Origin of the sequence: uncultured Thiodictyon sp., from assembly GCF_903946935.1 — a bacterium.
In the GTDB taxonomy this organism is placed as follows: Bacteria; Pseudomonadota; Gammaproteobacteria; order Chromatiales; family Chromatiaceae; genus Thiodictyon.
Map to the genome: position 1 here is coordinate 1 of NZ_CAJAXH010000054.1, position 54825 is coordinate 54825.

The window sequence follows — 54825 nt, forward strand, 5'->3', positions numbered from 1 at the left end:
CTCGTTCATGGTAGCGACCGGTGTCCAAAGATCCGACGCCCATGATCGCAGGAAGACCTCGGTTTTTCAACTGAGTGGCCGCCGCTATACATAGATCGCCGGAGCTAACATGAGTAACTTCTTAGTGAACCGTTCCTAACCGAGCAACGCTATCTCTTGGGCAGCGTCATCGATCGCAACGGGCGCGAGGTGGTGGCCAAGCCGTTTCTACCGGAGGTGTCTCCGATGCTGTTCGGCACCCCATCCCTGGAACAGGCCCGGCAACGGCGGGAACTGGTCTTCGGCGAGGGGTTGGTTCCGACCCTGGACGGCGCCTTCCGCGGTTGGAGCGGGGCCAACGGACGGCGGGTCGCACCCCAGGTCGAGGTCGCGCATTTCGGGCTATTCGCAGACGGACGCGCCCCGATCGCGACCCTGTGTCGCGCGGGCTGTCAGGGCCCCTGGGGATACGTCGACCCGGACGGTCAGGTGGCCGTCCAGCCGCGTTTTAGCCAGGCGCAGCGGTTCTCTGAGGGGCTCGCCGGGGTTCGCGATGACGTCGGGCGGTACGGGTACATTACCCCATCGGGCGACTACGCGATCAAGCCCATGTGGCTGGAGCAGGCCCATCCGTTCGTCGGCGGACGCGCGTTGGTCAAGCTCAATGGCCGCTGGGGCTATCTCGACCGACAGGGGGAGTTTGCCATCCCGCCGCGATATCTCCTCGCCAGCCCATTTTCGGCAGGGCTGGCGGCGGTCGCCGAGGCCGCCGCCTCGCGCACGGCACGGTGAAGGATCACTTGGGAACAGGGGATAGGCCCTCACTGGTACTGTAATCGAATACCAGATAGAACGGGCAGAAACGCAGTAAGGCGGTGAGGAGCAGATAGGCGCCAATCAGCCCAGCCCCCCACCAGCCACCGCTCAAGACGCCGACGATCAGGAGGACGCCGGCCAGCGCACGCAGCGTTTGATCGGTCGTACCGACGTTCTTCTTGTTGATGTCAAATCGGTCTTCGCCGGGCCGACCCATATTCGTGTTGTACTTCAATAGCAGGTAGGCCGGACAGAAACGCAGATAGGCCGTGACGAGCAGTACAGCACCGATCAGCCCAGCTATCCACGAACCGCCGCGAGCGGCGCCAATACCCAGGGCGCCACCGACCAACAAGCGAATCAGTTGATCGGTCGGCCCGACGTTCTTCTTGGTGATACTTAGATTCATGAGGAGTACTCCAGTTGATGATGATAGCCCGGCCCATCGCGGGACCAGTCCCGATCGGCACTGGCACCGCAAGGCCATGGTGCTACTTACCGCCCTTAACCACCAGCGTGCTGGTGACGGATTTCACCGACTTCACGCTATTGGCAATCTCCTTGCACCGATCGATGCTTTGCTGCGAGTCGACCTCGCCGCTCAACGTGACTGCACCGTCGGTGGTGATCACATGGACCTCGAAGACCTTGAGCAGCGGGTCCGCCAGGATCTCCGTCTTGATCTTGGTAGTGATCGCCGCGTCGCTCAGGTAGTCTCCAACCTGCTCCGCCTTCTCGCCGGCCGCGTCCTTGGTGGCATCCATCGCCACTCCGGCCCTATCGACCGCTTGATCGATCGCTTGGCCCGCGTTCTGCGCGGCTCCGGCTTCGGCGCGGGCCAGATTGACCGTGGTGAGCAGGCAGACCGGCAGGATCACGACTGCAAGCCCCTTAAGTGAAAGTCTCATATTCAATCTCCTGGTTGGTGCGACCTGAGCGCTGCGCCAGCGCCGCTCAGACGGGGTGTTGGACTTCAACAAGGTCGACAGTCCGACTTTTCGCATCGCGGCGCTGACCGCCGAACATGGCGGCATTACCTGCGACCACCGCGCCGAATAGCAGCGACAAGAACAACCAGATCGCGGCCGTGGCCGATGCAGAGCGGGCCTGCTCTGCCACTGCTCGATCGGTCACCGCGGTATCTTTTCGGGTAGACTGCAAACGCGCGAAGGTATCGGCCACTCGCGTCTGGGCCTCGGACTGGCTCAGACCCGTCTGGGTGGCCACCAACTGTCCACCATAGCGGACATCATCCACCGGCAATTCACCCAAGCGTAGACCATTGTTAAAGATGCGAGTGGTCTTTGACAACACGGCCGCGCTGGGACCGTCGCTGTTCGCGGTGGTGGGGCCGGTGCGGAACAGTGAGTCGACAAAATAGCTCGTGTCGTCGTTCAAACCATCGGTATGACGACCGGCAGCGGCCCTTGCGGCGTCCACGACAGCGCCGCTTGTTGCGGGTGCTGTCACACTGGCTTGAATCCCGTCACTGACAATCGATCCGATCACTGACGTCAAGAATATCGCAGTGACCAGCGCGGACACGGCCCATGCCAGGAAGCCATGTGCGATATCGCGAAAACGGACCTCGTCCGGGAGCGTTCCCAAGCGGCGTGTTCTGATCCGACCCGCGAGATAGCCACCCATCGCAGACGCGGCAATCTGGCTGAACACCAACCATCCGACCGTAGATATTCCGAAGGCGGTTGCGCTGATACCTTTATTGACGAATGGCGATACCGAGGAGAGGCCAAGACCAGCCCCCAGTATCATCAGGATCATCCACAATGAGGCGGCAGCGGCGGCGCCGGCAATGATCGCGCCCCAGCTTAACGCGCTGCGGCCGATCCAATCTCGGCCCTGAGTGCGGTCGAGGATCAGCGTTTCGTTCCCGAGTGGGTCGATAGGTACAACTTGGGCAGTGAGCATGTTGCTTAGTCGGTTAATGAAGTAGGCATCAATACTGGGTTGAACGGCGCCGGGCATCTGTACGTCAGCCCACTTATGTCCAACACCAGCCGAGCGAATGGTCGGCGGTCAGTGACAGAACGGCATGTATGGTGCATCTGAGGGCATCGCCGCTCCGTTCGCTAACGCACCCAACATCCTCAGGTTGGTTTCGGCGATGACGCTTGAGGCAAGGAGGCAGGAAATCCCACCGACGAGATGCGGAAGTGAAGACCACGCGGGGGACGCTGAACCTAGAAAGCGCGGTTGTCACGCCAAGGCGCCAAGCTCGCCAAGACTTTTCAGTGCGTTATCAGCGTTGCCGCAGCCACCCGGAGGGTAATCTGGACAATGGTTCTACCCGATTGTATTTCTTGGCGAGCTTGGCGCCTTGGCCTGAGCAATGCCCGGATTTAGGCTAAAGGGAGCACCGCGATCCCCTGCGCGGGTCATGTTCGGTAGCGCACTGAGGGTATTCGGTCTTCTCTGTAAGGTGTCGCCGCAGCGATGGAAAAACCCATTCCACGCCCGGGTCATGACCAGTGCGGTCACGGCGCAATACGCTAATAGGAGATTCCCATGAACAAAGAACAAGTCCGAGGCCGCGTCGAGGAAGTGAAGGGCAAGATCAAGGAAGTCGCCGGCTATGTCGTCGGCAATAAAGATCTGGAAGGCAAAGGGAATGCCCAGAAGAACGCCGGCAAGATTCTGGCTGACCTTGGCGATTATGCCGCGGATGTCAAGAGCCACCACTAAGACAGCACCGGCAAAGCGCAGTCGCCGCGCCCAGCCGGGCACACCCGGCGACTACGCTTGAGCCCCCGTCAGCAGTCATGCGCGGCGCCACGACCGCCACGGGCCAAAAATGTTGCCGATCGCCTCTAGCGCAGGCGCGCACGTGCGTACCATACTGCATACCCACTGCTTGTTAACCCCGGGGGCCGCGATGGCGGATTTCAGGAACATCGACGATCGCTCACTCGCCGACTTGCTGGCCGCCCAGCGGCGCGAGTCGTTGGACGCGTCCGATCCTGGCTGGGTGGTCCAGGACCTCCAGATCCATCAGATCGAACTGGAACAGCAGAACCGGGAGTTGCGCGCGGCGCAACAGGCGCTGGAGGAGTCACGGGACCGCTACGCGGACCTCTATGACTTTGCCCCGGTGGCCTATGCCACCCTCACCCGCCAAGGCCGGATCACCCAGATGAACCTCACCGCGGCCCAATTGCTGGGCGTGGAGCGGGGGCGAGTCCCAGACCCCATGCTCGGCACGCGGCTCGTCGCCGAGGACGGACGCACCTTGCTCGAAACCCTCGTGCGCGTGCTGGATTATGGCGATGAGGAGACCATCGAGGTCACCCTGGGGCGCCCGCCCGCCGCTCAACGTGCGTTGCGCCTGATGATCCGCCGCGACGACGCGCACCCGACCGGGGAACCCGCGACGGCCTGTCGCGTCATCCTGTTGGATGTCACCGAACACCTGAACCTGACCGGACGACTGAAGGAACGGGAGGTGCAACTGGAACACTTGGCCCAACACGACGCGCTGACCGGACTCCCCAACCGGTTGCTGTTCGCCGACCGCCTGCAGCAGGCGATGCTTCAGGCGCATCGGGAGCACCGGCAGGTGGCCGTGCTCTTCCTGGATCTCGACCGGTTCAAGACGATCAACAATACCCTGGGACACCCCGCCGGGGACCAGGTGCTGAGGCAGGCGGCGCAGCGGATGCGCGACCTGATGCGGGAGGGCGATACGGTCGCCCGCCTGGGCGGGGATGAGTTTGCCATCCTGCTGGGCGCATTGGAGCACGGCGACGACGCCGGGCTGGTGGCCCAAAAGCTGCTCGCGTCCTTCCAACGCCCCTTTTCCGTGGAGGGTCAGCAGCGTTGCGTTACCGCCAGTATCGGCATCAGCCTCTACCCCGCGCATGGCGACGCGGTGGAGACCCTGGAGCGCAATGCCGACGCGGCCATGTACCGGGCCAAGGGGGAGGGCCGCGGCACCTTCCGTTATTACACCGAGGAAATGACGGCGCTGGCCTTCGCCCAGGTCACCCTGGAGGACGCCCTGCGTCAGGCCATCGCCAAACAGGAATTCGTCCTCAACTACCAGCCCCAGCACCATCTGGAGACCGGCGCGATCGTCGGCTGTGAGGCCATGCTCCATTGGCACCACCCGCTGCTGGGCCGGATCGGGCCGGAGCGGTTTATCCCCTTGGCCGAGTCCAGCGGGCTCATCCTCCCCATCGGGGTCTGGGTGGTACGCACCGCCGCCGCACAGATGAGGGCCTGGCAGGAGCGGGGGCTATTGGCGGATACGGCGATGTGGGTCAAGCTCTTCAACCGCGACAGCCAGCACCAGAACCTGAGCGAGACCATCGAGGGCATCCTCACGGCGGTGGACCTGGAGCCCGGCACCCTGACGGTGGAGATCACCGAGACCTTGGCCATGACCAACCCGGCGTCGCCGGCCGGGGCGATCCGGCACCTCCATGGACTGGACATCAAGATTGGCCGCGATGCCAAGAACACCGGACATCCCGCCCCAGCCGCCAGCGACCGCTTGGCGGTGCATGAGTTCAAGCTCGATCGCTCATTCGTCGCCGGGATTCCGGGGGACCCGGTCGGCTGCTCCATTGCCCGGGCGGCCATCGCCTTGGGTCGAGCACTGGGCTTGCGCGTCGTGGCCGACGGAGTCGAGACGCAGGCCCAGGCGGACTTTCTTAAGGCCGAGGGCTGCCGGATCGGCCAGGGCTCCCTGTTCAGCCGCGCACTCCCGGCAACCGCGTTCGAGGCCTATGTGGTTGGCCGAGCCCAGTAACGGCGACCCCCGAGCCACCCGCCCCACCCCAGGGTGCAGGCGGTTAGGGTCGCGGCCCTGTCAACGCGCTACCACATCGGGAAGCAAGCGGGAAAACTCTTTTCTGACCACCTCGTAGCACTCGCATACCCGGGCCTCCAGACCCGCACGATCGAGCACGGTGATGCGACCCCGGGCATAGCGAATCAGCCCGGCATCCTGCAATTTCCCGGCGGCATCGGTCACGCCCTCGCGCCTCACCCCGAGCATGTTGGCGATCAACTCCTGGGTCATGCGTAGTTCGTTGGAGGGCAATCGGTCGAGACTGAGCAGCAGCCAGCGACACAGTTGCTGGTCCACGGTATGGAACCGATTGCAGACGACCGTCTGCGCCATCTGGGTCAGCAGAGCGGCGGTGTAGCGCAGCAACAGGTGCTGCAAGGCCACGGAGCGGGTGCATTCCTGCTTGAACAATGTAGCCTTCAGCCGCAGCGCCTGACCGGCACTTTGCACCACGGCACGATTCGGCATGGTCTCGCCGCCCAGGAACAAGGCGATGCCCAGCATCCCCTCGTTGCCGACCACGGCAATCTCGGCGGTGGCACCGTTCTCCGTGACGTTCAACAGGGACACGATAGCGTCGAGTGGAAAATAGACATGATCCAACCGGCCCCCAGACTCGTACAGGGCCTGACCAAGCGGCAGCGCGACCGGCTCCAGGCAGGGCAGCAATTGGTCGCGAATCGACTCGGGCAGGACGCCGAGCAAGTGGTTGGCGCGCGGTTGCGAGGGCTTTGGTAGGGTGGACGCGAGCAATTGTTTCAATTCTCCTCAAGGGGGATAGCATAGAACCAAAGAGGGTGTCCGTCTGCTAAACCTGCGAATCCAATTGGTCCTTGCCCCAGAAAAATATTGCAGCCAGTTTTGCCGAAACTCGGTCACATTGCAAGCGGCGAGTACCAAGGCCGCCACGCCAATCAACGACACGTCCTGGCGCACTCCCCGCACCCGGACGGTCGCGCCCACCCTCGCGCTCAAATCCGGCCGAGCAACAGCAGGACGAGCAGGACGAGCACCACCAGACCTAGCCCACCGCTGGGATAATAGCCCCAGCTTTGGCTGTGCGGCCAGGTGGGAAATGCACCGATCAGCAGCAAAACGAGGACGACTAACAGGATGGTTCCCAGACTCATGGTCTTCTCCTAAGAAGCTGTTAATGGACTACGCTGGCCGGCATTCAAGCCGGGAGCGTCATAACGATAGTCACGCCGCGGCATTGACCGTCCGCGCACTGCCGCCGGGGACTATGCGAACACACGGGCAGGGCTGGCTTCGGTACGTTAGCGAACGCAACGGCAGCGCTGGCGCAGACATTGCCGCACGCGCTGTAGAACAATCTCTCAAGGTGCGACACGGCGGCCCGCTACCCTGTGTTGGGCAGCGAACAGACCATTGCACGGCGCAAACCTATCGTGCTGACACCCTGGACTTTAGAGCGTTAACCAATGATATTCAGCACCCCCAAGACCCTGCTTGCCATCGCCATCGGCATCGCCACCACGGCCGCCTTCTGCGGCCCGCCCGGACCGCGTGGCGATAACGCCGGATGCACCGCTAGCCACCTCGCCCGCTTCACCGAGCGCTTCAGCCTCACCCCAGACCAGCAGGCGCAGGTGAAGACCATCATTGAGGAGGAGCACACCGCGGCCATGCGACTGCATGAGGACGCCCGCAAGCGGATCGCCGAGGTCCTCACGGACGCCCAGCGTGCGGAGCAGACTGCGGACGATGACGGTGACGACGAATCCGATGACGACGGACCAGATCGGCACTAAAGGGAACCGCCTATCTGGGTCCCGTTCCAGCCCCCTGGCGACTCCTACCACCAATACAGCGAAGGTATCGGCTCATGCTCACAAGGTACGTTACCGCACTGATTGCATTAACCTGAGCGGATAGCCTTGCACCGTGGCGATGGGACCCCCATTCCACTCCCGGGTCACGGCCACACTGGCCATGATCTAATAACTCACCAGGAAACTCACATGAACAAACATCAAGTCAAAGGCCGTTACGAAGAAGCCAAGGGCAAAGTGAAGGAAGTCGCCGGCCACGCCGTCGGCAATAAGGAAGTAGAGCTCAAGGGCAATGCCCAAAAGAACGCCGGCAAGATGGATGCCGCCGTCGGCGATCTAAAGGAAGACGTTAAGAATAGCGTGTGAAGCGGTAGCCGTTTAGCCTTGCAGCCGTCAGCCCCCCACAGGCGGAGCAAGGCGACAGGCCACCCACGCTTACGCTGGGCGCGCCCAGCGCGCCCGCAGGCTCTTGCAGCGTAACGCCCCCCCGGTCGCAGCGTCACGCCGCGCCCACACCCACCGATACACATTGACCCCACCGCCCTGGACTGTTAGAACGGCGCCCGTCCTCACCCAGTCACCCAGCGCCAAGGCGGTCCCTCCATGCATCCGAGTTCCTCCAGTCTGGGCCCGCGCCTGCGCCCTGCCCTGCCCGCGCTGATTGCGCTCGCCGCCGGTGCCCTGACGGTCCTGGGCTTTGCGCCCTTCTCGTACTTTCCAGTCGCGGTCATCGCCCTGGCCCTGCTGGCCGAATCCCTGGCCAGCGGCTCGCCCGGCGCCGGCTTGCGGCGCGGCTGGGCCTTCGGACTCGGTCTCATGGGGTTTGGGATCGCCTGGATCCGCATCAGCCTGAACCAGTATGGCAACATGGATGCCTGGGCCGCGGATCTGCTGATGGCCGTCTTCGTCATCTGGATGGCGAGCTATTACGGGCTCGCCGGCTGGCTCGTCCGGCGCCTGCAAGCCACACCGTCCTGGACCGGCCCGGTGCTCCTGCTGCCCGGGCTCTATGTGCTCTTTGAGTGGCTGCGCGGCTGGCTCTTCACCGGCTTTGCCTGGCTCAACCTCGGCGACACCCAGATCGACGGCCCCTTGGCGGGCTATGCACCCATCGCGGGCGTCTACGGACTAAGCCTCCTGACTGCCATCTCCGGTGGCCTCCTATGGGGCCTGATGCGCTGGTCCGGGCGCGGCCGCCTGGCGGCGGGCACCGTCCTGGCGGCCATCTGGATCGGCGGCGCGGCCCTGCAACCGGTCGCCTGGACCCAGGCCAGCGGCGCCCCCTTCAAGGCCGCCGTGCTCCAGGCCAATATACCCCAGGCGATCAAGTGGGAGCCGGAGGCAAAGGCCGGCATCGTCCAGGCCTACTGGGACCTCACCAAGGAACACCTGGACGCCAAGCTGATCCTCTGGCCGGAGACCGCCATCCCCGACTTCCTAAACCAGGTCCGCGAGGTGCTGATCGACCCCATGGCTGAGGAGGCGCGGGCCAATGGGCTGGAGATCGTACTCGGCATCCCGGTCCTGGAACCGGCGACCGGCAACTACTACAACGCGCTACTGAGTATCGGCAGCCGCGAGGACCAGTACCGCAAGCGTCACCTGGTGCCCTTCGGTGAATTCCTCCCGTTCAAGACGTGGCTGGGACCGCTGATCAAGCTGTTCGAGGTCCCGATGTCCGATTTCAGCGCGGGCACCGCGGCGCGCCCGCTGCTCAAGGTGGGCGGTTACACCGCCGGGGCCGCCATCTGTTATGAGGACATCTTCGCGGCCGAGGTCGCCCAGGCCCTGCCGGAGGCCCAGTTCCTGATCGGTGTGAGCAACGACGCCTGGTTCGGTGACTCGCTCGCCCCCCACCAGCACCTGGAAATGGCCCGGATGCGCGCGCTGGAGACCGGCCGCGACCTGGTGCGGGCGACCAACACCGGCATCTCGGCCATCGTCGACTGGCGCGGACGGGTCATCGGGCAAGTCCCGCCCTTCGTCCGCGGGTCCTATAGCGGCCCGGTCCAGCCGCGCGCCGGGGCCACCCCCTTCGTATGGGTCGGCAACTGGCTGGCGATCGGGCTGGCACTGGCGATGGTCGGCGCGGCCTGGTTCATCCAGCGCACCAATCGTCGTCGGAGCGGCCCCCAGGCCGCGACGGGCCGGGCGTGAAACCTTGGCATGGGTCACAGCCACACGGCATCCCAATGCGGGTAATCGCCGACCCGCTCCACCAACCGGGCGCGAACCGGATTGCCAATGATGTAGCGGGCCATGCCGCGCAGATCCTCGTCCCCGCGTACACCGTGATCGTAATAGCCGGGTTGCCATAGGCGCCGCCCGAGACGATGGGCAGCGACGGACGTGACGGCCCCGACGACCTCGGCCAGGTGCCCCGCCTTCAAGATGAAGAGCCAATGCAGGTGGGTGGGCATCACGACGAAGGCCAAGGTTTCAGAACGGGCCAAGGCGTCGGATGACTTCAGAGAGTGGATCAGTGTCCGGGCCGCATGGAAGTCGGTGAAGACCGGGACCTGATGCAGGGTCGTGGTGGTGACGTGATAGGCGCGGCCAAGTTCCGATTAGCGGCCCAGGCGCAGGTTCTTGGCATGGGGGTCAGTCTTGGGCATCACGCGTACCTCGTCGCGGCCTGGGGGCCGCTCCGACAACGGCGGCCCTCGGGCCGCCGTAGGAGCGGCCCCCAGGCCGCGACCGGGTTACAGCGCCAACTCGAACACCTTGCGCGCACCCGCCAGGCCGAACGACTGGTGTTCGCCGAGCGCGGTCATGCCGTGACGCTCCAGCTGCGCCAGCAGCGGCGGGATGGCCTCAGCGCCGATGCCATAGGCCGCGAGCCGGGTCGGGACCCCGAGCGACTCGAAGAATGCCCGGGTCTCGGCAATGGCCAGATCGATACGCGCGTCCTCGGTCCCGTCGTGCAGGCCCCAGACGCGCCTGGCGTATTGCAGCAGCTTGGCGCGCTTCTGGAGCCGGCGCACCTCCAGCATCGCCGGCAACACGATAGCCAGGGTCTGGGCGTGGTCGAGCCCGTGCAGCGCGGTGAGCTCGTGACCGAGCATGTGGGTCGCCCAGTCCTGGGGCACACCGGCGCCGATCAGACCGTTGAGCGCCAGGGTCGCCGTCCACATCAGGTTGGCGCGCACCGCGTAGTCGACGGGCTCGTTGATGGCGTCCGGCCCATCCTCGATCAGGGTCAGCAGCAGCCCCTCGGCGAAGCGGTCCTGCACCTTGGCGTCCGCCGGGTAGGTCAGATATTGCTCGGCGATGTGTACAAAGGCATCGACCACCCCGTTGGCCACCTGGCGCGGCGGCAGCGTGTAGGTCTTGGTGGGGTCGAGCACCGAGAAGCGCGGGAAGACCAGCGGGTGCATAAAGACCAGCTTGTCGTGGGAGGCGCGGCGGGTGATGACCGCGCCGCTGTTCATCTCCGAGCCGGTGGCCGGCAGGGTGAGCACGCTGCCAAAGGGGACCGCGCTGGCGATCGGTGCATGCTGGGCGAGGATGTCCCAGGGCTCGCCGGCAAAGGGGATGGCGGCGGCGATGAACTTGGTGCCGTCGATGACCGAGCCGCCGCCCACCGCGAGCAGGAAGTCGATCCGCTCGGCGCGGGCGAGCTCCACCGCCTGCATCAGGGTCTCATAGGTCGGATTCGGCTCAATGCCGCCGAACTCATGGACGGTGAAGCCGGCGAGCGCGGCGCGGACCTCGTCCAGGGTGCCGGTCGCGATGACACTGCCGCCGCCGTAGGTGATCAGTACCCGGGCACCGGCCGGGACCTCGTCCTTGAGATCGGCAATGCGGCCCTGGCCAAAGAGGATGCGCGTCGGGTTGTGGAAGGTGAAGTTCTGCATGGATGACCCCCTGCTCAGGCGGCGCCCGTGAGGAATGGATAATCGGTATAACCGTGTTCATCGCCGCCGTAGAAGGTGGCCTGGTCCGGCTCATTGAGCGGGGCGTCGACCCGCAGGCGCTCCACCAGGTCCGGATTGCTGATGAATAGCTTGCCAAAGGCGATCAGGTCGGCGGCATCCGCGGCTCGCGTCGCCAGGGCCAGTTCCCGCGTATAGCCGTTGTTGCCGATATAGGTGCCCTCAAAGAGCGGGCGCAGGGTGGCGAGTTTGAAGCTGCTGCCCGTCTCGCGCGGGCCGCCGGTCACGCCCTCAACGACGTGCAGGAAGCCGAGACCGCGCGCGGAGAGCTCCTTGACCACATAGGTAAACAGCGGCTCCGGGTCGCTGTCGGCGATGTCGTTGGCCGGCGAGAGCGGCGACAGGCGCACCCCGACCCGATCCTTCGCCCACACTGAGAGCACCGCGTCGGTCACCTCCAGCAGCAGCCGGGCACGGTTCTCGATGCTGCCGCCATAGGCGTCGGTGCGTCGATTGGTCTGGTCGCGCAGGAACTGATCGAGCAGATAACCGTTGGCCGAGTGGATCTCCACCCCGTCGAAGCCGGCCGCCTGGGCATTCTGCGCCGCGCGCTGGTAGTCGGCGACGATGCCCGGGAGCTCCGCCAGCTCCAAGGCACGCGGAGTCACCATGTCCACCATCCCCCGGCCAGTGAACACCTGACCGTTCGCCCGCACCGCCGAGGGGGCGACCGGCAGTACACCCCCCTCCTGGAGTTCGGGGTGCGAGATGCGCCCGACGTGCCAGAGCTGGATGGCGATCTTGCCGCCCGCGGCGTGGACCGCGTCGGTGATGCTGCGCCAACCGGCGATCTGGGCGGCCGAGTAGATGCCCGGGGTCTGGATGTAGCCCTTACCCTGAGGGGAGATCTGCGACGCCTCGGTGATGATCAGTCCCGCGGTGGCGCGCTGGGTATAGTAGGTGGCCATCAGGGGGGTGGGCACGTCGCCGGCCGCCGCGCGGCTGCGCGTCAGCGGCGCCATGACGATGCGGTTGGCCAGCCGCAGGCTGCCCCGCTGATAGGGCTGGAAGAGGTCGCTGGTGCTGGGATCGCTCATAGGTCAGTCCTCAATCGTTGGGTGACGGAGTGGGCGGGAAGCGTGCGACGGCCAACCGCCAATTGACTTGCTGATATGGGTGCCTTTCGGCCCCTTATCATCGCCCATCAGGGAAACAGCGGCACCACCGCGACGATCCGACCCAGCGCCGCCTGCGAGTCGGCGCCGATCTCACCGACCGGCAATACACCGGGCCCGACCGGCTCGGCGAGGACCCAGGTGCGACGGTCGTACTGGACGGAGCTGTCCCCCGCTTGCGGCGTCAACCCGAGTCCGAGGAAGGCGTGATTGCGCACCAGGATCAGTGCGCTCGGCACCTGGGGATACAGCAGGTGGGCGAGTACCGCGAAGGCGACCGACTTGGTGTCGCAGTCGCCCCGGTTCTCCGCCAGCATCGCGAGCGGCGGCAGGAAACCCGCGTCGTTGCCGCGGTCGGTCAGCCGGTCATAGGGGATGGTCTGGATGAAGGCCATGGCCCGGGTCAGTGCCGTGTGGAGCGGCAGCCCCTGCAACTGGGGACCCAGCGCCAGGGCCAGGGGTTTGAGGTTGGGCAGGGCGCGGCTGGCGATGCGCGCGTAATCGGGCCAGAGCACGCCGGACGCATCGAGCCGATACAGGCGCTCGCGGAAATAGGCGAGCTTAAAATCCCCCATGCGTTGTTTGATGGCGGCAAATTCGCGGTCGAGCTCCTGGCCGATCCGCGCCGAGCGGTGCTCGACCTCGCCCTGGGCCTGCGCCACCAGACGCGCCGCGTCCTCATTGGCGGCAGTCTGGGCCGCCTCCAGGCGCCGCTCGATCGCCGCCAGGTCATCCTTGGAGCGCGCCGAGAGCGCGAAATGACCGTCGGCGCCGCGGCGGACGCTGGCCCCCGGGTAGTCGGATTGGATGTCGGCACAGGCGCGGTCCATCGCCTCGTCGAATCGGGCGTGTTGTTGGGCCGCGAGGTCGGCGGGCGGGCTGACCCGCCAGGCGATGCCGCGATCCGGGCGCAACTCGACCTCCACCCCCGGGTAGGCCCGCCCCAGGTCGTCCACCGCGCGTTTGGTCTGACGCTCCAGCTCCGCGTCGGCGGCCTGTTGCAGGTCGGCGTTGCGCCAGGCGTGAAAGTCGCGCCGGGCCGCGGCGATGGCCGCGACACTCACCTGGAAGCTCAGGGTGTGGTTGCCGTCCCGATCGACCCAGCCGTAATCGAACTGCCGCAACGCGCCGGCCGCGGTACTGCTGAAGTGGGTCTGCCCCAAGGGCTCGGCCACCACCGCACCGGCCGGAAGGCAGAGCGCGGCAAGCAGGAGACGACTGGGCAGGGTCGGTATAGACATGGCGGTAGGTCCTGGTTCGCAGCAGGCAAAGCCGAAGGCGTCTTGCCGGGTGAATCCAAACGCTCCGGCCTGGGCAGTCCTCCTTAGCCGTGCGGGATTTTAGCCTAAATCCACCCGTAGGAGCGGCCCCCGGCCGCGACGGGGCACACGGGATACCAGCGGTTTCCGGCGGCCCTTTCTGACTCACAGGCTCCGGCGTGGGAACGAGAAAGCATGGTTTCACGCCCGGCCCGTCGCGGCCGGGGGCCGCTCCTACAGGGGCATCACAGGGTCTCGAAGTCTCCGCCCAGCAGTACGTCATAGAGCCGGCTCGAGAGTTCACTGGCACGGCCAGGCGCCCCGATCAGGGCCTTGATCAGGCTGTCATTGAGCGCACTCTCCACCTCCAGATTGGGATAGCCCAGGGTGTATTCCAGTCGGGCGCCGAGCCGCCGCGAGTCGGTAAAGGTCAGATAGCCGGTCTGCCACAGTAGGGCCTCGGTGGCCAGATGATCGCAATCGAAGGCCGACAGCAGGGCCTCATCGGCGCGCAGACGGGCCAGTGTCGGGGTGAAGAAGCCGCGCTCGGTGAGCAGATCCACCAGAAAGGCCGGGGTGCCGGTCTCGAACCACCAGGTAGGGAATTCGCGCGCATCGAACAGCAGGAGCAGGTCGAAGGGGTTGTAGACCGCCTCACCGGTCCAGTTGTAGCCGTTGTACCAGGAGCGGATCTGGGCGCGGTCCAGCCCGGCGAGTTCGGGGGCAAATACGGTATCGACATCGCTCTCGGTATAGCCGCACAGGGCCGAATACCGGGCATCGATGGTGATGTCCTTCAGATTATTGAGGCCGGAGAAGATGCCCACCTTGCTGAATTTGCTGACTCCGGCGAGGAACACGAAGTGGATATGGGCGTCGTTGTCCTTGATGACCGAATAGAGGTTGCGTAACCCATCGCGCATGACCCGGGCGGTGTCGGGGTCCGTCAGGTTGTCCAGGATCGGCTTGTCGTATTCATCGACCAGCACCACCACTCGCTGGCCGGTGGCGGCATGGGCCAATGCGATCAATTCGGCAAAGCAGCCGACGCTATCGGTGCTGTAGCGGCAGGTCAGACCGAGCGCGCGCTGGTTGCGATAGAGCAGGTCCTGGACCCGCCGCTCCAACTCGGCCTGGTCACGTATTATTCCGCCGCCGAAGCTCAGGCGGATCACCGGATAATGGGTGGTCCAGTCCCAGTGCGGGTGGATCAGCAGCCCCCGGAACAGCGCCTCGTTGCCGGCGAAGAGTTCTGCCAGGGTGTCGAGCAGCAAGGACTTGCCGAAGCGTCGCGGGCGCGACAGGAAATAATGACTGCCCTCGTCGATCAGTTGCCGGATGAAACCCGTCTTGTCGACATAATAATAGTCGTCCGCGCGGATCTTGGCGAAGGCCTGGATACCGATCGGCAGTCTGCGGCGGTGCATGGCGGGTCTCGGAATGGCGGCAAGCTGGGGGTGCGGTGGATGCGCTGCGCTGATCCACCCTACGATTGTTTCTGGCGCCCACGCTCCGGCGTGGGAGCAAGCGCGGGCGCTGCGCGTCCACTGGCCAGACCGGACGCGGAGCGCCCGCACGGCATTCCCACGCGGGAACGTGGGAACGAGAAGACGCAGACTATGGGGGGAACCAGAACGACGCGCTACTCATGAGCTCGCGACCGATCCAGAACCCCACAGCCAGCGCGGCCGGCAGCCCCAGCAGAAGGGCGAGTCGACCGCGCCAGCGCGGCGGCAGGTTGAGCGGTGCGGCCTCGGCAGCGCCGAACACTATCTGTGCAGGCCCGGGCTCCGGCTCACAGGCGATCAAAGCCACGGTGGCATTGTCTTGCCCAGCGAGCGCCTTCGCCTTGACCGCATCGAGCAGTGCCGCCGCCCCCGCTTGGGCCTCCTGCCGCAGGGCCGACGCCAGCTCGGTCGCCGACAGCACCCCGTGAACACCATCGCTACACAGCAACACGCGGTCCCCGGGGAACAGGGTGAGCGGGCGCAGATTAAAATCGACATACGAGATCGCGGCGATCCCGATGAAGCTGGTCAAGGCCTCGCCGCTCGGCGCGGTCTCCGCCGCCTCCCGGGTGGACCTGCCAGCGGCGACCTGTGCCAAGAGTTCGTTGCGATAATTGTGATCCTGGGTACACTGAACGACCGAGCCGTCGGCCCCGCGATACAGATACAGCCGGCTATCGCCGACCGACACCCAATACAATTGGTCGCCCTGCACCAGCGCCGCGACCAGGGTCGTGCCCATCTTACCCGCGCCCGCGCTGCCGCAGGCCAGTTCATAAACGGCCCGGTTGGCCGCCCCCAGGGCACGCCGCAGGATTTGCACGGGCGGCTCGTCCGGGCGCCGCTCATCATAAACCGCCAGCATCCGCTGCACCGCCAACCGGCTCGCCGGGCCGCCGTCCCGCAGACCGCCGAGGCCATCGGCCAGCACCGCCAGCACCCCGCCCCGACCGCCGTCCTGCGCGAAACCGGCGAAGCCGAAGGCATCCTGCTGATCCCCACGCCGGCCGATCCACTGCGCATCACCGGGTCTCAATTCCATCATTACGCCTTTTCATCGTTGATTCGACCTGCTAGACCGATACGGACCTCGGTGCCGCCCAGACGCACCAGGTCGCCGTCCGCGATGGGATGGGATGGGATGGGATGGGATGGGCGGCCATCATAGCCGTTTGCGGGTCGGTGTCGCGGCCTGGGGGCCGCTCCTACAGGTGTAGGAGCGGCCCCCAGGCCGCGACGGGTTGCCACGCGGATCGGGAAGTCGCCCCGCGGGAGATCCAGAATGTCCCACTCGCTGCGTCTCGGCGCCTCTGCGTGAGACAGTATTGACTCACGCAGAGGCGCAGAGGCGCAGAGGAGGACGGGGGGCTAGGACGCCGCGCGGCGCTCGCGCTCCTGGTGGACCAGGGCCCAGACGGCGGCGAGGGCCGCGTCGGGGTCCGGGTAGGTGGGCGGGAGGGCGGCGAAGCGTGCGCGCAGGCGCACGCCCGGGACCTGCTCGGCCTGGTCGGCGATGGCGGCGAAGGGGGGTGGGTGGGCCGGGGGGTCGAGATTGGCCAGGGTGCGGATCGTCCCCGGGAGTTGGCCGGAGCCCATCTGGATGCGCAGCGCGGCGGCGGCCAGCCGGTGGGCCAGGACCTGGGCCGGGTCGGCGCCCTGGCCTTCGAGAGAGTTGGAGAGGTTGTGGTGGCTGACGGCGCAGCCCTCCGGGGCCCCGGCCTGATACCTGAAACGCAATGCCGCCTGCTCGAAGCCGATGGCGGCTGCCCGGTCGCCGGTCTGATCGTTCAGGCTGGCGAGTGCGCTGTAGACCGCGCCCAGCTCCTCGACCGAGTGCTCGCGCTCGAAGACCGCCCGGCACCCCTGGAGTAGGCCGCGGCAGTCGTCGGCGCGACCCAGCCGCAGCAGCGGGGCATAGCCGTTGAAGCGCGTCCGGGCCAGTTCCAGATCACCCGCACCCCTTTCCGCTCGCCATTTCATGACCTCGGCATTGAGGTCCAGGGCCTCTTCCAAGCGCCCGGTATTGAGGGCCGCACCGAGGCCAGTGTCCAACAGGGTCTCGCGGACGTTCCAGGGATTGGTGGCCCCATCGGCGCCCCCCTCCCCGGGCAGGGCCCCCATGCGCAGGCGCAGGGACGCGACCTCGCGCAGCACCTCCTCATACTGTCCTATGGCCGCGAGGACCTGGAGCCGACGGACCTCATCGAGCAACTGACTCCAGGGACCCAGACCGGCCGCGCGGCTGTATCCGGCCATCTCCCCCGCCAGTGCGAGTGCCTCCGGGAGGCGACCGCCGGCCCGCAGCAGATTCAACAGGTCCCCCGCCGCAAAGGAGGCGAACCGGAACTGCCCCGCCGCGACCGCACCGGCGATGATGCGCCGCTGCTCGGCCTCCGCCTCGGCCGGGCGGCCCGCCAGCCAAAGGGTGTTCGCCAAGACGTCGGCAGCCACGAGCCCGTCCTCGCCCCCCGCCGTCGCCTCCCCGATCCGCCGCAGGAGCGGGATGGCGAAGGCCAGTGTCTCGGGGCTCTTATCCCGCAGGGTCATGTGTTCCAGCAGGTTACTCGCCTCCCACCACCGCCCCGACCGGACCAGATAGGGCGCCCCGCGCCGCCCGGCGTCGACCACCAGGCCACCCCCGCCCTCGGTCTCGGTCTTGAGGCCATGCCGGGACCGGGCGAGGTGATAGTCGCCCAGTTCCCAATCCGCCGCCGCCAGGACCTCCGGGCGGGTCTGCCCCAACACCGCCTCGGCCACCCCGGGGTGGATGCGGTAGCGGGTCTGCCCGGTCTCGGCCGGGTCCAGCGCGGCGGGCCGGGGGTTCCGATCATTGATCCGGCCGGTTTCCGCCTCGCTCGCGTCGCGGCCGGGGGCCGCTCCTACTGCGTAGGAGCGGCCCCCGGCCGCGACGGACTGCCCCGGGACCGGGCGTTCGATGTCCACCAGCCCGACCCGCCCCAGGTCCGCGAGCCCTTCGGTCAGCCCCAGCCCAGGCCGGGCCAGGGCTGCCGCAGCGGCCGGGTCCTGGTCGCCGAGCCGCTGGAGCAGGGACTCCCAGTTGGAGTCGATCACGTCCAGCGTGCGGTCCTCCGGTTCCACCCGGCACAGGCATTGGAGCAGGAGCCGCGCGACCGGGTCGAGCCCGGCGCTGACCCCCAGGGTCCAGCGGTGCAGGGTGGCGACGAAGACCGCCTCGGGCGCGGCGCTCTCTCCTTCCCGGGCCTGCTCGGAGCCGGGGCCGGTGACGGCGAAGAAGGCGTCGAGCGGGGCGCCCTGGTCGGCGGTTTCAGTGGCCGCAACCTGGGCGGCGAGTGCCGCCCGGTCCCCCGCCAGCCCCGCGGCCAGTTCCAGTAGCTTGGGGTGCCCCTGGATGACCCGCAGCGTCCGGGTGAGCAGGGCGCGGCCCGGCGGGTCGGCGAGGAGTGCGCGCAGGGGCGGGAGTTCGCGGGCGAGCAGGACGCTCTCGGCGAAGCTCAGTGCGTGGATGGGCTCGCACAGGCAGGTCTGGCCCAGGCCGGCCGGCAGGCGACGGGAGGTGAGGATGGTCCGGGACAGGCCGCGGTGGCCGAGCAGGGTCGCCATGACCGCACCCCACAGGGGGTCGCGCCAGTCGCCGGCCTCGGTCAGCAGGTGCTCCAGGTTGTCGAGCACCAGGAGCAGTGCGTTTTGCTCCAGGAAGGCCCGGAGCCGGGGCAGGACGAAGCGCTTGAACTGCTCCGGCTGATCGACCTGGACGGCGAGTTGGAGGTTGGGGGCATTGAGCTGGCGCTCGATCTCCAGCATCAGGTCATGGAGTGCGGTCCCGATCTCCCGTCCTCCGGACCCTGGTACCAGACCTGGCCGGCGAAGCGGTCCTGTTCGTGCCGGTAGGCGAGTTCCAGTGCGCAGGCGGTCTTGCCGGCCCCGGCCATGCCGTGGAAGAGCACCGCGCGGTAGGGGCTCTCGGGGGCCAGGGCGAGGCTCGCGCGCAGCATGGGCCCGACCCGGCCGACGAAGCGCGGCGGTTCCGCCGGGAAGGCGTGGAGCCCGGTCTGGGGCAGAACGAAGCCGCCCGGGGGCCGCGCGGGCGGGACCAGGGTGAGCCCGGCGGCGCGCGGGCCGAGCAGGACCGGGGTGTAGGGCGAGAGGTCGGCCGGACCCCGGGCCGCCGGGTCCGCGGCCAGGGCCGCGTCGAGTGCAAGACGCAGGGCGGCGGGGAGCGGCTGGCGGTGGGCGAGCAGTTGATCGTAGAGGGCCAGACTGAGATCCGTGGCGAAGCTGTCGTCCACCGGGTAGCGCATGGCGAGCGCGGCGCAGTCGAGCGCCCGCGCCAGGTCCTCGGCCAGGCTGGGCAGACCGGTCTGCCCGGGCTCCGCCCCGTCCCGGGCCGGCGTCAGATCGAGCCCCAACCGCGCCCGGGCAGCCATATGGCTGGCCGCACCACTGTAACAGGCAGCGAGGATCAGTAACTTCACCCGCCCCCGCGCGGGTGCGAGGAGCCCGGCGAGTTCCCCCGCCCCGATCCGGTCCATACCCCCGGCCGGGGTCTCCAACAGCAGTTCTCCGGCACCGCCGTGCCCGGACAGATGGATCAGGTCCCAGCCGGGGGCCTCCTGGAGCGCGTCCTTGAGGGTGTCGCGGGTGGCGCCGTATTGGATGACCCGGAGTGTCACGGACCGGCCACGGGTTTGGGCCAGTGCCTGGACCAGGCGCTTGAGCCCGTAGCGCTCGCGGCGCAGGTTCAGCGGATTCGCGTTGTCCGGGAGGCTGAAGCAGGCGAGGACGCGCAGGGCCTCGCCGGTCTGGTCCTTGGCGCGGCTGCCGTCGGGCAGACCCGCGGGGCAGTAGACGAGCGACAGTCCCAGTTCGCCCAGGCTGGGTCCGTCACGACCCGCCAGCCGGGCCAGGTCGAAGGGGCGGTGCAGGAGCGCGCGGGCCTCCGGGGGGACCTCGACGCGGATGGGGGTGGCGGGTTTGAGTGCCTGCTGGTGCAGGGCGTCCTTGAGGCCGCCGAAGATCGCCTCGCCGATCCAGACGCCCAGGTCCTTGAGTTGCTCGTCAGGCGGATAGGCGGGGGTGTAATAGTCCAGATCGTCGCGCAGGTCCCGCAGGCCGCGGGACTCCCGCGCGCCGGGGTCCAGTTGGACCTGGTGATCGGCCAGAAAGCGGCCGGCACCGTCCGACAGGCACCAGCGCCAGTGGGTGTCGTCCTGGTAATCGGTGATCGCAAGGCGCAGCGGGTCCATGGTCAGCTCCAGATCGCCGGGCGGAGGGGCCGGGGCAGCGCTGATTCTGCCAGGGCCGGCACGGTAAGGCCAGGCCGGCGGGCACTGCCTGACCCTGGAAAGAACAGTTGTCACGCCAAGGCGCCAAGCTCGCCAAGGCGTTTCAGTGCGTTATCAGCGTTGCGCCAGTCACCCGGAGGGTGATCTGGATCGTGGCTCTACCCGATTGTATTGCTTGGCGAGCTTGGCGAGCTTGGCGTGAGCAATTCCCGGGTTCAGGCTGACGGGCCTTCGTCATTTGCGGTAACCCGTCGCGGCCTGGGGGCCGCTCCGACGAGATGCCGCGTTATCCTACCCGCTGCATCAACAGCAAGGCCACGGTGATGAACAGCAGCGGCGGGGCCAGGGCCGCCGCCAGCGGGCTCAGGCCATACAGGAGTGCCATATAGGAGAAGAGACGGCTCACCACGTAATAGAGGATGCCGACCAGGATCGCGAAAAAGGCGCGCACCCCGGTGCCGCGGGTACGCGCCGAACCGATCAGGATGGGGATGGCGACCAGCACCATCGAGAGGGTCAATAAGGGATAGACGATCCGACCCCAGAAGATGACCTCATAGTTGCTCGCATCCTGGGCGTTGACGGTCATGAAACGAATATATCTCCACAACCCCCAGACCGGCAGGATGCGCGGATCGACCACCACCACCTCCAGGATCCCCGGGCTCAACAGTGAGCTCCAATCGGCATTGGGTAGGCGCTCCACCTGCACCCCGGCCTGGCTCACGCGGCTGCGGGAGATGTCCTCCAGGACCCAGTGACCGTGCTGATAACGCGCCCCAGCGGCGTGGGTGGCGATCAGGGTGCCGGCGGCGTTGTCCACTTGGTAGATGAAGATGTCGCGCAGGGTGGTCCCGGAGAGGATCTCGCGGATGTTGATGTAGGCCCCCTGGTCGACCGCCCAGAAGCCGGCCGGGGTCTGTTGGGCCACCTCCCCGGAGAGCGCGACGCGCTTGATCTCGACCCCGTGCTGGTCGGCGATCGGGGCCACCACCTCGCCGATCAGCATGGCGCCGAGCGCGAGCAGCACCCCGCCCATCAGCCCGGACCCGGTGATCCGCGCCACCGAGACCCCGGCGGCGCGCATCGCCACCAGCTCGGAGCGGTTGGCCAGGGCGCCCAGGCCGAGCAGTGCGCCGATCAGGGTGGCGATGGGGAAGACCTGGTAGGCATAGCGGGGCAGGCTGAACAGCGAGAACAGCAGGGCATCCTGGAAGCGATAGCCGCCCACCCCCACTTGTTCCAATTCACTGGCCATGAGAAAAAATCCCAGCAGGGGCAGCAGCACACCCAGGGTCAGCAGGGTGCCCCCGATCACCGCCCCCGCCAGGTAGCGGTCAAGAATTCTCAGTCTCACGGCCCGCCCTCTCGCACAGTCGACCCCAGGGATGATACCGGCCCGGCCGGACGCCGGGGCGACCGGGGCCGGTCCCGACGGCTTCGGCTACGGCGCACAATCCGGTAGACTCGAAGACTTCAGTATCCTACCCCGAATGACCCACCAAAGAATCGTCCCTGAGGTACCCCCAGATGGAGTTCAAGATCAAGTCCGGCGACCTCGCCAAGCACAAGACCCCGTGTCTGGTGCTGGGTGTCTTCGAGAAACGCAAGCTCGCACCCGCCGCCGAGCTCATCGACCAGGCGAGCGGCGGGCGGCTCACCGAACTGTTGAAGAAGGGCGACCTGGACGGTGAGACCGGCCGCACCCTGATGCTCTACGACCTGCCCGGGGTGGCGGCAGAGCGGGTGCTGCTGGTGGGCTGCGGCAAACGCAAGGAGGCCACCCGCACCACCTACCGCCAGGCTCTGGCCGCGTCCGTCGACCTGCTCCAGCGCACCCATGCCGGCACGGCCCTGTCCACTCTGCCGGAGGCCGCCCCGGAGGGCCTGAGCCACTATCTGGCGGTGCGCGATGCCGTCACCACCGCCGCCGAGCGGGTCTACCGCTACAGCCAGACCAAGGACGACAAACAGGCCCCCAAGACCCCGCTGCGCACCCTGACCCTGTGGGTGGACAACCAGCGGACGGCCGATGAGGCCGAGCAGGCGCTACGCCACGGCGCTGCCATCGCCGCGGGCGTGACCCTCGCCCGGGAGCTCGGGAACCTGCCCGGGAATGTCTGCACCCCGTCCTATCTGGCGGACCAGGCCCACGACCTGGCGACCCGCTTCGATAAGCTCTCGGTGGAGGTGCTGGAGGAGGCGCAGATGGAGGAACTGGGCATGGGCGCCCTGCTCTGCGTCTCGCGCGGCAGCCGCCAGCCGGCCAAGCTCATCGTCTTTCGCTACGCTGGCGCCGCCGCGACCCAGCGGCCGGTGGTACTGGTGGGCAAGGGGCTCACCTTCGACGCCGGGGGCATCTCGCTCAAACCCGGCGCCGATATGGACGAGATGAAATACGATATGTGCGGCGGGGCCAGCGTGTTCGGCGCCGTCCAGGCGGCCTGTGAACTCGACCTGCCGATCCACCTGATCGGCGTGGTCCCGGCCTCCGAGAACCTGCCGGATGGGGACGCCAACAAGCCCGGCGATATCGTGAAAAGCCTGTCCGGGCAGACCATCGAGGTCCTCAACACCGACGCCGAGGGCCGGCTGATCCTCTGCGATGCACTCACCTACAGCGAGCGCTTCAACCCGGACCTGGTCATCGACGTGGCCACCCTCACCGGGGCCTGCGTGGTCGCCCTGGGCAAGCACGCCTCCGGCCTCTTCACCGCCAACGACGCCCTGGCCGGTGAGTTGCAGGCGGCCGGCGAGACCGCCTGGGACCGGGTCTGGCGCCTGCCGCTGTGGGAGGACTATCAGAGCCAGCTCGACAGCAACTTTGCCGACATGGCCAATATCGGCGGGCGCGACGGCGGGGCCATCACGGCTGCCTGTTTCCTCTCCCGCTACACGAAAAAGTTCCCTTGGGCGCATGTCGACATCGCCGGCACCGCCTGGTTGAGCGGCAAGGAGAAGGGCGGCACCGGCCGGCCAGTACCTTTCCTGGTACAACTCCTGCTGGAGCGCAGCGGCGTGCTCGCCGCGAGCGCTTAAACCCAGAAAGAGCAGTTCGTCCGCAAATGAACGCAAATGAACGCAAATGAACGCAAATAACCAGGAAGTTAGACCAGGCCGCCAGTTCACCTCGCGGGTGATGATGGACCTGAGGTCAAGAATCTAATTTTATTTGCGTTTTTTGCGTTCATTTGCGGACAATTCATCTTTCCAGGCTAAACGACTCCATCATAGCCTGTTATTTCAAACCCTATAGGTGACCCATGCTACGCGACTGGTCAGACGTTTATTCAGTCGGCATCCCCGAGATCGATGAACAACATCAGGGATTCTTTGCCGCCTCCCACCGCCTCTATGAGCAGATCCTAGACCGCGACGCCAAGCAGGGGGTGCAGGAGGCGCTCGCCTTCATGCGCCACTATGCCGACAGCCATTTCCAGGCCGAAGAGGCCTTCATGCGCCAGCACGACTATCCGGCGCTCAAGGCCCACCAGGCGCTCCATGCCGCCTTCTTCGCGCGGCTGGATGCACTGGCCGAGGATCTGGCAACCTTCGGCCCCAGCCCGGACCTGGCCGATCGGGCGCTCGATCTCACCCAGGACTGGCTGGTCGAGCACATCGCCGACGAGGACGTGCTCTATGCCCTGCACGCCCGCTCACAGACCGCGGATGCATAGCACCGCAAGCGTGTGGGAGCGGCTTTACCGCGAACCTAAATCCGGCAATCGCTCACGCCAAGGCGCCAAGCTAGCCAAGAAATACAATAGGGTAAGCGAAGTCGCCAGATCGCCCGCCGGGTGAATGGCCCAAGGAAGATAACGGGCGTGACCGCTCTTGCACTCAGCCGGGGCCTGCGGCCCGCGCGACATCGGCCGGGGGCAGCAGGCTCAACAGGGTCCAGCCGGGCAAGGGCTGCGGCTGCTCCCGGGTGGCAAAGATATGCAGGGTCCCTTTGGGATCGAGCGCCAACAAGGGCAGCGCCCGCTCACCCCATTTCTCACTGAAGGCGGCAAAGTCGAAGGTGGCGGTGAGTGGCGTGGCGCGGATGGTGAACCCCCGATCGAGCCCCTCCTGCATACGCTCGAGCGTCGTCTGCTCGCCGAATAACCGCGGGATGCGGTGGCTTGCGATCATGCGCGCACGCTCCGTGCTGTCACGCTCCTCGTCCAGGCGCAGCGTATACACCCGCTTGGCACCGAACAGTGGTCGGTAATAGAGCCCAGCCAGGAGGTTGCGTTCGGCCGAGCACGAGAGCGCCAGCAGCGTGCCGATCCCGGTGAGGTCGAGATAGTTGTCGGCATGCTCGGACAGGACCTTGCCTTGATAGACCGGAATGCCGGCCATGCGGGCGGCGCGGATGTTGTCCCACACCGTATCGGCCAGGATCACCGGCAGGTCCTGTTCGTGCAAGGCCTTGGCGAGCATGCGCGCGACCGGGTTACCACCCACCACCAGGACGCCCCGCGGCGGCGGCGCGGCGACCCCCAGGCGGCGCACCACGGCCTTGGCGGTGAGGCTCTGCAGCACGACCGTGACCACGATCGCCAGGAAGGTCAGGTTGGCCAGGGCCCGCGCACCGGCATAGCCCAGCGACTCCAATTGCATTGCAAACAGGGCAGACACCGCCGCCGCCACGATGCCGCGCGGGGCGATCCAGGCCAGCACCGCCTTGCGTCGCCAATCCAGCGAGGAACCAAGCGTGGCCAGCCACACCGCTACCGGGCGGGCAACGAGCAGGATGACCAGCACCAGGGCGAGCGCCCCCCACCCCATGGCGGCGAAGTCCGACCACTCGATGCGCGCCGCCAGCACGATGAACAGGACCGAGATCAGGAGCAGGGTCAGGGCCTCCTTGAAGTCGAGTATGTCGTCCATGACCAGGTCGCGCGTATTGGCCAGGCGCGCCCCCATCACGGTCACCGCCAGCAGCCCGGATTCGGCGGCCAGTGCGTTGGACAGGGCAAAGGTCCCCAAGACCAGGGCCAGGCTGGCGACGCGGTGCAGGAATTCGGGCAACCACTGCCGCCGCAGCAGGGTGGCGAGCACCCAGCCGCCGGCCAGCCCGAGCAGGACCCCAACGAGCAGGGTCGCACCGAAGATCAGGGCGGTGTGCTGCTGCTGCCCGGAGACGATGAGCTCGAACACCAGCACCGCCAGGAGTGCGCCGATGGGGTCGATCAGGATGCCTTCCCAGCGCAGGATGCTGGCCAGTTCAGCGACCGGCCTTACGCTGCGCAGCAGGGGCGTGACCACCGTGGGGCCGGTGACCGTCACCAGCGCACCGAACAGCAGGGCCACCATCCAGGGCAGGCCGATACAGAACCGGGCGGCCAGGGCGATGATCAGCCAGTTGACCAGTACCCCGATGGACACCAGGTTGAGTACGACCCGCGCCTGACCCCGGATCTCGCGCAGGCGCAGGGTCAGCGCGCCCTCGAACAGGATGACGGCAACCCCGAGCGAGACCATCGGAAACAACAACTGGCCAAACAGGCGGTCGGGATCGAGCCAGCCGGTGACCGGACCGGCGATCAGACCGACGGCGAGCAGCAGCAGGATGGCGGGCAGCCGCAGCCACCACGCGAGCCATTGCGCGCCAACCCCGGCGAGCAGGATCGCGGCCAGTACCAGTGTGGTCTGAGTATGCATACGACTAGGTTAATGTATTCAGCAGCGCGAGCAGCCCCCCGAGCGGGATCGCGACCGCCTCCGGTCGGTCGGTGAGCGCCGTGTAGACCTCCTGACAGGCGCGGCGCAGGGCAAACAGTGCGATCAGACGCTCGGCCTCGCCCGGGGCCGGCGGCCAGGTCGGGCAACCGACGATATGCTCGCGATAACCGGCCATGAAGGCGGCACTGGCGACCGACTCCCAGTCGCGGGCCAGGGGCTCCAGGACCGGCAGGTCGCCCGTGCGCTCGGCAGTGACCTTCTCGAGCGCGGTGGCGGCCGCGCAATGCAGCGAGAACAAGAGCCTGGCCAGGTCACGCAGGGGCGACTCTTTGGCACGCCGGGCCAGGTCCCCGGGCTCGGCCCCGAAACCGATCAGCATGACATCGGCACCGACGATCAGGACCTGGCCCAGGTGGAAGTCGCCGTGCCGGCGCGACTTCGCCGCCGCGACCGGGGCCCCGAGCGGGGCCAGGCGCTCCGGCAGATGGTCGGCCCGGTCCAGCAAGGCACCCGCCACGGCGAGCGCCCCCGCCGGCAGGGCGCCCAGGTCTTGGCGCAGGCGCCGAATCATCGCCTCGAAGGCCTCGCCCAAGGCCGCCACCCACTGCGCCGGCTCGTCCGGGGCGATGGGTTCGGGCGCGAAGGCGGGTTCGAGGGGCACGGCGCCGGGGTCCGCGGGGGCCAGGGCCGCGTGCAGCTCGGCAGTGCGTCGACCCAGCGTGCTCATCAACAGTGCAAAGCCCGCGTGCGACCCGGCACCGGCCGGGTCCTCGTGCGGGGACACGGCCAGTGCGTTGGTGAGAAAGCGCTCCAGATAGCCCTGGGTATACGACCAGGCGTCGCCCTGGTTCTCGACATAGCCCTGGAGGATCGCCAGGACCGCGAGTTCCCCATCGGCCCCCTGGACCTCGATCGCCCCGCCGATCGGCACCGTACGCACCTCCGGGGCCCGCTCGGTCAGGAATCGGCCCATCTCCAGGGCCAGATCGACCTCGGCACGCAAGCGCCGTGAACCCTTCAGGAAGAGTCGCTCGCCAAACACCACGCCGCTACTGGCGGCCTCGGTCAGACGGCGCAACTCCGGGTCGGGCGGCAGTTCAGCGACTAACCCTGGGTAGGCCGAGGTGGCTGAGAAGGTCAAGGTGTCGGACCCGATCGTTACACGACTCCCCTGCCCCATGGCCGTCAGTGCCGCGCGACAGAAGGCGTCGTCGGCGAAGGCCGAATAGAGGATGCCGGTGCGGGCGCGCTGCCGCACCCGCGCCAGGGTCACCGCGGCGAGCCCGCTCGGCAGCTCGCCGTCCTTGCCCTCCCAGGCCAGCGCGATGGAGAGAACATAACGCTCGGGTGGCTGATCGTGCAGGTCCACCGACACGATGGTCAGGAGCCAGGTGCCGGTGCGGGTGGACCACTCGCTCATCCCCAGTATCCGCACGGCCTCCACCGCTGACTCACGCCCGGCAAACCAGCGCTGACTGGCGAAGAAGCGCAGTAGCACATCGCGTTCGAGCTGCCGACGCAGCCCCTCCGCCAGGTGTGCGCGCGCGGCCCCAATCCGCTCCGGGAAGAAGGTCGCGAGGCCAGCGGTGAGCACCATCACCGGCAGCTCGGTCGGGGGCATGCGCAATTGATGCCAGTCGGGGGCATCGGCCTCCGGTGCCAGCCTGAACCAATAGAAGGCGTGACCGGGCAGGGTCAGTAGATAGGGCAGATCGCCGATCGGCGGGAACGGGGTCCCGCCGATCAACTCCAGCGGCACCAACCCGCGCCAGCGGCACAGGTCCAACTCGACCGGCTGGGCCGAACGCGCGAGATTGGCCGCACACAGGATCACCTCGCCCTCGTGCTGACGGACATAGGCGACAATCTTGCGGTTGCCCGGATGGAGCATGGTGAAGGTGCCCCGCCCAAAGCCCTTATGGGCCTTGCGCACGGCGATCAACCGCTTCATCCAATTGAGCAGCGAGGACGGCTCGCGCCCCTGGGCCTCCACATTGACGGCTTGGAAGCCATAGATCGGGTCCATGATCGGCGGCAGGTAGAGCCGCTGCGGGTCGGCCCGCGAGAAACCGGCGTTGCGGTCCGGCGTCCACTGCATGGGGGTACGCATCCCGTTGCGGTCGCCCAAATAGAAATTGTCGCCCATCCCGATCTCATCGCCATAATAGACGATCGGCGACCCCGGCATCGACAACAGTAGGCTATTCAACAGCTTGATACGATCGAGATCATTGTCCATGAGCGGGGCGAGGCGGCGGCGGATACCGACATTGACCCGCATCCGCGGGTCGGCCGCATACATCTCATACATATAGTCACGCTCGCGGTGCGTAACCATCTCCAGGGTCAGTTCATCGTGATTGCGCAGGAAGATCGCCCACTGACAACTGGGCGGGATCTCGGGGGTCTGGGCCAGGATCTCGGTCATCGGATAGCGGTCTTCCTGGGCGACCGCCATATACATCCGCGGCATCAGCGGGAAGTGATAGGCCATGTGGCATTCATCGCCATCGCCGAAATAGTCGCGCACGTCCTCCGGCCATTGATTGGCCTCGGCCAGGAACAGCCGGTCCTTATAATGGGCATCCACCACCGCACGCATCTGCCGGATCACCGCGTGGGTCTCGGGCAGGTTTTCGTTGGTAGTGCCCTCGCGCACGCACAGATAGGGGATCGCATCCAGCCGCAGCCCGTCGACGCCGAGATCGAGCCAAAAGCGCATCAGGCGGATGACCGCCTTCACCACCGACGGGTTGTTGTGATTCAGATCCGGCTGATGAGAGAAAAAGCGGTGCCAATAATAGGCCTTGGCCACCGGGTCCCAGGCCCAATTGGAGGTCTCGGTATCGGTGAAGATGATCCGGGTCTCGGGGAACTTCTGGTCGGTGTCGCTCCAGACGTAGTAGTCGCGTTTGGCCGAGCCCGCCGGGGCGCGCCGCGCGGCCTGGAACCAGGGGTGCTGGTCGGAGGTGTGGTTGATGACCAACTCGGTGATGACGCGGATGCCGCGCCGGTGGGCGGCCCGCACGAAGGCGCTGAAGTCCTTACGTGTACCGTAGTCGGGGTAGACGTTGTGATAGTCCGCGATGTCGTAGCCGTCGTCACGCATCGGCGAGGGGTAGAACGGCTGGAGCCAGATGGTGTTGACCCCCAAGTCCTGGATATAGTCCAGGCGCGAGGTCAGGCCGGGAAAGTCGCCGATGCCGTCCCCATTGCTGTCGTAGTAGGCCTTGACATGCAACTGGTAGATGACCGCGTCCTTGTACCACTGGGGGTCGCTGGGCAGGGCCACCATGGGCTTCTTTTTCCGCCGCACCAGGGTCGGGGCGGTCACTGGCCGCACCCCGCGCGGCACCCTGGACACGTCTGGACAACCAATGGCGGAGTCCGGCACGCCACGGGGGCCCTGGCGCCCGCCATCATCACCACCCCATCGGAAGGTTTCGGCTTATTTTTCATCATGGTTTCGACAACGAGTCCGCAAGACACACGAATGAAAGCGCCGCCCACCCGGGGCCAGACGCCAATCGAACCTATTTCAATGGGGTCGCCGCTCCGGAATGACAACCGGCAGCCGCATCCCTGTCGATCCTGGAAAGAGCAGTTCTCACGCCAAGGCGCCAAGCTCGCCAAGGTTTTTCAACGCGCTATCGGCCGTTGGTGACTCACCCCGGGGGGATGGGTAAGGAGATGCTGCGCACATCCCTTTGTTTTTTCTTGGCGTCTTGGCGTCTTGGCGTGAGCGATTGCCGGATTTCGGTTGATCCACCCGGTGGAGCAGCCATATCGTGTACACCAAACCCGCTATCTAGCTCACGCCGCACCGGCATGGTCTTGGTCCCAGTGGGAACTACCCTCATTTACCCGAAGGGCGTCAGCGATGGGCAACCAGCCCACGGCGCGCCCAACCGCCTGTCTTGTTTCGATCCTACCCGAGGTCACTCGATGAACATCCAAAAGACCCTGATCCCGGCCGCCCTGGCCCTGGCCGTTGCCGCCTCACTGATCGCCCCGACGGCCGGTGCCGCGGAGACCGCCCCGGCCGCGAGTCCGCCCGCGACTCAGCCACCCATGCCCATGGGGCCGGGCGCCGGCATGGGGCCAGGCGAGGGGATGCCCATGGCTCCAGGCGCGGGCGCCGGCATGGGGCCCGAAGAGGGGATGCCCAGGGCCCCCGGCGCGGGCCCCGCCATGAACCCAGGCATGGGCATGATGAATCCCGCGATGATGATGCAAAACCGCGAGATGATGATCCGGCACATGGTGACCATGGAGCAACACGCGGCCAACATCGAGGCCCTGTTGCGTGAATTGGTGGCGCTTCAGAAGGAGGAATAGCCCGGGGATTGCTTACGCCAAGGCGCCAAGCTCGCCAAGCAATAGGCTAGGGTCGGCGAAGTCGCCGGATCGCCCGCCGGCCGATGCCGATGCCGATGCCGATGCCGATGCCGATGCCGATGCCGCGCACAGCGCTTTGTTTCTTCTTGGCGTCTTGGCGGCTTGGCGTGAGCGACTGCCGGATTTTAGGTTCAAACCCCATCCCGCGGTAGGCTCGCGACCAGCCCCGCCAGCCAATCCCGCACGGCATCCGGCGATGCCAGCCGCCACCGCGCCTGGGTCTCGCCCCCCTCCCCCACCCGCACCGAACGCCCGCCAAGGCGATTGACCACAGCGAAACCGTCCTCGTCGGTGCGGTCGTCCCCGACGAAGACCGGGGTCCGCCCGGCGTAGGGCGGCCGCCCCATGAAACGCTCGATGGCCGCACCCTTACCGGCCGCAACCGGCAGGATCTCGACCACCAGCTTACCGGCCTGGAGGCGAAAGTCCGGGCCCAGGGTCTGTGCGGCGCGCGCTGCCAGCGACTGAATCTGCGCCTCCCGCTGCGGGGCCAACCGGTAATGCAGCGCCACGGCATGGGGCTTGCGCTCCAGCAGGACGCCGGACATGCCCTGCGTCCCTGCGCGCAGCCACTCGGCAATCCCGGTCAGCGCGTCCGCGACCGCCGGCCCCGGGTCGGTCGCGATGCCGCCCAGGCGCCACTGCACACCGTGGGTCCCGGCCGCATCGAAACCGCCGGGAAAGAAGCGGTCGATGTCGCTCAAGGGTCGGCCGCTCACCAGGGCCAGCGCCCCGCCCAGGCCCTGGGCGAGGACTTCAAGCTGGGACCGCAGGTCGGGCGGTATCCGCACCGCCTGGGGCTCGGGGGCCAGGTCCAGCAGGGTCCCGTCGATATCCAGAAAGAGCGCCCAATCCTGCGCCCAGCCGGGACACTCGCGCGGACCGGGGTGCGTGGGGCCGTTCATCGGCTACCCCCGCCCCGCCGCCAGGTGAAGGGGGCCGTAACCTGGACGATCTGATCCTGGATCCGCTGGCGTTTGCGCAGCCGCGCCGCCTCCAGGAGCATCCGCCCGGCCCAGAAATAGATGTTGTGCTCGGCGACCAGTGCGCGCATCAGGTGCATCCGGTCGCGCCGCTGCTCGCGCGGCATCAAGAGCGCCCGATGCATCGCCTCGCCCATGGCGCTGCTGTCGTATGGATTGACGATCAGGGCCTCCAACAGCTCGCGTGAGACCCCGGCAAAGCTGCTCAAGACCAACACCCCGTCGTCGTCGTCGCGGGCGGCGACGAACTCCTTGGCCACCAGGTTCATGCCGTCGTGCAGGCTGGAGACCAGACACAGATCGGCGGCGCGGAACAGGGTGAACACCTGCTCGGGTTCGTGGTGGCGGGCGACCAGCGCAATGGGCCACCAGCCGGGCCGACCGAAGCGCTGATTGACCCCGGTGGCGACGGCCTCGGCCTCCGCCTGGGTCTGGCGATAGGCCGGCAGGCTGCTGCGGGTCGGGGCGGCGATCTGTAGGAGGGTGAAGCGGCCGATCCATTCCGGATGGTGTTCGAGCAGGTTCTCCACCGCGCGGAAGCGGTCGGCGATGCCCTTGGTATAGTCGAAGCGCTCCACCCCCACCGCCAGCAGCACATTGGGGTCGAGCTCATAGTCCCGACGCACCTTGGCGCGGCACTCGGGCACCGACGGCTGGCCGACGAGGGCGCTGGGCGGCCACTCGATCGAGATCGGATAGGGCCGCACCAGGGTGGTACGCCCGCCGGTGCGCGCGGTGCTCTGTTCGCGGTCGATGCGGCACTCCAGGAAGCGATCGACCGAGTCCAGGAAGTTCAGACAGTGGAACTGGGTATGGAAGCCCAGGATGGTACTGCCCAGCAGCCCTTGCAGGATCTCCTCGCGCCAGGGGCAGATGCCGAAGACCTCGGGGTTGGGCCAGGGGATGTGCCAGAAGGTGATGATGGTGGCGCCGGGCAGGCGCTCGCGCACCATCTGGGGCAACAGTGCAAAGTGATAGTCCTGCACCAGCACCAGCGGGTTGGGCGACTTGGCCTCGGCCACCACCGCCTCGGCAAACTTGCGGTTCACCGCCACATACTGTTCCCAGTCGGAGGCGCGGAAGGTCGGCCGCACGAAGACGATATGGCACAGTGGCCACAGCCCCTCGTTGGCCAGGCCGTAGTAATAGCCCTCCTGCTCCTCATCCGAGAGCCAGACCCGTCGCAGGGTATAGGCCGGGGCCTCCGGTGGGACCTGGATGTGGTCCTGCCGATCCACCGTTTCGGCGTCCGCCGAGCCGCTGCCATGGGCAATCCAGGTCCCGCCGCAGGCGCGGGTGATGGGCTCCAGGGCGGTCACCAAGCCGCTGGCGGGGCGTTGGACGTGGATCGTGTCACCCTCGCGGTTGTGGATATAGGGCTCGCGGTTGGAGACCACGATCACCTCCGCCCCCGGCAGTTCGGACTTGAGCAAATTTTGCAGGGTATCCGGGTTCCAGTCGACCCGGATCGCCTCCGAGATCCCGCGCGGCACGTCGAGATCGCGGAGCATCTCGCGCATCTCGGCGACCAGCCCGGCGATGGCCGGCTCGGGCGTGCGCTCGGGCGCATCCCCGGCGACGACCGGGGCCAACCCTTTGCGCACGGCCTGCACCCAATTGCGGCGCATCACCAGGGCGACCGCGACCGTCACCCCCGCGATCAACACCCCAAGCAGTGCCAGGAAGACGGTCAGGTAGCGCTCCAGGGTGGCACCGCGCCGCTCGCTGAAGCTCAGATCGTGGACGATCACCAGATCGCCCAGGTCGTTACCGTCCTCGCCCAGCGGGAAGGCCGCCGTAAGTACCGTCCCATCGCCGCGCGCGGCCACCGTGAAGGCGGGCACGCGCAACGCCCGCGGCGGGCATCCCAGGGTCTTGGGCCAGGAGGGGGAGCGGTGGGTCAGGCGGCCATTGGGGGCACACAGACCCAGTGCCAGCAGCCGCTCGTCCCGCGTAATGCGTTGAAAGAGAAGATCGATCCGCGGGCCGTCGGACTCTTTGACCTCGCGCGCGACGGTGTCGTTGATGGAGTCGAAGACCAACTGGGCGCGCAGTTCCACATCGGCGCGGAACCAACGCTGGATCAGGTCGCTCAAGATCGGGGTGGTGGCCCAGGCAATGCCCGCCAGGACGAGTAGTAGGGGGACGATGAATCGCAATGCCATACGCATGACGGTACCTTTTGCGCAGCGGGGGAGCCGAAACGGCATGTGCAACCCAGAGGCCAAGGCGGCTGGCCACCGACCGCGAGGCTCGAACCGCGGTCAGCCCCAAGAGGGTCGGGCAATGGGGAGGCAGCGTCAAGCCTTAATGGACCTGGAAGGGGTCGCGATCCACCGCGCCGGCGGCGATTCTGCCACGCTGCCGCCCCCGCCCACCCAGAGTTCACCACCCTCGTTATGCCCGCCGCCGAGACTGCACCGCCGCACCAGGACTGGCCGACCCATCTGGCAGGTTTGCGCAGCCGCTTGCTCGACCAAGTCATCCTGCTCATCGGCCTGGCGATGTGTGTCTCCCTGGGGCTCGCCGTCGATAAGGCCATCCAGATCGGCATCCATTGGTCCCTGCCCTTCACCGCGGGCGGTCCTGGTCCGGATGACGCGGTGGGCCTCGCTCGTTATTCTTGCCACCGACGCCTCAGGGCAAGCAGACTGAGGCGAGGCGCTCGCGCTAGACTGGCGGGCATCCTGCCGTCACCCCAGAGAAGTCGACACCATGAAACTGAGGTCCCTGTCCGCGGCCTTGGCCGCCGCACTGCTCGGCCTGCCCCCGCTGCCGCTCTTGGCGGAGGATGCCGCCCCCGCCGCCGCCGCCGCGGTGACCCTCAGCGGCGAGGCGGTGATGCCATCCCTGCGCGATGCCAGACTACACGACAAGTTCACCGTCGCGCTGGCGGACAGTCAGGTCGTCAGCACCTTCACGCTCGGCTGCAACGCGGCCAGCAGCGCACTGGGGGGACTGATCGCGACCGATGAGGGATGCCGGCTGACCGGCACTGGGTCCATCGTTAATCCGCAGGATGCCAGCCAGCGCTTAACACGGACCCAATACAGCGGGGGCTTCGAGGTCGCGCCCGATGGGGCGGCCGACCTGTCCAAGGTCCTGCTGACCTATCAGTCGAAGAGCTGGTTCATGGCCCTCACCGCGACCTGCGGCGACCAGGTTTACCCGCTGCAAGGACAGATGCCCTGGAGCGAGGTCCCGGGGGGCAAGGACCGCACCCAATGCGGACCTTGTTCGGGGCTTGAAACGTGGCTGGCGGCCGACGTTCAAGATTGCATTCGGCCGACCGATCGTTGCCGCGCCGCCCTCTCGCGGGGGACACGCGGCGGCTATAGTGCCGACACGAGACAAACCCACGCCCGCGCCGCCTGTAGGCTCCGGGCAGCCTAACCCGCGCTGTGAACCCGGCATGATCGCTAACCCCAACCCGGCCCGCCCCTTGGCCGGACACCGCCAATATCGCATCCTGGTCATCGACGACGAGCCGGACAGCCTACGCATCCTGTTGGAAATGATGCGCGCCTTCGGGCTGGAATTGGCCAGCGCCCCCAATGCGGCCATCGGACTGCGCAACGCGCGGGCCGTTAACCCGGACCTGATCCCCTGTTGGATGTGATGCTGCCGGATGGCGACGGGTTCGCCCTGTGCCGGGCGCTCAAGGCCGACCGGGAGACCCAGGATGTGCCGGTGATCTTTCTCTCCGCCAAGGCATTGGTCGACGACAAGGCGGCGGGGTTCGCCGCGGGCGGGGTCGATTACATCACCAAGCCCTTCGAGGCCAGGGAGGTTCTGCTGCGGGCCGTCAACCACCTAGGGCTGGCACAGCGCAACCGTGCACTCAGGGAGCGCCTGGCCCAGTATGAACCGCCGGGCGCCGTGCCAGTCCGCGACGACGCGTTACCTCCGCTGGAGCTGCCGCCCGAGACGCCGCCGGGCGTCCTGCGCATTCTGATCCGCGCCCGCGACCGGTTGCTGGCGGACCTGTGCGCCCCCCCGAACCTCGAGACCCTGGCCGCCCACGCCTGCACCAACCGCACCACTCTGGGACAGTTGTTCAAGCGCTATCTGGGCATGACGGTCTTCGACCATTTGCGCGAACAGCGCCTGAATGAGGGCCGGCGGCTGCTCCAGACGACCGGCCTCGCGGTGGCGACGATCGCCGAGCGGGTGGGCTACAGCTATGGTCGCGATTTCGCCGGGGCCTTCAAGGATCGGTTCGGGCTGAGCCCAGCGGCCTACCGGGCGCGCTCGGACGCGACGGCCCCGGACTGACCCAGCATCCGGGCGCCACCCGACTCGGGCGGGACGCCGCGCATGCCCGATCCGGCATCTTGGGGGGCGAAGCTGGTATCATCCGACCTTTGCCGTATCCAAAACCTTAAGTGTCTGTGCCGTGAACCCTGCCAAAACCACCCCCATCCCGCTGACCCCCGACGAACGCCGCGCCGCGGTGGGCCTGGCCGGCATCTATGGCCTGCGTATGCTGGGGTTGTTCCTGATCCTGCCGGTGTTCGCGCTCTATGCCGGCGGACTCAAGGGGGCGACGCCGCTCCTGATCGGGCTGGCCATCGGCGCCTATGGGCTCACCCAGGCGATCCTCCAGATCCCGTTCGGCATGCTGTCCGACCGCATCGGGCGTAAGCCGGTGATCTACGGCGGGCTCGCGGTCTTCGTGCTGGGGAGCGCGATCGCCGCGCTGGCGACCACCATCGACGGCGTGATCCTGGGGCGGGTGATCCAGGGGGCCGGGGCGGTGTCGGCCGCGGTCACGGCGCTGGCCGCCGATCTCACGCGCGACGAGGTGCGCACCCGCGCCATGGCCGGGGTCGGCGCCAGTATCGGTATCGCCTTCGGCCTGGCCTTTATCATCGGCCCGGCCATCGCCCAGGTGTGGGGGCTCTCCGGGGTCTTCTGGCTCACCGCCCTGCTGGCCTTCGGCGGCATCCTGGTACTGTGGCTGGTGGTGCCGAACCCCAAGCGGCGCTCGGTCCACCGGGACGCGGAGCCGGTGGCGAGCCAGCTCGGCGCGGTGCTGCGCGATGGGCAATTGCTGCGGCTGAACTTCGGCATCTTCTCACTGCACCTGATGATGACCGGCATGTTCCTGGTCATCCCCCCGGCGATCGTCAAGGCGGGCGTGGCCGCCGCCCACCATTGGGAGGTCTATCTGCCGGTGCTGCTGCTCGGCCTGATCGCGATGGTGCCCTTCGTCATCTTCGCCGAGGGGCGCGGGCGCATCAAACCGGTCTTCCTGGGGGCCATCGCCACCGTCGGGCTCACCGCGCTGGGGTTCGCACTGTGGTCGACCCAGCTCATCCCGCTGATGGTCCTGCTCGCGGTCTTTTTCACCGCGGTCAACCTGCTGGAGGCCCTGCTGCCCTCCATCATCTCCAAGATCGCCCGCGCCGGGGCCAAGGGCACGGCCATGGGGGTCTATTCCACCTCCCAGTTCATCGGCGCCTTTCTAGGCGGCATGACCGGGGGGTTGGTCAACCAGTACCTCGGCGCCCCCGCGGTCTTCGTGTTCGCCGCACTCTGCGCCCTGGCCTGGCTGCTGGTGGCCGGCACCATGGCGGCCCCGGAGCGCCTGACCAACCAGTTGCTCCCGCTCGATCCACTCGGCCCGCTCGACGCGGGCCAGGTGTTGGCGCTGGAGCAGCGCCTGCTGGCCGTAACCGGGGTGCGCGACGCGGTGGTGGCGCCGGACGAGGGGGTCGCCTATCTCAAGGTGGACAGCCGCGAACTGGATTCGGCCAGCTTACAGGCGATTGCTGGCTAGTGCATAGAAGTGCAGATCCCGATACCATTCGGGAACCGCCATGAGCTTGAGAAACGGACAGGATTAACAGGATTTCTCAGGATTTACCGGATGTGTCATGACCCTATGCCACAATAGAAAATCTTGTTAATCCCGTCCAATTCCCTGCCAGTTGCCTGAGCGCCGAAGTGGCATCGGAAGTTTCGCTTCACAGTACGCGTTTCGTTAGAGCAACAAATCACTATTGCTGACCCGCCCTGCGGGCGCGAGGAAGATCATGTCCAGTAGAGGCGTCAACAAAGTCATACTGATCGGCAACCTTGGCAATGAGCCGGATGTCCGCTACACGCAGAGCGGGGATGCGATGGCCACCATCAGTATTGCCACCAGCGAGTCCTGGAAGGACAAGAACACCGGTGAGACCCAGGAACGCACCGAGTGGCACCGGGTGGTGTTCTTCGGCAAGCTGGCCGAAATCGTCAAGCAGTACCTCCATAAGGGCTCGAAGGTCTATATCGAGGGCCAATTGCGCACGCGCAAATGGCAGGACAAGGAGGGCCATGACCGCTACACCACTGAGGTCTACGTCGGCGTCGGCGGTAACATGCAAATGCTCGATGGCCGTCCCGGCGGCGGCTCTTCGGTGCCTTATGAAGACGCGCCGCCCCGCGCCCAGGCGCCAGCCGGCGGTGCTCGCCAATCCGCCCCACCGCCATCCGCGCCAGCCCCTCAGGGCGGCGGCATGCCGTTCGACGACGACATCCCGTTCTAAGTCTGTCGCGGCCAGGGGGCCGCTCCGACCTGTAGGAGCGGCCCCCTGGCCGCGATGAAAGTATTCCGCGAGCGGTTTCCGGTAGCCTCAGATGGTCTGACCTCCAGGCATTTACGTTGCGCCCGATTTCAGCACCAGAGGCAAATTAAGGCGAGGTGAATCCGCTCGGAGCCAAGTCAATCGATGGCCGAACGATCATCGTCGGCCCCATGTCCGCGATGTGGTGAGAAGGGCGACTCCAGCGGTTCCCCCGCCGGATGCTCAGGGTCGACCCGCGGGTTGTGTCGCCGACGACTCGATCCCACGGTCTGATTGGAATGTACGTCGGACTCGATCCGGGCCAGGACATCCGGGATCAGGCGCTCGGAAAACCCGGCAACCACAGACCAGAGGAGTAGCTTGCCATACAGCTCCAAACCGGCGGAGAAGCCCGGCTGTTGCGATGCAGCGTCGCTGCGGAAGTCCGGAAAGAGGTCGCCACCGATCATTGCCGAGGCGAACAACAGATAAACGAGGAGCCCGGAGCCGGCCCCGGCGAGCATCCGTGCTGGCAGCCAGCGATACTGGAGCTTCAGCTCGTCCAGATTGCTCCCATCGATGCGATTGCGGATACCGGTCATCATGCTGAACAGTGCGCCCCAAAGCCCGCCGATGAAGCTCGCGGCGACTGAGACCATGTGGCGCAGGGCGATGTCCTGCATCCACTCGGCCGACACCAGGTGCGAATGCAGGGTGAGGACGCCGACCAGGAAAAGGCCGAACAACAGCGAGACCAGGATAAACCGTCTGCTCATCCGCGCGGCCAGATCGGCCCGGCAGATGCGTATCATCTCCCGCTGCGACAGCGCCCATTGCAGGTCCTCGATCAGGCGACTCAGCAACGCGCGCCGTGTCGACAGGTCACGACCGCGCCAATCGAAGCCGGCGTACCAATGCTGGAGGTCCCGACTCAACAGACCCTTGCCAAGGGCGAGGGCGCGCTGGATCTCGACGTCGATGGCGCCGGTGTCATAGGCACCCACCAACATCTGCTCGACCTGGAAATCCGTCTCCCAAGTGCGCTTGGCCCCGGCCCGGTCCAGTGCCTCGCGGGCCTGCTCCAGCACCGCTGGGGTCTGGTCAGCCGGGTAGCACTGCTTCAATTGTGACAGACGCGCCTGCAATGACCCTCGGTACCGCCGCGCCAGGGAGCGCGACGCCCGCAATTGGCGCTCAATGATCCGGTCATGGCGGCTCAGTCTGCACACGGTTATCCCTGAGCGATGGGGCTGAACGAATCGTCCTGCCCCGGCGCGCTTCAGATCATGGCCAGTGCAGCAGCCGTGACCGTGTCTACCCGGCGTGTCCAGCCGACCCCAAAGATGGGGAAGGTGTCCAGACCACGGAGATAGGCCAGACGGGCCGCCGCCAACTGATCGATGAGGGTCCTTACGTCCATGGCATGCACGGCGCCGAGGGTGATGGGTCCAACCGATCCATCGTCCGTAACACCAACGGTGCGTTGCAGTATCTTGACGGAGGTCCGGGGTCCGCTGTTGACACCGCAGTCGAATACCATGAGATCGACCCCACGAGGAAGGCTGCCGCAGGCGGCCGCAGGCGGCCGGGTGCCAATAGTCGGCACGATAGATCTCGCAGGCATCGGTCCTCGTCAGCGCGCGAACGGCGTCCGGGCCGAGCGAATCGTCGTCTCGCCAGTGTCGGAGGGTTTCCAGGGTGATGCCCATGTTGGTGGCACCGCCCGGGTCCTGGGGATCGTCGACATAGCCGCCTTCCTGTGCCAGGGTCACCGCCACGCAACGTGGGAAGTCGTCTACCGCTTGCGCCGGTGGGGGCTCGGCAGACTGCGCCTTCGGGGCCGCCGCGGTGCGGTCCGGTAAGGGCGAGGCGACGCGGGAGGCGAGGTCCCGCATTGCCGTCACGGCTGACTGTGTGCTTTGGGCCTGGGTGTCGTGGGCCTGGCGCAACGCGGTCAGCATGTCGCCGATCTGCCGGGCATGGGTGTGCTGCTGATCGATCGCCTGGGCGTCCTTGTTCCTGGAGCCGGACGAGTCCCCAAGCCAGAAATTCACCACAGTCGCAAAGGCGGTTCCGAGGACGCCCACCGCGATGTTGACGATGTTGACTGCGGTCGGATCCGGAGTCTGCCCGGCGACGGCGGCGATCCCATGGAAGAGGATCAGGCCCAGTATTACAAAAAAACCGACGGTGACGACGATGGATACGAGGGGCGAGCCCCAGGCGATCGGACTCTTGGCGGAGGCCAGTGCCTGCATCGTGCTGCGTGCGTCTGCCGAATTCTCATCGCTCGCCTTGATCTCGGCCAGTTCCGCCCGACGCTGCTCCGCGGACGCTGCGGCCTGCACGCGTGTCGCATCTATCGCGATTTCGGTCAGTCTCTGCTGCAGCGCGGCGCTCAAAGTCTCGTCTGCCTGGATCGTCTTCTGCGCCGCCACGGGATCGTCGGTTCCGGCGACATCGCTGACCGCCTGCGAGACAGATTGCGCCAAGGCGCCCGCTTTGTCGCCGGCGATCAGGCGGATCAGGTCCGGAACCAGGGTCGCTGCAAGGCCGATGAGTGGGAACATTTAATACCTCTAATCCAGGGATGGACGGATAGGAAATGCGACCGCCCGAACGGCTCGGCTCGGCTCGGCTCGGGGCAACGTTATCATCGCGCAACGGTGGGTCGCAAGCGCCGCGCGGGCGCCTGCACGCAGGGACGGGGATGATGGCCCAGGCCGATGTCAGGGCCGGATCGCCCACCGGCGTGCGGCATTCGACGCCGAATCATCTCCCTCCCCCGCTGAGGGAGGGCGAACGGCCATCATTCCCCATGCGGCAGCGCCATCATCCGCGCGACATAGGCGATGGCATGGCCGTGCGTCGAGATTAAGCTCGCCCCGCCGCAATGGCGACTTATATGGATCAAGAATGGCGACCGTAACAAGCCGGCGCGCTCGGGTTGGGTTACGGACAGGCTGGCTGGCCGACGCCGCCGCAGGGCCGGCAGGCGCTGACGGCGAGGTAGGGCAAAGGGGCGACGGCGGGGTCGGTGGTGCCGCTGAAGGCGACGTTGTCGGCGGCATCGCCGATGGTGGAATGGAACCAAAAGGCCGGCGTGACGCCGTGACCCTCGATGCCTACGGTGCCGGCAAAGGCGTGGGTATGCTGCGGCTGCGCCAGCGGCGCCAGCGCCGGGCCGCCGAAGGTCTGCCCAGGGCCAGCGGCGCCGGGCGCGAGCCCGACCGCGAACCGGCCACTGTCGGCGGTCGCGGCGGTCCAGGTCTGGCCCGCGCTGCCGCTGAGGTCGGCGCAGGGGGTGTCGGCGTAAAGGATCAGGTTGGCGAGGCCCGGCGGCGGCGGGGCGGCGGCGGCGGCGGTCTTGCGGCAGAGCAGCAGTTGCAGGTACGGGACCCCCGGGTCGTCGCTGGAGGCGGTGGCAGTGAACGGGTGCCAGCCGGGGGTGCCGAGGTGCTCGGTATCGCCGCCGACGAGGTCGAACCGCTCCGCGCTCAGGGTGATGCCGCTCGCCAGGGTATGGCTATGGACACCGGCGCTCGCGAGGTTGGGAAGCGACGTACCGACGATGCGCCCGCGGGTCGCGCTGTCGGCCCCGGTCCCGGCAAACGGCATCGGAAAGACGCCGTTGACCGGCACCTGGGCGATGGCGACCGGGAACACCGATTGGCCGGCACCGTCCAGCGGACCGGCCGAGACCACGGCAACGCCTGGCGTCATGGTCTGGAGTTGCACGCCGTCGGATATGTCGGACGGGACGTAAGAGCCCAGGTTGAAGTTGGCGGTGCCGGGCGTGTAGAGGCCCATGGCGATGCCACTCGCGGTATTCCAGTTGCCGGCGACGACGATCGCGAGGCTGGCCAGGTCGAGGTTGACGTTGAAGTCGGGCCGCTGTTGCTGATCGGTCCAGTTGTAGGTCATCTGCTGGGTGCCGCCGCTGTCGGGCCCGCAGCCGCCCTGCCACACGATCATGCTCCAGTCGCTGAGCTCGTTGGGGTAATTGCCCTGGATACTGGCGGGGTTCGACCCGCGGCCGCGCAGCACGCCGTCGCCGTCGGCATCGGTGCCGTCGAGGGCGACGGTGATGCAGTAGCCGGCCGTACCGGACCAGCTCCCCTGATAGCCGCTGGGGCGCCTGGCCGATGCCCAGCCGCTCGGGCAGGGCTGATTGACATTTGGCGTGGCCTGGGCGAAGAAGGCGATGGTGCCGGCCGGCAGGTTGCCCCTCAGGTTGTCCCATTGCGGCAGCGTCGCGGCCGGGTCGCGCCGGCACAGCGTGCGCTGGATGAAGCCCCAGCCAGTCTCGGCCGGGTCCACCGGCTGGCTGCCGCTGCCCGGCACCGGGTGCCCGCCTGCCGCCGCGCCGCTGTCGTTGCCCCCCTTGGTCCCCGCAAGCCCCTTGCTGCCGACATCGACGCTGGTCGAGAAGCTGTGGCCATGGGTCGGCGGGTTCGCGCCGGACAGGGCGGTGCCGACGCTCGCGCCAAGTTGATACTCGGTCAGGTTGGTGACGCCGAGCAGCAGGCGGCCGAAGCCGTCGGCGTAGCCGGACCAGCCGGCCGGGCACTCGGGCTGGTCGAAGAAGGCGACCAGGCCGGCCGGGGTCAGGTCCGGTGCCGTGGTCTGGGCCAGGGCCGGGGTCGCCAGCAGGCTGGCGACCAGCACGGCGCCAGCGTGGATGGCCTGGGCCGGCAGCGAAGGGTGCGCAAGCGATGGCATCTGCGCGCCCCTCAGCCCTCCGCCGCGGCGCCGATCTGCACCGCCGCGGAGGCCAGTCCGACGAAGAAGTCCACCAGCAGCACAATCGCCGGGCCGAGTTCGTCCTCCTTGAACAGGGTGACGAACCGGAAGGTCGGACCGATCGGCACGATGATCGCTCCGGCGATGTCCCAGCCGCTGGCGCTGCCCGGATGGGTGCCGTCCTCGACCGCGACGGCGATGCCGGCGGCGAGTTGTAGCACGCCGAAGATGGTGTCCATGATCGGCCCGCCGTCCGGGTCGAGCTCCATGTCGCCACCGCTGACGGCCGTGAACAGGATGTCCGAGGCCAACGGCAGCGCGCCAACCGCCCAGCCGATCAGCGCCGCCTCCTGTGCCGGGGTCAGCCCCTCGCCGTTGTTCTGCGCGTCCACCGCGGCCGGCGCGTCGACGCCGAATTGGAACGCCGAGATCATCACCCCGGCCCAGGACAGCAGCGTCGCGAGCGGGTCGCTGCCGGCGCGCGGCGCGGCAGCGGCCGGCTCAACGGCGGTCATGGTGTCGGTGCCGGCCTGCACGATGGTGCCGATGACCTGCGAGATGCCGGCGGCGATGCCGAGCGCCTCCAGCAGCTTCGGCGACGGCGTCGTCGGCGCTGCCGGCAGCGGCAGCGGCAGCGCAGCATCGTCCGACTGCTGCCAGGCGAGCGGCCAGCGCAGCGCGATGCCCTCGGCGTCGGCGCTGCTGAACGGGGCCTGGTCGTGGTTGAAGACCTTGTAGAGGATGGTCACCGGGATGGCGAGCACAAGGCAGAACAGGTCAAGCACCGACAACTGCTCGCCACTGATCAGGTGATACAGCCAGGACAGCACCGGGATGTGCAGCGGATGATTCAGCGTTGCCTGCAGCGCCTGGATGCCGCAGGCGGCGGCGCCGAGCACGGCCTTGGCGAGGTCGCCGGCGAGCCCGAGGCCGAGGTTGATGACATCCCTCAGCAGATCGACGATCAGATGCACGATGCCGAGCCCGAACAGGTTGCCGCCGCCCAGGTCCTGGTTAAACTGCCGGGCCAGCGTCGCGCCGGTGGTCGCAAACTGCGCCTTGGCGCTGCTGTCGAAGCTGGCCAGCACCGCGGCGAGGCTGCACGCCCCCGGCGAGGCGGCCGTGGTGCCGGCGGTCGCCGCGGCATGCGCCTTGGCCTTGTTCCAACCGTAGTTGCTGCGGGCGGCGTTGGCCCGATGGGCGCCCTGCAACTGTCCGGCGGCCAGCACGCCGCCGCCGTCGGCGCCCGACAGCAGCCGTGATGGCACGCCTGACGCGGCCGCACCGGCGAGTCCGGCCCTGAGCGCGCCGCTCGCGCTCGCCTGCCGGTTCGCGAAGTCGTTGAAGCTCTGGGTGCCGAAGAGCGATGAGAGCTGATCGAAGCGGCTGTCCACGCCCGCCTGGAGCGACGCGACGGCCTTGGCCACCGCCGTCTGCACGGTGGTGCAATCGACGCCGGCCAGGTTGTCGAGCGTGCGGTTGATGCAGGCCTTCAGGACCCCGTGCGTGTACAGGATATCGGTCCAGTTGAACAACTGCTTCAGCCAGTCGAGGGCGTGCTTGAGCGCGTCGTAGACCTTCGCGAGCCCCTGCTTGATGCGGTTCAGCACGACCTCGATGGCATCGCCGGCCTGCTTGACCGTGCGCACGACGAAGGCCACGCCGTTCAGGATCACGTGCAGCGCGTCCTCGGCGACGCTGACGGCGAAGTGCTCGATGGCCTGCCAGGCGTGCTTGAAGAAGTGCGCGACGTCGCCGAACAGATGGCCCAGGGAGAAGCCCGGCAGCCCGGCGGCCAGCGGGTCGCGGGCCTGAGCCGCGGCGAGCAGCGCCTGCCCCTCGACGGCGGTCAGCACGCGAAAGCGCGGGCCGCGCGGGTCGGTGAAGTCGAGGTGCCAGTGCTGGCTCGGCAGCCGACGCGGGTCGAGCCGGCCGTCGGCGGTCTGGTGTTTCGGGTCCAGCCAGGCGCCCATCGCGACCATCGCCTGCGTGGCGTGGCCGTCGGTCTCGAAGCCCGGCGCCATCAGCGGCGCGATGGTCAGGTGCGGATCGCCGGGCGGGTCGATCGCCTGCTGGAGGGCCTGGTCGGTGACCGGCCGGGTCGGGTCCTGGTTCTGCAGCCGCCCGGCGATCGAGGTCGGCGGCGTCAGCGGCTGAAGGCTACCGGCCGGCGTCTGCACCACGTCGCCCTGCACCCAGCAGGAGGCGCTGCCGTTGGGGTCGGCGAAGATGCAGCGCGGCGGCTTCAGGTCCACGCCCTGAATGCGCACGCTGACCGACCCGGTGGCATCGGCGATGAGCGCGAACGGCACGCCGGGCGTGAGCCGATGGGCGAGTTCGCCCTGCCCGGCGGGATCGGCCAGCAGCACCGTCGCCGCGTGGTCGCAGGTCAGCGTCAACGGTTGAGCGGCCAGCGGCAGGCCGCGGGCATCCACCGCAGTCACCTCCATGCAGTAGCTCGCAATGTTCTGCGGTGCCGTGGTGCTGGCCGGCGGCAGCGGCGCGGCGACCAGTTGCGTCACCCAGACCTGCTCGCTGGCGTCGGTCAGATCCAGCAGGTTCGGCGTGCGGGCGATGTGGAACACATCGCAGTCGCCGTCTACCGCATAGATCTCGGGGCCGAATCCGGTGCTCGGCGCCGCGCCGAGGGTGGCCAGCAGGTTACCGAGGGTGACCCAGCCGGCCGGCGAGGGGTCGGTCTGCGTAGGGGCGCTGAGGTACCAGAGCGGGCCGTCGGCGGCGATGCCGAACAGCACCAGGTTGCCGGCGCCGTCCTGCTGTACCGTCAGCTCGCTGATCGCGGCCGGCTGGCCGGCCCCGCCGGTGAGCGGCCGCGCCTGCGCCTGAACCGAACCGGTGCGGAACTGCGGGAAGTACCAGACCTGGCCGGTGTCGTCCTGCAGCAGCAGATCGGTCGCGGCCCATGCCGCCGGCAGTACGGGCCAGCGCGGGCCGCTGATGGTGCCAATGCCGGGCGCGAAGCACTGCGGCCCACTGCCGACCCAGTTCCACGCCGGGCCGCTGCCGGTGGCGGTCAACTGGGCGTCGCTGTACCAGATCTCGTCGGTGGTATTCCAGGCGACGCCAAAGCTGTTGGCGCTGTCGGCCGGCGGCCCAAGCCGGAAGCTGGTCGCACCGATGCCGAGCCCGCCGCCGAAGACATCGAAGCCAAAGCTCGCGACAAGGTCCCAGCAGCCGCTGCCCGCGTTCCAGCCGATGACGAAGAAGCTGCCCTGCTGCTCGGCGCTGACGCCGTAGACCCAGTTCGCGCCGGTGGCATCGGTGTAGACCTCGGTCTGCGCCGTGCCGGCCAGCGCGGCAGCGGCGGCCGACGAGATAGCGCCGCTGCCGAGCGTCGTCCAACTGGCGCGGTTGGGGTCCCATTGCGCCCAGGCCAGGGCGCGGATGCCCTGGGCGGCGGGGCCGCCGGCCAGCACGTTCAGCAGGCCGCCCTGATAGAAGGCGCGTACGCTCTCGATTGGCCCGCCTGCGCCGGGGGCATAGCTGGAATTGGACCAGCCGGAGTTGGAACCCGGATCGGCGCGGAAGAGCAACAACCCGCTGCCGCTGGTATCGAGCGTGACCAGGTCGCTCGCCGCGCCGGTGCCCTGCTCGGGGTGCGCCACGGCGAAACAGCCGGGCGTGAGCTGCGGGTAGACCGGCGGGCGATCCAGCAGCAGGTGGTCGTCGATCAGCGTCGCCTGGACACTCAAGGCGGAAATGGGCGTCGTCACACGGGCTTCCTCACGGCAGGGTGGAGTACGAGACCGTTGCGAGGCCGGCCTAAGTTTGGCCGCGCAGCAAAGAGATTCGACCGAACGTCTGTCCCAGGGCCAGGTCCGCGTCGGTCCGGTGGGTTGGGCGCTCCGCAAGGGGCGGCACTGTCCGATGACCCGATCTCCAGGAATTTACGTTGAGCCCTCGCAGCTTGGGAACGAGGAATTAGAAAAAGAGCCGGGCCAGTTCAGCCCCCGGGTCGGGCGCGCGCATAAAAGCCTCGCCCACCAGGAAGGCATGGACGCCGTGGCGGCGCATCAGGGCCACGTCCTCCGCCCCCAGGATGCCGCTCTCGGTGACCAGCAACCGGTCTGTCGGCACCGAGTCAAGGAGCCACAGGGTCGTCTCCAGGCTCACCTCGAAGGTCCGCAGGTTGCGATTATTGATGCCGATCAGGCGCCCAGGCACCGCCAGCGCCCGCGCCAGCTCGGCGGCGTCGTGGACCTCCACCAGCACATCCAGGCCGAGCCCCTGGGCCAGGGCGCTGAGATCGGCAAGGCGCGCATCGTCCAGACAGGCGGCGATCAGCAGGATGCAGTCGGCACCCAACACCCGCGCCTCATGCACCTGGTAGGGGTCGATGATGAAATCCTTGCGGATCACCGGCAGGGTGCAGGCGGCGCGCGCGGCCTCAAGATAGGCGTCGCAGCCCTGAAAAAAGTCCACGTCGGTCAAGACCGAGAGACAGGCCGCCCCGCCCCGCGCATAGCTCAAGGCCAGCTCGGCCGGGTGGAAGTCGGCCCGTAGCACGCCCTTGCTCGGGCTGGCGCGCTTGATCTCGGCGATCACCGCCGGTTGGCCGGCCTGGACCCGAGCGTCCAGCGCCGCCGCAAAGCCGCGGGGGGCGGACGCATCGGCCAGCCGGGCGGTCAACTCCGGGAGCGGCAGGCGCGCGGCGCGGGCCGCGACCTCCTCGACCTTGCGGTGACAGATCTTCTTCAGGATGTCGGGGGTGTCCGATGTGTGCATGATGCTCTCAGACCAGTTCACGCGTCAGTGCCACCAGGTGGTCGAAGCGCCGCTGCGCCTCGCCGCTCGCGATCGCCTCATCCGCGCACCGCATCCCATCCTCCAGGCTATCGGCGCGGCCAGCCGCATAGATGGCGGCACCGGCGTTGAGCTGGACGATGTCGCGCGCCGCGCCCGGCTGGTTGGCGAGCACGCCGCGCAACATGGCCAGACTGCCGGCGGGGTCCGAGACCCGGATGACATCGAGCCCGGCGCGGGTCAGGCCAAAGCGTTCCGGGCCGATCTGGTAGCGGCGGATCTCGCCGTGCTTGAGCTCGGCCACCTCGGTCTCGGCCCCGATGCTGATCTCGTCCAAACCGTCGCGGGCGTGGACCACCAGCACGTGGCGACTGCCCAGGCGCTGGAGCACCTCCGCCAGGGGTTGCAGCAGTGACTCGCTGAAGGCCCCAAGCAACTGATTGGGCACCCCGGCGGGGTTGGTCAGCGGACCCAGTACATTGAAGATCGTCCTGATCCCCAGTTCGCGCCGGGGGCCGCCCGTGTGCTTCATGGCGCTGTGGTGGCCGGGGGCGAACATGAACCCGACCCCCACCTCGCGCACGCAGCGCTCGACCTGCGCCGGGGTGAGTTCGAGCCGCACCCCCGCCGCCTCCAGCACGTCCGCCGCGCCCGACTTGCTCGACACCGAGCGGTTGCCGTGTTTGGCGACGTGACAGCCGGCCGCCGCGGCAACGAACATCGCGGTGGTCGACACATTGAAGGTCCCGCTGGCATCCCCGCCGGTGCCGACGATGTCCACCGGGTAGTCGAGCCCGCCGATGTCGACCCCCGCCGCCAGTTCACGCATGACCCCGGCCGCCGCGGCGATCTCCGCGACCGACTCGCCCTTCAGTCGCAGGGCCACCAGAAAGCCGGCAATCTGGGCCGCCGTCGCCCCGCCGGTCATGATGGTGCGCATGACCGCCGTCATCTGCTCCAGATTCAGGTCCTTGCCCTCCACGCAGGAGGTGATGGCTGCCTTGATATCCATGTGTCCTAGCGCCCCTCAATGAAATTCTTGAGCAGGTCGTGCCCGTGCTGCGTCAGGATCGACTCGGGGTGGAACTGGACCCCCTGAATCGCTAGTTCGCGATGACGCACGCCCATGATCTCCTCGACCGCGCCGTCCGCGGTCGCGGTCCAGGCGGTGACCTCCAGGCAGTCAGGGAGGCTGTCGCGCTCGATCACCAGCGAGTGATAGCGGGTCGCCGCGAAGGGGTTGGCGAGTCCGCTGAACACGCCTTGATCGGAGTGATGGATCGGCGAGGTCTTGCCGTGCATGACCTGGCGCGCCTTGACGATGTGCCCGCCGAAGGCCTGACCGATGGACTGATGCCCCAGGCAGACCCCCAGGATCGGCACCCGCCCGGCCATCTCCTGGATCAGCGCCACCGAGATCCCCGCTTCGTTGGGTGTACAGGGACCGGGTGAGATCACGATGCGCTCGGCGTTGAGTGCCGCGACCTCAGCGACGGTCAGCTCGTCGTTGCGCACCACCCGCACCTCCGCCCCCAACTCGCCCAGGTACTGGACCAGGTTGTAGGTGAAGGAGTCGTAGTTGTCGATCATCAGCAGCATTTAATGGCTATCCCACTGTGTTATATCGCATGACTTGAGAGGCGGCGAACTGGATACGCACCCGAGCGAGGCCACCCCAACGGCGTAGGAGCGGCCCCCTGGCCGCGACGGGCTGCCGCGAGGACCCTGGCCGCAATGACGATCAAGCCAGTGACCCAAACGAAAAACGACCTAGACCGCATGGATCTAAGCCGTTGTATTACCGAAACAGACGAGTGGATCGAATCGCCAACTAACTGACTGTAAATCCCCAGGGGAATGCATTCTACAACAATTGACCTGCCAGTATCGCCCCCAACAAGGCCGCGGCGCCCCACTATCAGCTGCGCATCGACTCCGCGCCGCGGTCCAGGGATCGGTGGGTGGATGTCTCCCGCGGCCGGTTAGGCACACCCTCGGCGACCGCCACCACGGCGTAAGCGGCGGCACCGCCCCCGGCCGCGCGGCTCCCGACATCCCGTAGCGCCTGCACTTGCCAGAAACATTCCTCGATCAGGCACGCGAATCAGCCAAGGCCTTGGCCGATTCGATCTCGAAGCCGAGCCCATCGCCCTCCACCCCGACCCGCACCGTGCCGCCGCCGACCAGCGACCCGAACAGCAGCTCGTTCGCCAAGGGCTTCTTGATGTGGTTCTGGATCACGCGGGCCATCGGTCGCGCACCCATCAGCGGGTCATAGCCCTTCTCGGCGATCCAACTGCGGGCCGCCGCATCGACACTCAGGAACACCTTCTTGTCCAGGAGTTGGTGTTCCAGCTCAAAGATGAACTTGTCGACCACGCTCTTGATGGTCTCGGGACCTAAGGGACTGAACTGCACCACCGCGTCGAGTCGGTTGCGGAACTCGGGTGTGAAATAACGCTTGAGTGCCTCCAGCCCGTCGGTGGAATGGTCCTGCTCGGCAAAGCCCATCGAGCGGCGCGCCGTCTCGTCCGCGCCGGCATTGGTGGTCATCACCAACACCACATTGCGGAAATCGGCCTTGCGTCCGTTGTTGTCCGTGAGGGTGCCGTGGTCCATGACCTGGAGCAGCAGGTTGAAGACGTCCGGGTGCGCCTTTTCGATCTCGTCCATCAACAAGACCGCGTGCGGATGCTTATTGATCTCCTCGGTGAGCAGCCCGCCCTGATCGAAACCGACATAGCCGGGGGGCGCGCCGATGAGCCGCGAGACCGTGTGGCGTTCCATGTATTCGGACATGTCGAAACGGATCAGCTCCATCCCCAGGATGCGGGCGAGCTGACGGGTCACCTCGGTCTTGCCCACCCCGGTGGGGCCGGTAAAGAGGAAGGACCCGATGGGTTTCTCCTCGTGCCCCAGCCCTGAGCGATTCATGCGGATGGCCGCGGTCAGGGCCTCAATGGCCGGCTCCTGGCCATAGACCACCATCTTGAGATCGCGGTCGAGGTTACGCAGCGACTCGGTGTCCGAGGCCGAGACCTTCTTCGGCGGGATGCGCGCCATCTTGGCAATGATCGACTCGACGTCAGCCACATCGATCCGCTTCTTGCGCTTGGCTGGGCTCATCAGTTGGACATTGGCCCCGGCCTCGTCGATCACGTCGATGGCCTTGTCGGGCAGGTGCCGGTCATTGATGTAGCGGTTGGAGAGTTCGGCGGCGGCCCGCAGTGCGGGATTGGTATACGTGACCTGATGATGCGATTCGAAGCGTGACTTGAGACCCTTCAGGATCTCGATAGTCTCCTCGACGCTCGGCTCCTCGACGTCGATCTTCTGGAAGCGCCGGGCCAGTGCCCGGTCCTTCTCGAAGATGCCGCGGTATTCCTGATAGGTGGTCGAGCCGATACAGCGCAGGTCGCCCGAGGCCAGCACCGGCTTGATCAGGTTGGAGGCGTCCATGACCCCGCCGGAGGCCGAGCCCGCACCGATAATGGTGTGGATCTCATCGATGAACAGGATGGCCCGCGGCAGGCGCTTGAGCTGGGCGAGCACGGACTTGAGACGCTTCTCGAAGTCACCGCGGTATTTGGTCCCCGCCACCAGGCCACCCAAATCGAGGGCATAGATCACCGCGTCGTTGAGGACCTCCGGGACATCTCCGTCGACGATCTTCTTGGCCAGCCCCTCCGCAATGGCGGTCTTGCCGACGCCGGCCTCGCCTACAAACAGTGGGTTGTTCTTGCGCCGGCGGCACAGGATCTGGATGGTCCGCTCCACCTCCGCCGCCCGGCCGATCAGCGGATCGATGCGCCCTTGGCGGGCCATCTCATTGAGATTGGAGGCGAAGCTCTCCAGTGGACTGGCCCCCTCGTGGTCGCCGCCACGCGCCTCGTCGGGCTCTGCGTGCCCCTCGTCCTCCGCGCTCTCACCCGGGACCTTGGAGATCCCGTGCGAAATATAGTTGACGACATCGAGACGGGAAATATCCTGCTGGCTTAACAGGTACACCGCCTGGGAGTCCTGCTCGCTGAACAGTGCGACCAAGACGTTGGCACCAGTGACCTCCTTCTTGCCGGCGGACTGCACATGAAAGACCGCGCGTTGCAAGACCCGCTGGAAGCCCAGGGTCGGCTGGGTTTCCCGGTCTTCGCTCACCGGGATGAGCGGCGTGGTCTCGTCAATGAAGGCCGTGATCTCGCGGCGCAGTCGCTCGGCATCGGCGCCGCAGGCGCGCAGGACCTTGGCCGCCGCCGGATTATCCAGGAGGGACAGAAGCATGTGCTCCACGGTCATGTACTCGTGGTGCTTCTCACGCGCCTCTTTAAACGCGCGGTTCAACGTGAACTCCAGCTCTTTACTCAGCATCGGACTCGTCCAAGCGGGGTTAAGGAAATCGATTCTATCTGCTTTGATGCACGCTGGGTATGGCGTAGGCGCCGCCGCCACCCGCGGGCCCCACCGGGGCCACTCCCGCTCCAACGGGCTGACTGCCTCACGCCTCTTCCATGGTACACATCAGCGGATGCTGATGACTGCGAGAGTAATCGTTGACTTGGATGACCTTGGTCTCGGCAATATCCCGAGTATAGACGCCGCACACACCCACCCCGCGCGTATGCACATGCAGCATCACCTGGGTGGCCTGCTCCCGGTTCATCGCGAAGAAGCCCTCCAGCACCTCCACCACGAACTCCATCGGGGTGTAATCGTCGTTCAAGAGTAGGACCTTGAACAGCGGCGGTCGCCGCAGCTTGGGCCGGGCCTCCTGGACCGCCAGCCCGGATTCACGCTCCTCATTCGGGTTCTGCTCGCTCATGGCTCCGGATTCTAAACAATTTTCGTCTTGGTGCGACGCCGATCATCGCCCTGTGGGGGTGCCAGCCCCCGCCGCGGCATCACCTGGCTACGCAAGCGTGACCAGACTGACGCCTGGGGAGCGCGACCCGGCGGTGCCTCACACTGAGCCTCCCGCCGGTTTGGGCTGGAAAATCAGTCCATTATACTATGAGGTATGGCGCCGCTGGCCGGAATCAAGGGATGGGGTCAGACGCGACGACAAAGACGCGAAAGCTCCCCTAAGCTCACGCGGTAACACCAAGCCCCGCGGCGCCCGGCACCAGGGCGCCGGCCACTACCGCCGGGGGAGGGCGCCGCCGCCCCTTACATGGCGGCAATCACCGCCGCGCCGAAACCCGAACAACTGAGCTTGGTCGCCCCGGGCATCAAGCGCTCCAGGTCATAGGTCACGGTCTTGGCCGCAATGGCCCCCTCCACACCCTTGATGATCAGGTCGGCGGCTTCGGTCCATCCCATGTGGCGCAACATCATTTCAGCCGAGAGCAGCAGCGAACTGGGATTCACCTGGTCCTTACCCGCATATTTGGGGGCGGTACCATGGGTCGCCTCGAACATGGCCACCGAGTCAGACAGGTTGGCCCCGGGCGCCATCCCGATGCCGCCGACCTGGGCGGCCAGCGCATCGGAGATATAGTCGCCGTTGAGGTTGAGGGTGGCAATCACGTCGTAGTCCTTGGGACGCAGCAGGATCTGCTGGAGGAAGGCGTCCGCGATCACGTCCTTGATCACGATGTCGCGACCGGTCTTCGTGTTCTTGAACCGGCACCAGGGCCCGCCGTCCATCTCCACTGCCCCGAACTCGGACTTCGCCAGGTCATAGCCCCACTGCTTGAAGGCCCCCTCGGTGAACTTCATGATGTTGCCCTTGTGTACCAAGGTGACCGAGGCGCGATCGTTATCGATGGCGTACTGGATCGCCTTGCGCACCAGGCGCTGCGTACCCTCGCGGGAGACCGGCTTGATACCGATCCCGGAGGTCTCAGGGAAGCGGATCTTGGTCACGCCCATCTCGCGCTGCAGGAACTCGATGACCTTTTTGACCTCCGGGGTCCCCTCCTGCCACTCGATGCCGGCATAGATGTCCTCCGAATTCTCACGGAAGATCACCATATCGGTATGCTCGGGCTCCTTCAATGGGCTCGGCGTCCCGGTGAAGTAACGCACCGGGCGCAGGCAGACATACAGGTCCAACTCTTGACGCATCGTCACGTTGAGCGAGCGGATGCCGCCACCCACTGGGGTGGTCAGCGGCCCCTTGATGGAGACGACGAACTCCTTGACCGCCCGCAGACTCTCCGCGGGCAACCACACATCCTCGCCGTAGACCTGTGTCGATTTTTCGCCGGCGTAGATCTCCATCCAGTGGATGCGACGCTGCCCCCCATACGCCTTGTCGACCGCGGCGTCAGTTACCTTCATCATCACTGGGGAAATGTCGATCCCGATCCCGTCGCCCTCGATGAAGGGGATGATCGGCTGGTCCGGCACGGCCAGTGACAGGTCCGCATTAACCTGGATCTTGGCTCCCTGTGCCGGGACTTTGATTTTCTCGTAGGCCATCTTTCGCTGCTCTCTGTGGTCGCCAGAAAACCCAATGCTAACACCGCAACGCGTCTCCCGTGCTGCCCGGCTAACGACCATGGCGCCCGCACCACCCCGTGGCGAGCGCCTCGGCCGTTCCCCACCCCGCCCTCCCACAATAGGGGAGGGAGAATTTTAGCGCGCTCCCGGCTCGACTTTCACAGTAACCGCTGGCTGGATTCACCGCGTACATAAAAATGGCGCAACGAATTTCCCCACGCAGAGAACATCTTTCACCGATCGCGGACTGGACCTAACCCTAATATGGCGATCAAGACCGTGCTCCGGGACCCCGTTTCTGTGAACTAGTTCACAGAATTGCGGCGGCCACCCGTCCAAGATCGACCAGGTATGGAGGTCACTTCCAGCGCGACTCAAGCCGATCCAAGAATCGGCGCAGACAAGCGTGGCACGCGTTAGCGATGCCGCGATGTCACAATCAGAGGTAGACGCACATGATCTGGACACTCTTCGCTCTCTTTGCGGCGGTGGTCATCGGTGGACCCCTGGGACTGATCTGGTGGAGCACCACCGGCCCCTCTGACTACTGGGACAAGACCTAGACACCGGCCGCCGGCAAACCGAACCCGGCGGCCATCGACCACCGCACGCCGCCCCAATGCGGCAGGCTTAAGAATCGCTCGGCCCGGCACGGCCAGCCCCCAGGGCGGAACCGTTCTAGCCAGGACTCTCTGTTGCAACCGGCGGTTGTCCGCAACACTGGACAACGCCAGGTGGCCCGGGTATAAAGCACGTCGGTCCCCTTACTGTCCGAGGCCCCGTGCGTGAACCTTCGTGA

41 protein-coding genes and 2 pseudogenes are annotated in these 54825 nt (G+C 66.9%); 14 read left to right on the forward strand and 29 right to left on the reverse strand.

Features of this window, described 5'->3' with window-relative positions:
• Nucleotides 1–156 precede the first annotated feature (156 nt).
• On the forward strand, nucleotides 157–771 hold the full coding sequence (locus QZX93_RS05145) for a WG repeat-containing protein (RefSeq protein WP_295391228.1): 615 nt from the start codon (nucleotides 157–159) through the stop codon (nucleotides 769–771).
• A 4-nt stretch (nucleotides 772–775) separates the two neighbouring features.
• Here QZX93_RS05145 and QZX93_RS05150 read toward each other — a convergent pair whose 3' ends face one another.
• From QZX93_RS05150 to QZX93_RS05160, 3 genes are all read right to left on the reverse strand, one after another.
• Nucleotides 776–1204 (reverse strand): DUF2892 domain-containing protein, encoded by a 429-nt coding sequence (locus QZX93_RS05150; protein ID WP_295391226.1) that lies wholly within the window; start codon nucleotides 1202–1204, stop codon nucleotides 776–778.
• Between the two features lie 82 nt (nucleotides 1205–1286).
• Nucleotides 1287–1703, reverse strand: a complete 417-nt coding sequence (locus QZX93_RS05155; RefSeq protein ID WP_295391224.1) for a BON domain-containing protein — start codon at nucleotides 1701–1703, stop codon at nucleotides 1287–1289.
• A gap of 46 nt (nucleotides 1704–1749) precedes the next feature.
• Nucleotides 1750–2781 carry a hypothetical protein gene (locus QZX93_RS05160; RefSeq protein ID WP_295391222.1) on the reverse strand — a complete coding sequence of 344 codons (1032 nt, stop codon included), beginning with the start codon at nucleotides 2779–2781 and terminating at the stop codon, nucleotides 1750–1752.
• A gap of 540 nt (nucleotides 2782–3321) precedes the next feature.
• On the opposite strand from QZX93_RS05160, the gene QZX93_RS05165 reads away from it, so the two are divergent.
• Nucleotides 3322–3498, forward strand: a complete 177-nt coding sequence (locus QZX93_RS05165; protein WP_295391220.1) for a CsbD family protein — start codon at nucleotides 3322–3324, stop codon at nucleotides 3496–3498.
• A 142-nt stretch (nucleotides 3499–3640) separates the two neighbouring features.
• Nucleotides 3641–5563 carry a diguanylate cyclase gene (locus QZX93_RS05170; protein ID WP_366759748.1) on the forward strand — a complete coding sequence of 641 codons (1923 nt, stop codon included), beginning with the start codon at nucleotides 3641–3643 and terminating at the stop codon, nucleotides 5561–5563.
• Between the two features lie 60 nt (nucleotides 5564–5623).
• Here the strand turns inward: QZX93_RS05170 and QZX93_RS05175 are convergent, their stop codons facing one another.
• Both QZX93_RS05175 and QZX93_RS05180 read right to left on the reverse strand, forming a co-directional pair.
• On the reverse strand, nucleotides 5624–6367 hold the full coding sequence (locus QZX93_RS05175) for a Crp/Fnr family transcriptional regulator (RefSeq protein ID WP_295391216.1): 744 nt from the start codon (nucleotides 6365–6367) through the stop codon (nucleotides 5624–5626).
• Between the two features lie 209 nt (nucleotides 6368–6576).
• The gene (locus QZX93_RS05180; protein WP_366759761.1) at nucleotides 6577–6729 is read right to left on the reverse strand and encodes a DUF3309 family protein; all 153 of its coding nucleotides are present in this window, start codon (nucleotides 6727–6729) and stop codon (nucleotides 6577–6579) included.
• A 318-nt stretch (nucleotides 6730–7047) separates the two neighbouring features.
• Here QZX93_RS05180 and QZX93_RS05185 point away from each other — a divergent pair, with 318 nt between their 5' ends.
• The 3 genes from QZX93_RS05185 to lnt all read left to right on the forward strand — a co-directional run bounded on the left by QZX93_RS05185 (nucleotide 7048) and on the right by lnt (nucleotide 9555).
• Nucleotides 7048–7377, forward strand: coding sequence for a hypothetical protein (locus QZX93_RS05185; protein ID WP_295391212.1), 330 nt, complete (start codon nucleotides 7048–7050; stop codon nucleotides 7375–7377).
• A gap of 210 nt (nucleotides 7378–7587) precedes the next feature.
• Nucleotides 7588–7764, forward strand: a complete 177-nt coding sequence (locus QZX93_RS05190; RefSeq protein WP_295391210.1) for a CsbD family protein — start codon at nucleotides 7588–7590, stop codon at nucleotides 7762–7764.
• A gap of 237 nt (nucleotides 7765–8001) precedes the next feature.
• Entirely contained in the window at nucleotides 8002–9555 is a 1554-nt protein-coding gene (gene lnt / locus QZX93_RS05195) for an apolipoprotein N-acyltransferase (RefSeq protein WP_295391208.1), read from the forward strand.
• Between the two features lie 14 nt (nucleotides 9556–9569).
• Here the strand turns inward: lnt and QZX93_RS05200 are convergent, their stop codons facing one another.
• The 9 genes and pseudogenes from QZX93_RS05200 to lptG form a co-directional block, all read right to left on the reverse strand.
• Nucleotides 9570–9926: a transposase gene (locus QZX93_RS05200; RefSeq protein ID WP_295391230.1), complete on the reverse strand. Its 357-nt coding sequence runs from the start codon at nucleotides 9924–9926 to the stop codon at nucleotides 9570–9572.
• A 174-nt stretch (nucleotides 9927–10100) separates the two neighbouring features.
• Nucleotides 10101–11255 carry an alcohol dehydrogenase gene (gene yqhD, locus QZX93_RS05205; RefSeq protein WP_295393288.1) on the reverse strand — a complete coding sequence of 385 codons (1155 nt, stop codon included), beginning with the start codon at nucleotides 11253–11255 and terminating at the stop codon, nucleotides 10101–10103.
• Between the two features lie 14 nt (nucleotides 11256–11269).
• Nucleotides 11270–12370 carry an alkene reductase gene (locus QZX93_RS05210; protein WP_295393289.1) on the reverse strand — a complete coding sequence of 367 codons (1101 nt, stop codon included), beginning with the start codon at nucleotides 12368–12370 and terminating at the stop codon, nucleotides 11270–11272.
• 107 nt (nucleotides 12371–12477) lie between these two features.
• Complete coding sequence (locus QZX93_RS05215; RefSeq protein WP_295393290.1) at nucleotides 12478–13689, reverse strand: hypothetical protein; 1212 nt, start codon at nucleotides 13687–13689, stop codon at nucleotides 12478–12480.
• A gap of 275 nt (nucleotides 13690–13964) precedes the next feature.
• Nucleotides 13965–15134, reverse strand: a pseudogene (locus QZX93_RS05220) (AAA family ATPase); the annotation flags it as partial.
• A 190-nt stretch (nucleotides 15135–15324) separates the two neighbouring features.
• Nucleotides 15325–16260: a protein phosphatase 2C domain-containing protein gene (locus QZX93_RS05225; RefSeq protein WP_295393291.1), complete on the reverse strand. Its 936-nt coding sequence runs from the start codon at nucleotides 16258–16260 to the stop codon at nucleotides 15325–15327.
• 323 nt (nucleotides 16261–16583) lie between these two features.
• Complete coding sequence (locus QZX93_RS05230; protein ID WP_295394408.1) at nucleotides 16584–18998, reverse strand: hypothetical protein; 2415 nt, start codon at nucleotides 18996–18998, stop codon at nucleotides 16584–16586.
• Nucleotides 18998–20440, reverse strand: a complete 1443-nt coding sequence (locus tag QZX93_RS05235; protein ID WP_295389413.1) for a CHAT domain-containing protein — start codon at nucleotides 20438–20440, stop codon at nucleotides 18998–19000. The genes QZX93_RS05230 and QZX93_RS05235 overlap by 1 nt, the downstream gene beginning before the upstream one ends.
• Nucleotides 20441–20765: 325 nt before the next feature.
• Nucleotides 20766–21830 carry an LPS export ABC transporter permease LptG gene (gene lptG / locus QZX93_RS05240; RefSeq protein ID WP_295389447.1) on the reverse strand — a complete coding sequence of 355 codons (1065 nt, stop codon included), beginning with the start codon at nucleotides 21828–21830 and terminating at the stop codon, nucleotides 20766–20768.
• A gap of 179 nt (nucleotides 21831–22009) precedes the next feature.
• Here lptG and QZX93_RS05245 point away from each other — a divergent pair, with 179 nt between their 5' ends.
• The gene (locus QZX93_RS05245) at nucleotides 22010–23518 is read left to right on the forward strand and encodes a leucyl aminopeptidase (protein WP_295389415.1); all 1509 of its coding nucleotides are present in this window, start codon (nucleotides 22010–22012) and stop codon (nucleotides 23516–23518) included.
• Between the two features lie 224 nt (nucleotides 23519–23742).
• A complete protein-coding gene (locus tag QZX93_RS05250) occupies nucleotides 23743–24156 on the forward strand; it encodes a bacteriohemerythrin (protein WP_295389417.1) in 414 nt (137 codons plus the stop codon).
• A gap of 163 nt (nucleotides 24157–24319) precedes the next feature.
• Here the strand turns inward: QZX93_RS05250 and QZX93_RS05255 are convergent, their stop codons facing one another.
• A complete protein-coding gene (locus QZX93_RS05255) occupies nucleotides 24320–26128 on the reverse strand; it encodes a sodium:proton antiporter (protein ID WP_295389419.1) in 1809 nt (602 codons plus the stop codon).
• 4 nt (nucleotides 26129–26132) lie between these two features.
• Nucleotides 26133–29483 (reverse strand): maltose alpha-D-glucosyltransferase, encoded by a 3351-nt coding sequence (gene treS, locus QZX93_RS05260; RefSeq protein ID WP_295389421.1) that lies wholly within the window; start codon nucleotides 29481–29483, stop codon nucleotides 26133–26135.
• A gap of 611 nt (nucleotides 29484–30094) precedes the next feature.
• On the opposite strand from treS, the gene QZX93_RS05265 reads away from it, so the two are divergent.
• Nucleotides 30095–30487 (forward strand): hypothetical protein, encoded by a 393-nt coding sequence (locus QZX93_RS05265; protein WP_295389423.1) that lies wholly within the window; start codon nucleotides 30095–30097, stop codon nucleotides 30485–30487.
• Between the two features lie 46 nt (nucleotides 30488–30533).
• Here the strand turns inward: QZX93_RS05265 and QZX93_RS05270 are convergent, their stop codons facing one another.
• From QZX93_RS05270 to QZX93_RS05280, 3 genes are read right to left on the reverse strand one after another with little or no spacing between them, the layout of a single operon-like run.
• A complete protein-coding gene (locus QZX93_RS05270; protein ID WP_295389425.1) occupies nucleotides 30534–30689 on the reverse strand; it encodes a hypothetical protein in 156 nt (51 codons plus the stop codon).
• Nucleotides 30679–31452 (reverse strand): trehalose-phosphatase, encoded by a 774-nt coding sequence (gene otsB, locus QZX93_RS05275; RefSeq protein WP_295389427.1) that lies wholly within the window; start codon nucleotides 31450–31452, stop codon nucleotides 30679–30681. Before otsB ends, QZX93_RS05270 begins: the two co-directional genes overlap by 11 nt.
• Nucleotides 31449–33701, reverse strand: a complete 2253-nt coding sequence (locus QZX93_RS05280; protein WP_295389429.1) for a trehalose-6-phosphate synthase — start codon at nucleotides 33699–33701, stop codon at nucleotides 31449–31451. The genes otsB and QZX93_RS05280 overlap by 4 nt, the downstream gene beginning before the upstream one ends.
• 544 nt (nucleotides 33702–34245) lie before the next feature.
• Between QZX93_RS05280 and QZX93_RS05285 the strand changes: the two genes are divergently transcribed.
• From QZX93_RS05285 to ssb, 5 genes are all read left to right on the forward strand, one after another.
• Nucleotides 34246–34923, forward strand: a complete 678-nt coding sequence (locus QZX93_RS05285) for a hypothetical protein (protein ID WP_295389431.1) — start codon at nucleotides 34246–34248, stop codon at nucleotides 34921–34923.
• A 19-nt stretch (nucleotides 34924–34942) separates the two neighbouring features.
• Nucleotides 34943–35149 carry a hypothetical protein gene (locus tag QZX93_RS05290; RefSeq protein ID WP_295389433.1) on the forward strand — a complete coding sequence of 69 codons (207 nt, stop codon included), beginning with the start codon at nucleotides 34943–34945 and terminating at the stop codon, nucleotides 35147–35149.
• The gene (locus QZX93_RS05295) at nucleotides 35149–35805 is read left to right on the forward strand and encodes a DNA-binding response regulator (RefSeq protein WP_295389448.1); all 657 of its coding nucleotides are present in this window, start codon (nucleotides 35149–35151) and stop codon (nucleotides 35803–35805) included. Before QZX93_RS05290 ends, QZX93_RS05295 begins: the two co-directional genes overlap by 1 nt.
• Before the next feature lie 121 nt (nucleotides 35806–35926).
• Nucleotides 35927–37312, forward strand: coding sequence for an MFS transporter (locus tag QZX93_RS05300; RefSeq protein ID WP_295389436.1), 1386 nt, complete (start codon nucleotides 35927–35929; stop codon nucleotides 37310–37312).
• A gap of 256 nt (nucleotides 37313–37568) precedes the next feature.
• A complete protein-coding gene (gene ssb / locus QZX93_RS05305; protein WP_295389437.1) occupies nucleotides 37569–38063 on the forward strand; it encodes a single-stranded DNA-binding protein in 495 nt (164 codons plus the stop codon).
• A 1297-nt stretch (nucleotides 38064–39360) separates the two neighbouring features.
• Here ssb and QZX93_RS27280 read toward each other — a convergent pair.
• From QZX93_RS27280 to icd, 10 genes and pseudogenes are all read right to left on the reverse strand, one after another.
• The gene (locus QZX93_RS27280) at nucleotides 39361–39705 is read right to left on the reverse strand and encodes a putative peptidoglycan-binding domain-containing protein (RefSeq protein WP_366759765.1); all 345 of its coding nucleotides are present in this window, start codon (nucleotides 39703–39705) and stop codon (nucleotides 39361–39363) included.
• Nucleotides 39653–40651, reverse strand: a pseudogene (locus tag QZX93_RS27285) (glycosyl hydrolase 108 family protein); the annotation flags it as partial. The gene QZX93_RS27280 and the pseudogene QZX93_RS27285, both read right to left, overlap by 53 nt.
• A 382-nt stretch (nucleotides 40652–41033) precedes the next feature.
• On the reverse strand, nucleotides 41034–42803 hold the full coding sequence (locus QZX93_RS05315; RefSeq protein WP_295389439.1) for a hypothetical protein: 1770 nt from the start codon (nucleotides 42801–42803) through the stop codon (nucleotides 41034–41036).
• Between the two features lie 11 nt (nucleotides 42804–42814).
• Complete coding sequence (locus tag QZX93_RS05320; RefSeq protein ID WP_295389440.1) at nucleotides 42815–46558, reverse strand: hypothetical protein; 3744 nt, start codon at nucleotides 46556–46558, stop codon at nucleotides 42815–42817.
• A gap of 208 nt (nucleotides 46559–46766) precedes the next feature.
• On the reverse strand, nucleotides 46767–47570 hold the full coding sequence (trpC, locus tag QZX93_RS05325; RefSeq protein ID WP_295389441.1) for an indole-3-glycerol phosphate synthase TrpC: 804 nt from the start codon (nucleotides 47568–47570) through the stop codon (nucleotides 46767–46769).
• A gap of 7 nt (nucleotides 47571–47577) precedes the next feature.
• On the reverse strand, nucleotides 47578–48600 hold the full coding sequence (gene trpD, locus QZX93_RS05330; RefSeq protein ID WP_295389442.1) for an anthranilate phosphoribosyltransferase: 1023 nt from the start codon (nucleotides 48598–48600) through the stop codon (nucleotides 47578–47580).
• A gap of 5 nt (nucleotides 48601–48605) precedes the next feature.
• Nucleotides 48606–49187: an aminodeoxychorismate/anthranilate synthase component II gene (locus tag QZX93_RS05335; protein WP_295389443.1), complete on the reverse strand. Its 582-nt coding sequence runs from the start codon at nucleotides 49185–49187 to the stop codon at nucleotides 48606–48608.
• Between the two features lie 492 nt (nucleotides 49188–49679).
• Nucleotides 49680–51953 (reverse strand): ATP-dependent Clp protease ATP-binding subunit ClpA, encoded by a 2274-nt coding sequence (gene clpA / locus QZX93_RS05340; RefSeq protein WP_295389444.1) that lies wholly within the window; start codon nucleotides 51951–51953, stop codon nucleotides 49680–49682.
• Nucleotides 51954–52080: 127 nt separating this feature from the next.
• The gene (gene clpS, locus QZX93_RS05345) at nucleotides 52081–52404 is read right to left on the reverse strand and encodes an ATP-dependent Clp protease adapter ClpS (RefSeq protein ID WP_295389445.1); all 324 of its coding nucleotides are present in this window, start codon (nucleotides 52402–52404) and stop codon (nucleotides 52081–52083) included.
• Nucleotides 52405–52748: 344 nt separating this feature from the next.
• Nucleotides 52749–54005, reverse strand: coding sequence for an NADP-dependent isocitrate dehydrogenase (gene icd, locus QZX93_RS05350; RefSeq protein WP_295389446.1), 1257 nt, complete (start codon nucleotides 54003–54005; stop codon nucleotides 52749–52751).
• Between the last annotated feature and the right edge of the window lie 820 nt (nucleotides 54006–54825).

Coding starts and splice junctions, on each gene's coding strand:
- QZX93_RS05150 (WP_295391226.1), bottom strand. CDS start 1,204: ATGAATCTAAGTATCACCAAGAAGAACGTCGGGCCGACCGATCAACTG.
- QZX93_RS05155 (WP_295391224.1), bottom strand. CDS start 1,703: ATGAGACTTTCACTTAAGGGGCTTGCAGTCGTGATCCTGCCGGTCTGC.
- QZX93_RS05160 (WP_295391222.1), bottom strand. CDS start 2,781: ATGCCCGGCGCCGTTCAACCCAGTATTGATGCCTACTTCATTAACCGA.
- QZX93_RS05165 (WP_295391220.1), top strand. CDS start 3,322: ATGAACAAAGAACAAGTCCGAGGCCGCGTCGAGGAAGTGAAGGGCAAG.
- QZX93_RS05185 (WP_295391212.1), top strand. CDS start 7,048: ATGATATTCAGCACCCCCAAGACCCTGCTTGCCATCGCCATCGGCATC.
- QZX93_RS05190 (WP_295391210.1), top strand. CDS start 7,588: ATGAACAAACATCAAGTCAAAGGCCGTTACGAAGAAGCCAAGGGCAAA.
- lnt (WP_295391208.1), top strand. CDS start 8,002: ATGCATCCGAGTTCCTCCAGTCTGGGCCCGCGCCTGCGCCCTGCCCTG.
- yqhD (WP_295393288.1), bottom strand. CDS start 11,255: ATGCAGAACTTCACCTTCCACAACCCGACGCGCATCCTCTTTGGCCAG.
- QZX93_RS05210 (WP_295393289.1), bottom strand. CDS start 12,370: ATGAGCGATCCCAGCACCAGCGACCTCTTCCAGCCCTATCAGCGGGGC.
- QZX93_RS05215 (WP_295393290.1), bottom strand. CDS start 13,689: ATGTCTATACCGACCCTGCCCAGTCGTCTCCTGCTTGCCGCGCTCTGC.
- QZX93_RS05225 (WP_295393291.1), bottom strand. CDS start 16,260: ATGATGGAATTGAGACCCGGTGATGCGCAGTGGATCGGCCGGCGTGGG.
- QZX93_RS05230 (WP_295394408.1), bottom strand. CDS start 18,998: ATGCTGGAGATCGAGCGCCAGCTCAATGCCCCCAACCTCCAACTCGCC.
- QZX93_RS05235 (WP_295389413.1), bottom strand. CDS start 20,440: ATGGACCCGCTGCGCCTTGCGATCACCGATTACCAGGACGACACCCAC.
- QZX93_RS05245 (WP_295389415.1), top strand. CDS start 22,010: ATGGAGTTCAAGATCAAGTCCGGCGACCTCGCCAAGCACAAGACCCCG.
- QZX93_RS05250 (WP_295389417.1), top strand. CDS start 23,743: ATGCTACGCGACTGGTCAGACGTTTATTCAGTCGGCATCCCCGAGATC.
- QZX93_RS05255 (WP_295389419.1), bottom strand. CDS start 26,128: ATGCATACTCAGACCACACTGGTACTGGCCGCGATCCTGCTCGCCGGG.
- QZX93_RS05265 (WP_295389423.1), top strand. CDS start 30,095: ATGAACATCCAAAAGACCCTGATCCCGGCCGCCCTGGCCCTGGCCGTT.
- QZX93_RS05270 (WP_295389425.1), bottom strand. CDS start 30,689: ATGGGGTTTGAACCTAAAATCCGGCAGTCGCTCACGCCAAGCCGCCAA.
- otsB (WP_295389427.1), bottom strand. CDS start 31,452: ATGAACGGCCCCACGCACCCCGGTCCGCGCGAGTGTCCCGGCTGGGCG.
- QZX93_RS05280 (WP_295389429.1), bottom strand. CDS start 33,701: ATGCGTATGGCATTGCGATTCATCGTCCCCCTACTACTCGTCCTGGCG.
- QZX93_RS05285 (WP_295389431.1), top strand. CDS start 34,246: ATGAAACTGAGGTCCCTGTCCGCGGCCTTGGCCGCCGCACTGCTCGGC.
- QZX93_RS05290 (WP_295389433.1), top strand. CDS start 34,943: ATGATCGCTAACCCCAACCCGGCCCGCCCCTTGGCCGGACACCGCCAA.
- QZX93_RS05295 (WP_295389448.1), top strand. CDS start 35,149: ATGCTGCCGGATGGCGACGGGTTCGCCCTGTGCCGGGCGCTCAAGGCC.
- ssb (WP_295389437.1), top strand. CDS start 37,569: ATGTCCAGTAGAGGCGTCAACAAAGTCATACTGATCGGCAACCTTGGC.
- QZX93_RS27280 (WP_366759765.1), bottom strand. CDS start 39,705: ATGCCTGCGAGATCTATCGTGCCGACTATTGGCACCCGGCCGCCTGCG.
- QZX93_RS05315 (WP_295389439.1), bottom strand. CDS start 42,803: ATGCCATCGCTTGCGCACCCTTCGCTGCCGGCCCAGGCCATCCACGCT.
- trpC (WP_295389441.1), bottom strand. CDS start 47,570: ATGCACACATCGGACACCCCCGACATCCTGAAGAAGATCTGTCACCGC.
- trpD (WP_295389442.1), bottom strand. CDS start 48,600: ATGGATATCAAGGCAGCCATCACCTCCTGCGTGGAGGGCAAGGACCTG.
- QZX93_RS05335 (WP_295389443.1), bottom strand. CDS start 49,187: ATGCTGCTGATGATCGACAACTACGACTCCTTCACCTACAACCTGGTC.
- clpA (WP_295389444.1), bottom strand. CDS start 51,953: ATGCTGAGTAAAGAGCTGGAGTTCACGTTGAACCGCGCGTTTAAAGAG.
- clpS (WP_295389445.1), bottom strand. CDS start 52,404: ATGAGCGAGCAGAACCCGAATGAGGAGCGTGAATCCGGGCTGGCGGTC.
- icd (WP_295389446.1), bottom strand. CDS start 54,005: ATGGCCTACGAGAAAATCAAAGTCCCGGCACAGGGAGCCAAGATCCAG.